This window comes from Granulibacter bethesdensis CGDNIH1, assembly GCF_000014285.2.
In the GTDB taxonomy this organism is placed as follows: domain Bacteria; phylum Pseudomonadota; class Alphaproteobacteria; order Acetobacterales; family Acetobacteraceae; genus Granulibacter; species Granulibacter bethesdensis.
Genome location: NC_008343.2, coordinates 1,806,819 through 1,864,489, shown reverse-complemented (window position 1 = coordinate 1,864,489; position 57,671 = coordinate 1,806,819). Strand labels below are relative to the sequence as shown.

45 protein-coding genes, 2 tRNA genes and 1 CRISPR repeat array (2 of these 48 cut by a window edge) are annotated in these 57,671 nt (G+C 60.7%); of the genes, 22 read left to right on the top strand and 25 right to left on the bottom strand.

All coding sequences use genetic code 11. The features are described from left to right. From GBCGDNIH1_RS20785 to GBCGDNIH1_RS20760, 6 genes are all read right to left on the bottom strand, one after another. Positions 1–1,319: the 5' portion of a sensor histidine kinase gene (locus GBCGDNIH1_RS20785; RefSeq protein WP_011632358.1), read on the bottom strand. The gene continues 247 nt to the left of window position 1, outside the view; 1,319 of the gene's 1,566 nt are visible here — the first part of the coding sequence; its start codon is at positions 1,317–1,319; its stop codon lies off the left edge, out of view. 21 nt (positions 1,320–1,340) lie between these two features. Next, complete coding sequence (locus tag GBCGDNIH1_RS20780) at positions 1,341–2,042, bottom strand: response regulator transcription factor (RefSeq protein WP_238595331.1); 702 nt, start codon at positions 2,040–2,042, stop codon at positions 1,341–1,343. Between the two features lie 100 nt (positions 2,043–2,142). Then, positions 2,143–2,958 carry a RadC family protein gene (gene radC, locus GBCGDNIH1_RS20775; protein WP_011632356.1) on the bottom strand — a complete coding sequence of 272 codons (816 nt, stop codon included), beginning with the start codon at positions 2,956–2,958 and terminating at the stop codon, positions 2,143–2,145. 32 nt (positions 2,959–2,990) lie between these two features. After that, complete coding sequence (gene map / locus GBCGDNIH1_RS20770) at positions 2,991–3,794, bottom strand: type I methionyl aminopeptidase (RefSeq protein WP_011632355.1); 804 nt, start codon at positions 3,792–3,794, stop codon at positions 2,991–2,993. A 111-nt stretch (positions 3,795–3,905) separates the two neighbouring features. Further along, the gene (locus GBCGDNIH1_RS20765; RefSeq protein ID WP_011632354.1) at positions 3,906–5,219 is read right to left on the bottom strand and encodes an NAD(P)/FAD-dependent oxidoreductase; all 1,314 of its coding nucleotides are present in this window, start codon (positions 5,217–5,219) and stop codon (positions 3,906–3,908) included. A gap of 185 nt (positions 5,220–5,404) precedes the next feature. Next, positions 5,405–6,694, bottom strand: a complete 1,290-nt coding sequence (locus GBCGDNIH1_RS20760; protein WP_072563966.1) for a D-alanyl-D-alanine carboxypeptidase family protein — start codon at positions 6,692–6,694, stop codon at positions 5,405–5,407. A 457-nt stretch (positions 6,695–7,151) separates the two neighbouring features. Here GBCGDNIH1_RS20760 and GBCGDNIH1_RS20755 point away from each other — a divergent pair, with 457 nt between their 5' ends. From GBCGDNIH1_RS20755 to GBCGDNIH1_RS20725, 7 genes are all read left to right on the top strand, one after another. Continuing rightward, positions 7,152–7,493 (top strand): phasin family protein, encoded by a 342-nt coding sequence (locus GBCGDNIH1_RS20755; RefSeq protein ID WP_025287052.1) that lies wholly within the window; start codon positions 7,152–7,154, stop codon positions 7,491–7,493. A gap of 157 nt (positions 7,494–7,650) precedes the next feature. Beyond that, complete coding sequence (gene clpS, locus GBCGDNIH1_RS20750; protein WP_038512569.1) at positions 7,651–7,998, top strand: ATP-dependent Clp protease adapter ClpS; 348 nt, start codon at positions 7,651–7,653, stop codon at positions 7,996–7,998. Positions 7,999–8,220: 222 nt separating this feature from the next. Further along, positions 8,221–8,658 (top strand): hypothetical protein, encoded by a 438-nt coding sequence (locus GBCGDNIH1_RS20745; protein ID WP_043452948.1) that lies wholly within the window; start codon positions 8,221–8,223, stop codon positions 8,656–8,658. Between the two features lie 120 nt (positions 8,659–8,778). Next, positions 8,779–10,329 carry a bifunctional phosphoribosylaminoimidazolecarboxamide formyltransferase/IMP cyclohydrolase gene (gene purH / locus GBCGDNIH1_RS20740; protein WP_043454166.1) on the top strand — a complete coding sequence of 517 codons (1,551 nt, stop codon included), beginning with the start codon at positions 8,779–8,781 and terminating at the stop codon, positions 10,327–10,329. 97 nt (positions 10,330–10,426) lie between these two features. Next, positions 10,427–10,501 (top strand) — tRNA-Gln (locus tag GBCGDNIH1_RS20735). Positions 10,502–10,801: 300 nt separating this feature from the next. After that, complete coding sequence (locus GBCGDNIH1_RS20730; RefSeq protein WP_232449637.1) at positions 10,802–12,052, top strand: autotransporter strand-loop-strand O-heptosyltransferase; 1,251 nt, start codon at positions 10,802–10,804, stop codon at positions 12,050–12,052. After that, positions 12,049–14,220: a Hint domain-containing protein gene (locus GBCGDNIH1_RS20725; RefSeq protein ID WP_011632347.1), complete on the top strand. Its 2,172-nt coding sequence runs from the start codon at positions 12,049–12,051 to the stop codon at positions 14,218–14,220. Before GBCGDNIH1_RS20730 ends, GBCGDNIH1_RS20725 begins: the two co-directional genes overlap by 4 nt. A gap of 136 nt (positions 14,221–14,356) precedes the next feature. Here the strand turns inward: GBCGDNIH1_RS20725 and GBCGDNIH1_RS24865 are convergent, their stop codons facing one another. After that, entirely contained in the window at positions 14,357–14,491 is a 135-nt protein-coding gene (locus tag GBCGDNIH1_RS24865; RefSeq protein WP_011632346.1) for a Crp/Fnr family transcriptional regulator, read from the bottom strand. 85 nt (positions 14,492–14,576) lie between these two features. Here GBCGDNIH1_RS24865 and GBCGDNIH1_RS24860 point away from each other — a divergent pair, with 85 nt between their 5' ends. Continuing rightward, entirely contained in the window at positions 14,577–14,738 is a 162-nt protein-coding gene (locus GBCGDNIH1_RS24860) for a hypothetical protein (protein WP_157692018.1), read from the top strand. 20 nt (positions 14,739–14,758) lie between these two features. On the opposite strand, the gene GBCGDNIH1_RS20715 is transcribed toward GBCGDNIH1_RS24860, so the two are convergent. The 8 genes from GBCGDNIH1_RS20715 to GBCGDNIH1_RS20680 form a co-directional block, all read right to left on the bottom strand. Continuing rightward, positions 14,759–14,833: transfer RNA gene (locus GBCGDNIH1_RS20715), tRNA-Thr, on the bottom strand. Positions 14,834–14,943: 110 nt separating this feature from the next. Then, positions 14,944–15,540 (bottom strand): hypothetical protein, encoded by a 597-nt coding sequence (locus tag GBCGDNIH1_RS20710; protein ID WP_157692017.1) that lies wholly within the window; start codon positions 15,538–15,540, stop codon positions 14,944–14,946. 56 nt (positions 15,541–15,596) lie between these two features. Then, positions 15,597–16,106 (bottom strand): TspO/MBR family protein, encoded by a 510-nt coding sequence (locus GBCGDNIH1_RS20705; RefSeq protein ID WP_011632344.1) that lies wholly within the window; start codon positions 16,104–16,106, stop codon positions 15,597–15,599. 99 nt (positions 16,107–16,205) lie between these two features. Beyond that, positions 16,206–18,464: a membrane protein gene (locus GBCGDNIH1_RS20700; RefSeq protein WP_043452945.1), complete on the bottom strand. Its 2,259-nt coding sequence runs from the start codon at positions 18,462–18,464 to the stop codon at positions 16,206–16,208. A 12-nt stretch (positions 18,465–18,476) separates the two neighbouring features. Then, a complete protein-coding gene (locus GBCGDNIH1_RS20695; protein WP_011632342.1) occupies positions 18,477–21,341 on the bottom strand; it encodes a DUF4159 domain-containing protein in 2,865 nt (954 codons plus the stop codon). Positions 21,342–21,354: 13 nt separating this feature from the next. Then, positions 21,355–22,254, bottom strand: a complete 900-nt coding sequence (locus GBCGDNIH1_RS20690; RefSeq protein ID WP_043452943.1) for a DUF58 domain-containing protein — start codon at positions 22,252–22,254, stop codon at positions 21,355–21,357. Between the two features lie 11 nt (positions 22,255–22,265). Beyond that, a complete protein-coding gene (locus GBCGDNIH1_RS20685) occupies positions 22,266–23,282 on the bottom strand; it encodes an AAA family ATPase (RefSeq protein ID WP_408874664.1) in 1,017 nt (338 codons plus the stop codon). Positions 23,283–23,380: 98 nt separating this feature from the next. Further along, complete coding sequence (locus GBCGDNIH1_RS20680) at positions 23,381–24,295, bottom strand: LysR family transcriptional regulator (RefSeq protein WP_011632339.1); 915 nt, start codon at positions 24,293–24,295, stop codon at positions 23,381–23,383. A 162-nt stretch (positions 24,296–24,457) separates the two neighbouring features. Here GBCGDNIH1_RS20680 and GBCGDNIH1_RS20675 point away from each other — a divergent pair, with 162 nt between their 5' ends. The 5 genes from GBCGDNIH1_RS20675 to GBCGDNIH1_RS20655 all read left to right on the top strand — a co-directional run bounded on the left by GBCGDNIH1_RS20675 (position 24,458) and on the right by GBCGDNIH1_RS20655 (position 33,804). Then, positions 24,458–25,867: a nucleobase:cation symporter-2 family protein gene (locus GBCGDNIH1_RS20675; RefSeq protein WP_011632338.1), complete on the top strand. Its 1,410-nt coding sequence runs from the start codon at positions 24,458–24,460 to the stop codon at positions 25,865–25,867. Between the two features lie 225 nt (positions 25,868–26,092). Continuing rightward, the gene (locus GBCGDNIH1_RS20670) at positions 26,093–26,632 is read left to right on the top strand and encodes a DUF1285 domain-containing protein (protein ID WP_043454160.1); all 540 of its coding nucleotides are present in this window, start codon (positions 26,093–26,095) and stop codon (positions 26,630–26,632) included. Between the two features lie 3 nt (positions 26,633–26,635). Next, positions 26,636–27,292, top strand: coding sequence for a CoA pyrophosphatase (locus GBCGDNIH1_RS20665; RefSeq protein WP_011632336.1), 657 nt, complete (start codon positions 26,636–26,638; stop codon positions 27,290–27,292). Next, positions 27,289–28,530, top strand: coding sequence for a CCA tRNA nucleotidyltransferase (locus tag GBCGDNIH1_RS20660; RefSeq protein ID WP_011632335.1), 1,242 nt, complete (start codon positions 27,289–27,291; stop codon positions 28,528–28,530). The genes GBCGDNIH1_RS20665 and GBCGDNIH1_RS20660 overlap by 4 nt, the downstream gene beginning before the upstream one ends. A gap of 531 nt (positions 28,531–29,061) precedes the next feature. Further along, a CRISPR array of direct repeats spans positions 29,062–31,896; the repeat unit is 28 nt; unit sequence GGTTCCTCCGCGTGCGCGGAGATAGACC. A 195-nt stretch (positions 31,897–32,091) separates the two neighbouring features. Then, positions 32,092–33,804: an ABC transporter ATP-binding protein gene (locus tag GBCGDNIH1_RS20655; protein WP_157692061.1), complete on the top strand. Its 1,713-nt coding sequence runs from the start codon at positions 32,092–32,094 to the stop codon at positions 33,802–33,804. Here GBCGDNIH1_RS20655 and GBCGDNIH1_RS20650 read toward each other — a convergent pair. Both GBCGDNIH1_RS20650 and galE read right to left on the bottom strand, forming a co-directional pair. Continuing rightward, on the bottom strand, positions 33,801–34,547 hold the full coding sequence (locus GBCGDNIH1_RS20650; protein ID WP_011632329.1) for a VIT1/CCC1 transporter family protein: 747 nt from the start codon (positions 34,545–34,547) through the stop codon (positions 33,801–33,803). The genes GBCGDNIH1_RS20655 and GBCGDNIH1_RS20650 overlap by 4 nt on opposite strands. Positions 34,548–34,671: 124 nt before the next feature. After that, positions 34,672–35,697 carry a UDP-glucose 4-epimerase GalE gene (gene galE, locus GBCGDNIH1_RS20645; protein ID WP_050748450.1) on the bottom strand — a complete coding sequence of 342 codons (1,026 nt, stop codon included), beginning with the start codon at positions 35,695–35,697 and terminating at the stop codon, positions 34,672–34,674. 262 nt (positions 35,698–35,959) lie between these two features. On the opposite strand from galE, the gene GBCGDNIH1_RS20640 reads away from it, so the two are divergent. The 3 genes from GBCGDNIH1_RS20640 to GBCGDNIH1_RS20630 all read left to right on the top strand — a co-directional run bounded on the left by GBCGDNIH1_RS20640 (position 35,960) and on the right by GBCGDNIH1_RS20630 (position 38,780). After that, positions 35,960–36,598: a YceI family protein gene (locus GBCGDNIH1_RS20640; protein WP_025318751.1), complete on the top strand. Its 639-nt coding sequence runs from the start codon at positions 35,960–35,962 to the stop codon at positions 36,596–36,598. A 254-nt stretch (positions 36,599–36,852) separates the two neighbouring features. Next, entirely contained in the window at positions 36,853–37,842 is a 990-nt protein-coding gene (locus GBCGDNIH1_RS20635; protein WP_025318752.1) for a hypothetical protein, read from the top strand. A 176-nt stretch (positions 37,843–38,018) separates the two neighbouring features. Further along, a complete protein-coding gene (locus GBCGDNIH1_RS20630) occupies positions 38,019–38,780 on the top strand; it encodes a sulfite exporter TauE/SafE family protein (RefSeq protein WP_011632325.1) in 762 nt (253 codons plus the stop codon). A 44-nt stretch (positions 38,781–38,824) separates the two neighbouring features. Here the strand turns inward: GBCGDNIH1_RS20630 and ppk2 are convergent, their stop codons facing one another. From ppk2 to GBCGDNIH1_RS20595, 7 genes are all read right to left on the bottom strand, one after another. Further along, positions 38,825–39,742 carry a polyphosphate kinase 2 gene (gene ppk2 / locus GBCGDNIH1_RS20625; protein WP_025287029.1) on the bottom strand — a complete coding sequence of 306 codons (918 nt, stop codon included), beginning with the start codon at positions 39,740–39,742 and terminating at the stop codon, positions 38,825–38,827. Positions 39,743–39,858: 116 nt separating this feature from the next. Continuing rightward, positions 39,859–40,869, bottom strand: coding sequence for a transporter (locus GBCGDNIH1_RS20620; protein WP_011632323.1), 1,011 nt, complete (start codon positions 40,867–40,869; stop codon positions 39,859–39,861). A 227-nt stretch (positions 40,870–41,096) separates the two neighbouring features. Then, complete coding sequence (locus GBCGDNIH1_RS20615; protein WP_043452940.1) at positions 41,097–41,327, bottom strand: DUF6587 family protein; 231 nt, start codon at positions 41,325–41,327, stop codon at positions 41,097–41,099. Between the two features lie 19 nt (positions 41,328–41,346). Then, positions 41,347–43,194: a ferrous iron transport protein B gene (gene feoB, locus GBCGDNIH1_RS20610; protein WP_011632321.1), complete on the bottom strand. Its 1,848-nt coding sequence runs from the start codon at positions 43,192–43,194 to the stop codon at positions 41,347–41,349. A gap of 71 nt (positions 43,195–43,265) precedes the next feature. Next, the gene (locus tag GBCGDNIH1_RS20605) at positions 43,266–43,526 is read right to left on the bottom strand and encodes a FeoA family protein (protein WP_011632320.1); all 261 of its coding nucleotides are present in this window, start codon (positions 43,524–43,526) and stop codon (positions 43,266–43,268) included. A gap of 229 nt (positions 43,527–43,755) precedes the next feature. Further along, positions 43,756–46,353 carry a S8 family serine peptidase gene (locus GBCGDNIH1_RS20600; RefSeq protein ID WP_011632319.1) on the bottom strand — a complete coding sequence of 866 codons (2,598 nt, stop codon included), beginning with the start codon at positions 46,351–46,353 and terminating at the stop codon, positions 43,756–43,758. Between the two features lie 152 nt (positions 46,354–46,505). Beyond that, positions 46,506–47,534, bottom strand: coding sequence for a catalase family peroxidase (locus GBCGDNIH1_RS20595; protein WP_011632318.1), 1,029 nt, complete (start codon positions 47,532–47,534; stop codon positions 46,506–46,508). A 277-nt stretch (positions 47,535–47,811) separates the two neighbouring features. On the opposite strand from GBCGDNIH1_RS20595, the gene thrS reads away from it, so the two are divergent. The 3 genes from thrS (at position 47,812) to GBCGDNIH1_RS20575 (ending at position 51,704) form a co-directional block, all read left to right on the top strand. After that, on the top strand, positions 47,812–49,740 hold the full coding sequence (thrS, locus tag GBCGDNIH1_RS20585) for a threonine--tRNA ligase (RefSeq protein WP_011632316.1): 1,929 nt from the start codon (positions 47,812–47,814) through the stop codon (positions 49,738–49,740). Positions 49,741–49,940: 200 nt separating this feature from the next. Then, positions 49,941–50,462, top strand: coding sequence for a translation initiation factor IF-3 (gene infC, locus GBCGDNIH1_RS20580; RefSeq protein ID WP_011632315.1), 522 nt, complete (start codon positions 49,941–49,943; stop codon positions 50,460–50,462). 144 nt (positions 50,463–50,606) lie between these two features. Beyond that, positions 50,607–51,704 carry an alpha/beta hydrolase gene (locus GBCGDNIH1_RS20575; RefSeq protein WP_050748449.1) on the top strand — a complete coding sequence of 366 codons (1,098 nt, stop codon included), beginning with the start codon at positions 50,607–50,609 and terminating at the stop codon, positions 51,702–51,704. Positions 51,705–51,744: 40 nt separating this feature from the next. Here GBCGDNIH1_RS20575 and GBCGDNIH1_RS20570 read toward each other — a convergent pair whose 3' ends face one another. After that, positions 51,745–53,337, bottom strand: coding sequence for a Hint domain-containing protein (locus GBCGDNIH1_RS20570; protein WP_157692016.1), 1,593 nt, complete (start codon positions 53,335–53,337; stop codon positions 51,745–51,747). Between the two features lie 447 nt (positions 53,338–53,784). Between GBCGDNIH1_RS20570 and ffh the strand changes: the two genes are divergently transcribed. From ffh to betB, 3 genes are all read left to right on the top strand, one after another. Further along, positions 53,785–55,152, top strand: coding sequence for a signal recognition particle protein (ffh, locus tag GBCGDNIH1_RS20565; protein ID WP_011632312.1), 1,368 nt, complete (start codon positions 53,785–53,787; stop codon positions 55,150–55,152). A gap of 56 nt (positions 55,153–55,208) precedes the next feature. Next, entirely contained in the window at positions 55,209–55,793 is a 585-nt protein-coding gene (betI, locus tag GBCGDNIH1_RS20560; protein WP_011632311.1) for a transcriptional regulator BetI, read from the top strand. A gap of 459 nt (positions 55,794–56,252) precedes the next feature. Beyond that, on the top strand, positions 56,253–57,671 hold the 5' portion of the coding sequence (betB, locus tag GBCGDNIH1_RS20555; RefSeq protein ID WP_011632310.1) for a betaine-aldehyde dehydrogenase. The gene runs 99 nt beyond the window's last position; only the first 1,419 of its 1,518 coding nucleotides appear in the window; the start codon lies at positions 56,253–56,255; its stop codon lies off the right edge, out of view.

The window sequence follows — 57,671 nt, the reverse complement described above, 5'->3', positions numbered from 1 at the left end:
AGTCCCAGCCCTGTTCCCTCCACATGGCGGCTGCGATCGGATCGATAGAAGCGCTGGGTAACCAGCTCGCGCTCGAAAGCCGAGATGCCGGGGCCTGTATCGCTGACGCTGATCAGCATGGCGCCATCATGTGCCAGATACGCTTCCACCATGATATCCCCCGGTGCGGGCGTAAACTTGATGGCATTACCGACCAGATTGGCCAGCGCCTCCATCAGCAGATCGGCATCGGCATAGATGGCCGGAACAGGCGGGGGCGGGGTGGTAATCCCAAGTGTCAGCCCGGCATCTTCTGCGATGCTGCCATACAGTGCTTCAAGGTCGGACAGCAGGTCCGGCAGGTTGACCGCACTGAAATGGGAGCGCCGCTGACCCGTCTCTATTTCCGCGATGCGCAGCAGGGCCGTAATAATACTCAGCGTGCGATCCGTCCCATTCAGGGCAAGATCAATGGCGGCATGGGCCGAATCAAGATCCTGTGCTGAGCGGGCCTGTTCCAGCCGCATCCGTACCCGTGTCAGCGGTGTGCGCAGATCATGCGCGATATTGTCGCCCGCGCTTTTCAGATCGCGGATCAGATCCTCGATACGGTCCAGCATACCGTTGATGCTGTTAGAGAGCCGGTCGAAATCTCCGTCTCCGCCCCGCAGGGACAGTCGTTCGCTGAGGTCGCCATTCATGATCCGGGCAATGGAGGTATGGAAATCGCGCACACGATCCAGTGTCTTTGCGCTGATCCATACCGCCACGATCAGCGCCAGGATAACGGCAGGCACGACCCCCATCAGCAGGGCACCCAGCACCACATGCCGCAATTCATCCAGTTGTTCGATATTGCGGGCCAGAATCAGAATCCGTCCGTCATGAATACGCAGAGCGACGGCACGCATTTTTTCGCGCACGCTATGTTCGCCAGCCAGACGCAGCAGTTTGATGCCATGCGCAACCCCATCTACCGGCAGATACGTAGGCAGATGCAGCAGATTGCCGACAATGCGCGTGCCATCGGCCTCGAAAACACCAACCAGTGTCACCCGGTGCAGATCATTCACGACATTCAGATCAACGGCGCGGAGCGTATCCTCCATACGATCCGCGACCAGTTCTCTGGCATCATGCGCCAGCGTTCTGTCTACACGTTCGGTTTCCAGAATGGATGTCTGTACATAAATGAATGAAAACAGACACAGAATGGCCAGCAGGAATGATCCTCCCAGTGCCATTGCCAGCCGGAAGGTGGTGGTGTGGAAGATTTCCCTGATCACGGCAGGGAGGGAGGCGGGACTGGATGTGTTCGGCGGCGCATGGCTGGATGACAAAAGAGCGTGTCCTGCCGGATGTCAGGCGGAGGGCAGGTGGCTGGTCTCGGCGGGAATGCGCAGCATGAAACCGGCACCGCGGACGGTATGGATCAGCCCGTCACCGCCAGCCTCGGCCAGCTTGCGACGCAGTTTGCCCATATGCACATCGACCAGATTGGTTTCCGGCAGGAAACGATAACGCCAGATGTCTTCCAGCAGCATCGCCCGGGTCACCACCTGATCAGGACGCCGCATCATGTATTCCAGCAGCTTCAGTTCCATGGCCAGCAGATCGACCGTTTTGTCCTCGCAGGAAAGCGTGCGGTTCAGCAGATCCAGCCGCAGCGGGCCAGCGCGCAGTTGCAGGCTGGCCTGACTGACCGGGCGCCGGACCAGCGCCTCGATTCGTGCTACGAGTTCTTCCAGCGAAAAAGGTTTGACGAGATAATCATCCCCGCCCGCACGTAGTCCTTCGATACGATCATCCACTGCCCCAAGCGCGCTCAGGACAAGGGCAGGTGTCTGAATATTCTGCTCCCGCAATCGTCCGATCAGACTTAACCCATCCAGTTCAGGCAGCATCCGATCAACAATCATAACATCGAAGCCGGATTTGGTTGCTGCCTCCAGCCCTTGCGTACCTGTGATCGCCAGCTGGGTATCGTAGTTACGGGCAAGCAGATTTGACTGAAGGGACGGACCGACTTCTTCATCGTCTTCTATGACCAGTACGCGTGTCATGTTATTTCCCATGGCTACCGTCCTTCGTCATTAAGAATAGTCTTGCCGAAGCGGCAATTAAAAGGCGCATTATATTTGAAGGCAATAAGCGTGGATATGGTCACAGCAGGCCCTGCTTGCGAAAACTGCTCCAGCCATGCCGCCCGATGATGACATGGTCATGCAGATCAAGCGAGAGAAGACGCCCGGCTTCCCGTAATTCTCTGGTCATACGGATATCCTCGGCGGATGGGGTGGGATCTCCGCTGGGATGGTTGTGGACCACGATCAGGGCGGTCGCATGCAGTTCCAGGGCACGTTTCACGACTTCCCGTGGATAGACAGGTGCGTGATTGACCGTGCCATGTGCGAGTATTTCATCCGCGATCAGCTGGTTGCGGTTGTCGAGAAACAGCACCCGGAACTGCTCGTTCTTTTCCCTCGCCAGAGAAGCGTTGAGATAGGCGATCAGCCTTTCCCAGTTGTTCAATACCGGCTGTGCCACGGCATCGGCGCGTAGCAAACGCAGCGATGCCGCCCGCACCAGAGCCAGCGCCGCGGCACCTGCTTCTCCCACTCCCTTGATGGTGGTCAGTTCTCTGGGGGATGCACTGATGACGGCTGCAAAACTGCCGAAATGGTTCAGCAGGTCTTTTGCCAGCGGCTTGGTATCGCGGCGGGGAAGCGCCAGAAACAGCAGCATCTCCAGCATTTCGTAATCCGCCAGCGCCTCCGGCCCATGCGTCAGCAGCCGTTGGCGCATCCTGGCACGATGCCCCTCGGTTCCTTTGCCGGGAGGAACGGATGTCACCAGGGCAGAGTTGGCAGCAACATCCTCGACAGAGCGCGCGGGGGAGAGGGTTTCGGAAACCGATGTTTCCTGGCGCAGGATATGTCTGCCCAGCGGGCCAGAAGCTTCTCCGACGCCTTTAGCCATTCCGCCGGTTTCCTATTTTCTTTCGCGTATCGTCAGACTGGATAGGGCCACGCATTGTATCCGGCAGGGGAGAGGGTGAAAATTTCAGCGCCTGTCTCTGTGATGCCAATCATATGTTCATATTGTGCGGACAGGCTGCGATCCCGTGTGACTGCGGTCCATTCATCGTCCAGAACCTTTACGTCCGGACGGCCCGCATTCACCATTGGCTCTATGGTGAAGAACATGCCCGGTTTCAGCACGCTACCGCTGCCGGGGCGACCGTAATGCAGCACATTGGGGGCGGCGTGAAAGGTACGGCCAATTCCATGACCGCAGAAATCCCGTACAACCGACATGCGCTTGCTTTCCACAAAGCTCTGGATCGCATGACCGATATCGCCCAGTGTTGCGCCGGGCTTTGCCGCTTCGATGCCACGCATCAGGCTTTGATAGGTCACATCCATCAGCACGCGGGCTTTGGTGGCCGGGGTGCCGGCCGCATACATGCGGCTGCTGTCGCCGTGCCAGCCATCCAGAATGACGGTGACATCAATATTGAGGATATCGCCATCCTCCAGCTTTCTCTCACCGGGAATGCCGTGACAGACGACGTGGTTGATGGAGACGCAGATCGATTTCGGGAAGCCGCGATAGTTCAACGGCGCGGGAATGGCGCCATGATCGACAATGAAATCATGGCACAGCTGGTTCAGTTTTTCGGTCGTGATGCCGGGGCGGACATGGGGAGTGATGAAATCCAGCGTCTCTGCCGCCAGCCGTCCGGCTGCGCGCATGCCGACGAAATCCTCCGGCCGATGCAGGATGATACGCTTTGAGTCGGACTCACCGTCCATTCAATCCACTCCCCGGCCTCAATGCGGATATTCCGCCACTCTGACCCACTATACCAGCGCGCGGCAATATGCCGCCTGAACCCGGGGCAATAGAAACACCCTGCCCTGACGTCAATGCAGTTTCACGGTCGGTTCCACGCGGGAGGACAGGCTGCGTGCCAGTGTATCCACCATGGTACGCCACCAGCCTGACACGGCCACCTCATGCATCTTGTAGAGCGAACGATACATCAGTCGGGCAAAATAGCCCTCAATAAACATATTCTTGCCGACCAGAGACCCCATCAAATTACCGACCGTGCTGTAGCGTCCCAGCGAAACCAGAGAACCGAAATCCCGGTAATGATAGGGTTTGAGCGCCTCTCCGGCCATGCGGCGTTTGATCTGCCCGACCATGTGACTGGCCTGCTGATGAGCCGCCTGGGCGCGCGGGGGGACCAGACGCCCGGTCTCATCCAGCGGGCAGGCGGCACAGTCGCCGAAGGCGAAGATGTTCGGATCACGGGTGGTCTGAAGCGTCTGTTCGACCACCAGCTGATTGGCGCGATTGGTTTCCAACCCGTCAATGTCGCGCAGAAAATCCGGGGCTTTGACTCCGGCTGACCACACGACCAGCTCGGCCGGCAGGAATGTACCGGAGGAAAGTTGCACCCCGTCTTCCCGTACTTCAGCCACGCGGCAGTTCGTCATGACCTCAACCCCCAGCTCTTTCAGCAATTCTTCGGTCGCGACCGACATACGCTCCGGCAGGGCAGGGAGAATGCGTGACGCCGCTTCTATCAGCATGATGCGCATGTCCCGTTGCGGGTCGATCCGGTCGAGGCCATAGGCCACCATCTGACGGGCGGTACGATGCAGCTCGGCGGCCAGTTCGCTGCCGGTGGCCCCCGCGCCGATAATCGCGACATGCAGCTGACCGGGGTGCCGCGGACCATCCTGAGATTGCGCGCGGATACAAGCATTCAACAGGCGACGGTTGAAGCGGACGGCCTCGGTCGGGGTATCCAGCGGCACAGCATACTGAGCCGCGCCCGGCGTGCCAAAATCATTGGTCACGCTGCCGAGGCAGATGACCAGCGTGTCATAAGGGATGGAGCGGGGAGCCGTGATCTGCCGCCCTTCCTCATCCCGCATTTCGCCCAGATGAACCAGCTGTGCCTGCCGGTCCAGCCCGATCATCTCCCCAAGTCGGAAGTCGAAATGGTTCCATTTTGCCTGCGCCAGATAGTTCACCTGATGTTCGCCGGGATCCATGCTGCCGGCGGCAATGATGTGCAGCAGAGGCTTCCAGACATGCGCCCGTGCGCGGTCGATCAGTGTCACATGGGCCTTGCCATGTTTCCCCAGCGTGTTGCCCAGAGCGGTGACGAGTTCAAGTCCACCGGCTCCACCGCCCACGACCACGATCCGATGCGCCTGATTCATGGAATTCTGTATCCTCACGATTTTTGATCGACAGAAATCGACAGGGGGCAGGCTGTGCAGGCCCTGTCAGCAAATGTGCACAAGCAATGGGGCGAAATGGAAAAACATTTCGCCCCTTCCGGGAAGCCGCCCTGGCGGGTAGCTGGAACAGATATAAGGCCGTCAGCCGAAAAAATCAGGAGGGCTTAACGGGCCGCCACCTGTGTGTGGCGTGCCTTGGATGGTTTGACGAGAGATGAGATTTTCTGGACCTGTGCCCGCCACAGCTTCTGTCCCTTCACCATAACGGGTGTCACCTGCACCTTGCCGCCATCCTGATGGGCGGCTCCGGTCGCAGCCCGCTGGGCGGCGGCACGGGTGCTGAAAGCACCGACCTGCACCACGGAGACGGAGCGGTGCAGTCTGCTGCGCGGCATGACGGGGGCCTCGGCCACCTCGACCTCCCGTGCGGCAGGAACGCGCGCCTGATGGCGGGCCACCCGCATCCGTGCGGAAACCGGCATGGCCGACGCATGGGCGGAGGAGATGAAGGACGGTGCCCGTGCCTGTGCCACAGCCATACCGTCAGACTGCACGCCTTCCTGCCTGAATCCGGCATTGAGCAGCGCTGCCATATGGCTGTCGCGCTCATATTTGTTGGAGGCGCCGAACACCACGCCGATCAGCCTGACGTCGCTCCGCAGGGCGGATGTGACCAGATTCAGCCCGGATGCATTGGTATAACCGGTCTTCAGCCCGTCCGCACCCGGGTAGATGGAGAGCATGCGATCATGGTTCGGGATCACATGGCGGTGAAACACGAAGCTGGGCGTGCTGAAGTAACGATATTCAGATGGGAAATCGAGAATCAGATGACGGGCCAGCACAGCCATATCATGGGCGGTGCTGATCTGGTCCGGGTCCGGCAGGCCGGATGCGTTGCGGAACACGGTGCGGGTCATGCCGAGCGCACGGGCGCGGATGGTCATCATCTGCGCGAACTGCTCCTCGCTACCGCCCAGCATCTCACCGACAGCGGCGGCGGCATCATTGGCGGATTTGGTCACCAGGCCGAGAATGGCTTCCTCGACCGTCAGCCTTGTGCCGGGGACCAGCCCGAGCTTGGAGGGCGACATGGAGGCGGCATGACCGGAGACCGGAACCAGATCATCAAGGGAGACCCGGCGATCCCGCAATGCCTCGAACAGCATATACAGCGTCATCATCTTGGTCAGGCTGGCGGGGTGACGCAGTTCATCGGGGCTGGAGGCGGAAAGAACAGCCCCGGTATTGGCATCGACGACGATGGAGCTGTAGCGCTCGGAACCGATCTGGGCGTAGGCCGTAGTGGAAAAACCGGTTGCTGCGGTGGTGAGGAACGCGGCTCCTGCAGACACATGCAGCCCGCCGATGATGGTGCTGCGCAGGACGATCTTGCCGAACAGGGCGGGGGTAAGCCGGGCGCGCCAGCTGCGGCGGAGAGGGGACACCATCATGACGGGTGTCTCCTCTGCTGCAATGGCCCGGCTTGCCTGCGCTCTGTCAGCTTTTATACGCCCCACGGTCCATCCCCCCATGCATTATTAAACCTAATAGGCGAGCACGGCTGCTGTCCAGCGTCGTTTGCCGGGAAAAGCAATATTTCCGGTATGTTAACAGATGATTTGCAGAGCGGTTCTTGGCCGTGGCGGATAACCCCCCGGTGTTGCGGAACTGTCATCATTGAGCCATCCGGCAAGGCTGGCGGCGATGAGGAAGCCTTGCCGTCATTGACTTTAACGGGAGGGAGGGCTACCTGACACCTCGTGTTGCAATGCAACATGACGGCTCATGTTTGATGACGGTCCGGGCATGGTAATTAATGACGCCTGCCCATGCCGGACAGACCAGGCCGTATAGTCTGAACGTCTCCTCCGCTCCCTCCCGGCGCGGGATGAACGGGAATGATACAGCATGATTCCAGGCCCTGACGATCTGATGGCCTTCCATCGCGACAATTTTGACGCCTTGCTTCAGTGCAGTCAGGTCTGGGCCAGCGGGTTTCAGGAACTGTCCCGTCAATGGCTTGCCAGTGCTCAGGATGGTCTGGAAACGGCCACCAATGCCATGCGCCGTATGGCGGAAACCCGCTCCGTGCAGGATATGATTGAGGTCCAGAACAGCTTTGCCCGCGATGTGATGGAAAAAGCCGTGGTGGATACCAGCCGGTTGGCTGATGCTTCCATGCGGGTGGCGGAGCAGGCGCTGGCCCCTCTGACCGAGCGTGTCTCTGCTGCCGTCGATCGGATGGGGTGAGCGATCCCGCTTCCGGTGTGCTTGTGCCTGCAGAATGCATCAGGTGCTTTTCCCTGCCTGCTCCCTCTTTCCCCCGCCAGCCCTGATCCGATATGGTAGGCTGGAACGCGCCGCGCCCAAGCGGCGCATGGTACGGCTTCATGACGGGAAGAATACCATGATCGATATCCATGGCAGCGATGAGCACGGGCAGGGTCATGCCGGGGATGGCACCAGCACCGGACTGATTGCGAAAACGCGCCCGGCAACACGCAAGCCGTCCTTGTATAAGGTCTTGATGCTGAACGACGATTACACGCCGATGGAGTTCGTCGTGCATGTGCTGGAGCGGTTTTTTCAGAAAACCCGCGAAGAAGCGACCCAGATCATGCTGCATGTGCATCGGCGCGGGGTAGGGGTCTGCGGTGTCTTCACCTATGAGGTCGCCGAGACCAAGGTAACGCAGGTGATGGATCTGGCCCGCCATAACCAGCATCCCCTGCAATGCACGATCGAGAAAGAATAGCACCGAGACAAAAGAGAGGCATTCCTTCTCACGCTCTCTCTGCGTTGCCTTGAAACGGCCTTATATTGCAGAACATCTGCCGGATTGTGACATAGTATTGTGCAGGTGCGAAGATGGGTGCATCCGCCGTTCGACATGTCTAAATGAGACATATCCGGCATTACCGCCGGGTCTGTCGAACCGACGTGCCGGAGATCACCCATCATGCACCTTTCCAGGAAGATGCTTCATCCGTTTGCCCGGCTTGCCGCTGTGGCTGTTGCAGTCAGTGGCTTTCTGCCCGTCAAACAGGCTCAGGCCGCCACGGACAACTATCGCCCGCGCTGCGCCGATTACAGCGCTGCGGTGGGGGAGGTGGTCAACAGTCGCCGGATCGAAGCGATGGTGGTGCGCAACCATATTTCCTCCCGCAAGATCGGCTGGTTCGAGACAATCGATGATGCTTTCCGCACTCTGGAAAGCAACGCCGCCGCGAAGGGACTGCCGACGGCAGAGCTGCCGGACAGCACCCCGCACAAGATCGAACGCGCCCGCACCGTCTATCGCGTCTGTCAGAAGGCACCCGGGATGATGTTCTCCGACGCTGTGACGAAAGCCTGGGTGGCGGTGCGCGAAGCCCAGAACCTGCCAGTGCGGCCGGAGCTTCACGCCGCCCGCTGACTTCCCAAAGGCAGGAGGCCCATAAGACAGCAGAGGGGCGGGCATGCGGCGAAGGCTCTTGTCGCCGCGCACGGCTTGGGAGACACGCTGGCAGTCTTCAAGCCGGAGTTCGCACCCATCATGACCGCTACCGCCCCTATTCGTCGTGCCCTGATTTCCGTCTCTGACAAGACCGGGTTAATCCCCTTTGCCAAGGCGCTTGCAGTTGGCGGGGTGGAGATTCTCTCCACCGGCGGTTCCGCCGCGGCGCTGCGGGAGGTGGGAGTGGCGGTCAAGGATGTCTCAGCGCATACCGGTTTCCCCGAGATTCTCGATGGGCGGGTGAAAACGCTGGTGCCGCAGATCCATGGCGGTATTCTCGGTCGTCGTGATCTGCCGGAGCATGTCGCGCAGATGAATGAGCACGACATTGCTCCGATTGATCTGGTCTGCGTCAATCTTTACCCGTTCGAAGCCACCGTTGCCTCCGGCGCGGATTTCGAAACCTGTGTCGAAAACATTGATATTGGCGGCCCCGCCCTGACCCGTGCGGCGGCTAAAAACCACGACCACGTCACCATCGTCACCGATCCGGCGCAGTATGATGCAGTACTGGAGCAGTTCACCGCGCATGGCGGCACGGATGCCACGCTGCGCCGTCGGCTGGCGGCGGCGGCTTTTTCCCGCACGGCGGCCTATGACAGCGCCATTGCAACCTGGTTTGCGACCCAGGGGACGGTTCAGGAGGAATTTCCGCGTCATTTCTCCATCGGCGGCAGCTTGAGGCAGGGTCTGCGCTATGGCGAGAATCCGCATCAGAGCGCCGCCTTCTATGCGCTGGGCGCGCGTCCCGGCGTTGCCACTGCGCGTCAGCTTCAGGGTAAGGAGCTGAGCTATAACAATATCAACGACACCGATGCCGCTTTTGAATGCGTGGCGGAGTTCGAGCAGCCGAGTGTCGTCATCGTCAAGCACGCCAATCCCTGTGGCGTCGCCTCGGCGGCCAGTCTGGCGGAAGCGTGGGATCTGGCGCTGCGTTGCGATCCGGTTTCGGCTTTCGGCGGGATCGTGGCCCTCAACCGCACGTTGGACGCAGAAGCGGCCGAGCGCATCACCAGCATTTTCAGCGAGGTGATCGTCGCCCCCGATGCGGATAAGGCCGCGCTGGAGATCGTGGCACGCAAGAAGGCGCTGCGTCTGCTGCTGACGGGTGGCATGCCGGACCCGGCTGAGCAGGGCATGGCGGTGCGGAGCGTGGCGGGCGGCCTGCTGGTGCAGACACGCGATAATGGCCGCATCCAGCGCCAGGATCTGCGCGTGGTGACGAAGCGGGTACCAACCGATGCGGAATGGCGCGATCTTCTGTTCGCCTTCCGCGTCTGCAAGCATGTGAAGTCAAACGCCATCATCTATGCGAAGGATCTGGCCACCACCGGCATTGGTGCCGGGCAGATGAGCCGCGTCGACAGCGCCCGCATTGCCGCCCAGAAAGGCGGCGCGCTGATCGCAGGCAGCGTGGTGGCGTCGGATGCGTTCTTTCCCTTCGCCGACGGTCTGGAGGCCGCCTCTGCCGCTGGTGCCACGGCCGTGATCCAGCCGGGTGGCTCGGTGCGGGATGATGAGGTGATCGCCGCGGCGGATGCGGCCGGTCTGGCCATGGTGTTCACCGGTATGCGCCATTTCCGGCACTAAATCCTGATCAGGGGGATGGACCTGCGCGCCGGTTCCGCTTATCAAGCGGCGGTGCGCAGGATTGCCTGTCCGGTTGATCCTCCGCGTTACGGCATGTTGGGGCGTAGCCAAGCGGTAAGGCAGCGGATTTTGATTCCGCCATGCGGAGGTTCGAATCCTCCCGCCCCAGCCAGCCTGTTCAGATAAAAACCAGCTGCGTGCCATTATCCTGCACGCCTTTCTGCGTTCAGGTGGCTGCCGGCAGTCTCTGATGGCTGGATAAAAATATTACCAGCAGTAGAAAAATAACAAATCAATATTCAATCACAAATAAAGAATTATTTAATAATAATTCTTGAAACTATATAAATAATATTGTGTTAGCGTGGCTGGGTTATCAATTACATTGCAAAATAAAGCTTTGTTGTCTTTGAAAAAGATAGTTGTCCTATTTTCTTGATTGAAAATCAGCGCAAATAAGGGGTTTCCTGTTTTGGTTGCAGAGTCTGCCTGCCTCCATGGAGGGGCATATCTTCCCGCTCCGTCCGTCCCGACGCAGGAAGGGGTTGAGGATATTCGTTTTGATTTCAACGACGGTGCCAGAGTCCATTTTCCAGAGCGGGAGGATGGTGTCTGGCGGGTGACACTGCGTGATAAGGCATCTGGCGTAATCCTGTACCACGGCGATCTGAAAAATGGTCGTCTGCAATCGGCGAAGCGATATTTTCTGCGCTATGAGATCAGGGTTTTTTTTGTATCCGATGATGGCAGTATCAGGGATGTTTTCCATCATCAGTTCGATCCGGCCGACAAGATCATCCTGATCCAGATCCCGGTTGGCACGCTGGGAGATGCGATTGGCTGGTTCTCCTATGTGCCGCGCTTTCAGGAGAAAACAGGCGCCAGAACGATTTGTGTCGTTGCTGATAAATTTATTGCCTTGTTCAAGGATCAGTATCCGAACATCGAATTCACCACGAAGGAAGTTCTGGCCAAGTCCGATCTGCAGGAACGAGCCTATGCAACCTACCGGATTGGTTTGTTCTTTACGGATACCGAAAATAACTGGCAGCCCAGCGACTTCCGGCATGTCGGCCTCCACAAGACGGCGGCCTATATACTGGGTGTCGATCCGGGTGAGGTCAGGCCTGCAATCGCTGTCCGTGATGACTCCAGACCCATCGAGGAGCGCTATGTCTGCATTGCCGCGCAGGCATCATCGCAGTGCAAATATTGGAACAATCCCGATGGATGGAGAGAGGTCATCAAATTCCTGAAAGATCAGGGATTGCGGGTGATCTGTATCGATCAGAAATCGGTACATGGCAAAAACTGGGTCTGGAACCATCTTCCACATGGCTGCGAGGATCAGACCGGTAATCGTCCTTTGGAAGAGCGTGTACGCTGGCTGACCCATGCCGAATTTTTTATTGGTACCAGCTCAGGACTTTCCTGGCTGGCCTGGGCAGTCGGGATTGATGTCGTGTTGATTTCGGGTTTTACCCACCCGACCAACGAATTTTATACGCCATACCGGGTCATCAACTGGAATGCCTGTAATTCCTGCTGGAATGATCCCAGAATCATGTTTGATCACAATAATATTTTCTGGTGTCCGCGCCATGAAAACACGGACAGGCAGTTTGAATGCTCACGTTTGATTACGCCTGAAGCGGTTATTTCAACCATCAAGACAATTCCTTCAATGGCAGCACTCAACAGCGATGGAGCCAGACCTCAATGAGCCTTACATATCTCAGTGGCGGCAATTGGTCCGCCGTCAATAGCAACGGCACGACTTATTATCAAAGCGGCGCGACTTCGGTGACCGGACCGGTGGTGCTGGGCCACATCAACACGCTGACTATCTCCAGCGGCGCGGTTGTTTCCAGTGCCATTCTGGATGGAGGCGTTCCCACCGTGTCTGTTCTCAGCGGTGGCATCATGACGGAGTCTGTCGAGGTAAACGGCTATCTGATCGTTGCCAATGGCGGGGTTGTATCGGGGAATACCTATAATTCGAATGTGGTGACGATTGCCGCTGGCGGCAGTTCCATCAATGATACCTTTGTCAATGATGGCCCCGCTGCGGATGGCGCTGCGACCGTTTCGGTGACGTCAGGCGGGACGTTGAATGGGGCGACTTTCAACAGTGGAACAGTGAATGGCTTGCGTGTCGTCGTCGGCTCCGGTGCGAATGTGTCCGGGCTGACAGTGGGGGCGGGCGCGACTGCCGTTGTATCCTCCGGCGCACATGTATCTGCGCTGACGGCGACCTCTGGCTCTGTCGTTTCCATGGCGGCCACATATGGCAGTGGAACCCCGAATACCGAGCCCCCGCTTTCAGGTTTCACCTTTCTGAGCGGCGGCAACTGGTCTGCGGTCAATATCAGCGGCGTGACCTATTACCAGAGCGGTACGCAATCCGTCACCGGCCCTGTGTTGATGTCCCGCATCAACACGCTGACCATTTCCAGCGGCGCGGTCGTGTCCGGGGCGACGATTGCCGGCGGTGTTCCGACGGTCTCCGTGCTCAATGGCGGTACGATGACGGATTCTTTGGAAGTGAACGGCTATCTGGTCGTTGCCAATGGCGGGGTGGTGTCGGGAAATACCTATAATTCGAATGTGGTCAGGATTTCCGCCGGGGGCAGTTCCATCAACGACACCTATATCAATAGCGGCCCCGATGCGGATAGTGCCGCCAATGTGACAGTCATGTCCGGTGCTACGGTCACGTCCCCTTATCTGGGTAATGCCTCGGCGGGTGCTTTCACCATGACGGTCTCTGCCGGTGCCACCGTTACAGAGCCGACGACCGTGGCGGGTGGCGGCAGGCTGGTGACCTATGCCGGTATCGATGGATCGGCGCCCTGCTTCCTGCCTGACAGCATGATCACGCTGGCGCGGGGAGATGTTCCTGTACAGGACATTGAGGTTGGGGATGAGATCGTCACCTATCATGGTGGAACAGTCTCTGTCCGCAAGGTGACATGGGTTGGGAAATCACAGATGCGGGTCCAGCCTTCCGTTCCTGATGATCTTGCCGGCTATCCGGTGCGCGTGCTGAAAGATGCTATTGCTCCAGATGTCCCGTGCAAGGATATGCTGATCACGGGTGAACATTGCCTGTTCCTCGACGGAGCCTTCGTTCCGGTGAGAATGCTCGTGAATGGGCGTTCTATCCTCTATGATAAAACCTTCATGGTTTATGATTGCTATCATATCGAAACCGAGACCCATTCGGTGATCAAAGCGGATGGTGTTCTGACGGAAAGCTATCTCGATACCGGTAACCGTTATGCCTTCCAGAGCAAAGGCCGCGTTGTGGCGATCAATGGTCGGCGCAATCTGGATTGGAACGCTGCCGCGGCGCCTCTCTGTGTATCGCGGGATTTTGTCGAGCCGCTGTTCCGTCAGATCGAGGCCCGCGCGGAACAGGCCGGTCTTCCTGACCGCACGGTCACAGCCCGTTTGACGGATGATGCGGCGCTGCATCTGGTGACCGATGGTGGGCAGATCCTCCGTCCTGTCCGCAAGACCGAGGATCGTGTCATGTTCATGGTGTCGGGAGATGTCAGGGATGTGCGCATCGCCTCCCGCAGCAGCCGTCCCTGCGATATGATCGGCCCGTTCGTCGATGATCGTCGGCAACTCGGGGTGCTGGTTGGCGAGGTTCTTCTGTTCGAGGCCGCGTCCACTCGTCATATCGAGTGTCATCTAAGACAAAGCGACCTGCCGGGGTGGGGTGCGATGGAGGCCGTGCCTTGCCGCTGGACCAACGGCAATGCCGTTCTGCCACTTGGGGAGCGTGCCCCTGACAGTATCGCGCTGCTGGCGATTCAGATCAGGGCTGGAGGGCCTTATCCGGTTGATAAGACGGTCGGCATGGATATGGCGGTAACAGCCTGATCTGAGGCTTCTCCCCCCATATCGTGTCAGTGCACCTGCGCGATATGGGGGGCATCGTTCAGCTTGAGGAAAGGACGGGAAAGGAGCAAAATTTGGGATTTACAGATGTTGACCAGTCCTTCCCGCCGTAACGCTGTCAAGGTGCGGCAGAGATGGTTTCAATCGTCAGGCCCGGATAATCGGCGATGTCGCTACGGCTCATGGGCAGGATGATGGCATTGCCTGGCCCTTCATCCAGCCGGTCGCGCATGTCATCCGGAAAACCAGGCAATCTTTCACACGCTGTCTGGAGGCCCGGCATAACCCGCTGTCGCCTGCCATCCTCCATCAGCCACATTGCACGGGCGCAGCCACGGATGATGTGGATCAATGCCTGGTTTAATGGGGGGCAGCTTCAGGCGCATCTGGAAAGCCGTGGAAACAATCTCCCGCTTGTTATGATGACGGCAGCACATGGACAGGTGCGCTCTGCCGTGCAGGCGATGCAAAGGGGCGATCAGATTGTCTGGAAAAGCTGAGCACACCCAACCATCCAAACTGGTGCCGGGTGAGGGATTTGAACCCCCGACCTTCGGTTTACAAAACCGCTGCACTACCACTGTGCTAACCCGGCCCGCTGGTGAGTGGGAGGGGTTTTAGACATAACTGGCGGTGTTCTGCAATCCGCTTTCCGCACAGTCTTTTCCGGTCGGACTGTTTCCCGGCCGACCGGACGCATAAGAGCTAGCGATTAAAGCCTAGAAAGCCTGTTTCATTGGCGCTGGCCTGTTTCGGCTGTGTGGCGGAGATTGCGGCGCTATCCTCATGATGGGATTTGCTGCCCTTGCTCCTGGTCCCCTTGCCGGCTGTAGCAACCGGTTTAGGGGCTGGACCGCTGATGACGGCGGCGCTGTCCGGGGGCGGACGCATGGAGAGCAGCAGGAAGGAAATCTCGTTCCTCCCCAGATCCACCGACAGCTCCAGAGGGGTCATGCCCAGCACATTGCGTGCCTCCAGCTGCGCGCCGCGTGACAGGGCGTCGCGGGCGGCAGGGACATCGCCGCGGTTGATGGCATCGAACAGGGCGTCATTCGGCTGCATATCGGCCAGCGATTTGTCGGGCGGCGGCACCGGCGTATGGCTGGCAGGTTTGGAGCCGGGCAGAGAGGGGGGAGGAGCCTGCTGCACCTTGGGTTCTGAGGCGTGCGGGTTGTTGTGCATACCCATGCCCTGCGCCTGCGCAGTATGCTCCGGAACAATGCAGAGGGTGGTCACCAGAACCGCCAGAATACCGCCACAGCGTGTGCGAAACGACAAAGAAGAAGTCAGGCGATACGCCATCAGAATGAATACTCCCTTCCGCCCGGTGCCCGATGGCAGAGGCGGGTGCATGCGGTTCAGTTCAGCCACCAGAAGCCGACATTCAGATAGGTAGCATAGCAGACCCATACGGCATATGGCACAAACAGCCACGCCGCCAGAGCATCAATCGCTTTAAAGCGCTGGATGCAACGAAAAATCAGGGCCAGCAGCGCCATAATCACAATCAGCGCGATCCCGATCTGGTGGAGGCCGAAAAAAATCGGGTTCCACAGCGCGTTGATCAGAATCTGCCAGCCCCACAGGCGTAGCGTGCTCCATGCCCTGCGGCGCCATAGCAGCCAGCCTGCTACACCGATCATGATATATAGCGTGGTCCAGACGACCGGAAAGACCCAGTTCGGCGGTGTTCCGGGCGGTTTGGTGAGTGATGGATACCAGTCGCGCACGCCGCCCTGCGTAAAGACACCATCAACGGCTGCCACCAGCAGGCAGAAAGCGATAAATCCCGCCAGCGCCACTGTCGGAGACCAGCGCGCAGACGCGGCATCCTGATTATTCTCATGAAAATCGGGCTGTCTGGCCATTTCTGTTTCCCTGTCGTGTTTCTTGTGTCGTCCTGCTTGTGACGCAGTGGAAAAATTGCGGATGCATCAGGCTGAACAGTCTTCCCCCATGTGTCCCAATTATCGTCCCTCACGCCGCCACGCTGCCAGGATCAGCAACAGGATCAGCGGCAGAGCGATCCAGCCGGGTAAAAGCGGCAGCGCATCAATTCCGGTCACCAGATGGGCATCATTGCGGCGCAGGCCAATCCAGCCATTTCCAGCGGCGTGCGCGTCCATGGAGACGCGGCGGATAGCGGGTACCCCTGCGGGCGACAGCCATTGCACACTGCCACCGCTGAGCCGGGCTGCGCCATTCAGCACGGTCGCCGTGGCGCGGAGATCGGCGACCTCCACCGGATCAGGCGGGGATGCCGCCACGAAAGCAGTCAGTTCAGAGGATGCAGCCTTGTCCCCTTCCTGAGAAGCGGGTTCAGCAGACAGCGGCGGACGATAACGCACGCGCCAGACACCGGGTGTGGCGGCGGGTAGACTGGCCTCCGCCCGCCCCGGCCCGGTGATATGCAGGGGAACGCTGGTGTCCTTGCCGTCAGGATCGGTCACGGTCACCGTGCCGGGGGCAATATCCTCCGGGCTGCGCAACAGGGCTGTCAGACGCCCCTGCGTGATCTGTGCCGTCAGGGCGCGTTCCTCAAGCTCAGGCTGCTTCATGGCCCAGTGTGCGACGCGACGCAGCAGCTCCGCCTGAGGACCACCCCCCTGATGTCCGCGTGACCATAGCCAGATCTGGTCGGATAGCAGCAGCGCCACCCGCCCTTTGCCCACATGGTCCAGAATCAGCAGCGGCGCGCCATCCGGGGTGGCGAGCACAGTTTGGCCATGCCCCGTTTGGTCATGCCCCGGATTATCCGGGCTGTCCGTGGCGATATAGCGGTACCACGATCCCCATTCCGAAGCGGTATCTTTTCCCCCTCCCGGTGCGCCGGGCAGTTTCTCCGTCACCGGATGGTGGGTGCCGAGTGGGGTCACCTGCGGGCGGAACCCGCCTTCTATCACGGCAGAAAGCGGATCGTCGGACTCCTGCCCATGCGGCATGGCGGGCAGCACCTCCCCCAGCGGAGAATTGGCGAGGCTCACCGGGCTGGCATATTCCGGCCCGGCAGTCATCAGCAGGGCGCCGCCCTGCCGCACATAATCGGCGATGTTGCGCAGGTAGATTTGCGGCAGAATCCCCCGGTTCTGGAACCGGTCGAGAATGATGAGATCGAAATCACGGATTTTCTGCTGAAACAACTCCCGCACCGGAAAGGCGATCAGCGAGAGTTCGTTGAGGGGTGTATTATCGTCTTTTTCCGGTGGCCGCAGAATGGTGAAGTGCACCAGATCGACCGAGGGATCGGCTTTCAGCAGCCGCCGCCATGCTCGTTCGCCCTGATGCGGCTCGCCGGAGACCAGCAGCACGCGCAGCCGGTCCCGCACCCCGTTGAGGGTGACGACAGCGTGGTTGTTGATGGTCGAGACTTCTCCCGGCAGCGTTGCCGCCGTCATGTCGATGACGCTCGGCCCCTCATGGGTCACAGGCAGGGTAATGGGGTATTCCTGCCCGATCGGCACGGTGTACGTCACCGGAGCCTCTCCATCACGGCGGAGGGTCAACTCCGCCCCCGGGGAGGCCCCAGGGGAGGCCCCATTGGCAGGGTTGGCGACGCCCAGATCCTCCACCGCCACGCGCAGGGAGACGGTCTTGCCGACAATGCCGTAGGTCGGGGCCTCGATCATGCGCAGGCGGCGATCGGTTTCCTCGCCCCGCCCGGTCAGCAGCACATGCAGCGGCGCGTTGAAAGCCGGAGGCGTGCCTTTGGCAATGGAGGGCGGCACGTCATGCACCTGCCCGTCGGTGACGGCGACGATTCCAGCCAGCCGGTCGCGTGGAATATCGGCCAGCCCCTGCGCGATGGCGGCAAAAAGTTTCGTACCGTCACGGCCATGCTCCGGTACGGTGACGGTGCGCAGTTCCAGCGGAGGTTCACCAGCACGACCGGGCTGGGGAATGGTCCGCGTCAGAATGCTGCGGGCCTGTTCGGCCAGCTTGGTGCGGTCCTTCAGCGCCATGGACCCGCTCTGGTCGATCACCAGCAGGGCGATATCGGCCAGCCCCTGCCGCGTTTCCCGCACCAGCATCGGACCGCCGAGCCAGATCAGCAGCGCGGCGAAGGCGGCCAGCCGCCATGGCCAGCCCCGCGCCCGGCGCAGCAGCGCGGGCAGCAGCGCCAGCAGACACAGAACCCCCAGTGTTCCCAGCAGCCAGAGCGGCAGAAGCGGCTGAAACCCCAGAGAGGCGGAGATATGATCAGAGGCGGAGATATGATCGGTCTGCATCAAATCCCCGTCCTACTGCCCGAGCCGGTCGAGAATGGAGGGCACATGCACCTGATCGCCCTTATAGTTTCCGGTCAGCGCATACATCACCAGATTGGTGCCGAAGCGGTAGGCCAGCAGCCTCTGCCGCGCGCCGCCGGGAATGGTGGCATAGGGATGGCCCCCTTGATCATCCACCGCCCAGGCCGAGGCCCAGTCATTGCCGCCAATAATCACCGGGCTGACACTGTCATTGGCACGGTCCTCATCGCGCTGGACCCAGACCTCGCCACCGGCGTAACGGCCGGGGAAATCGTGCAGCAGATAGAAACTGCGCGCCAGCACATGCTCCGGCGTCAGCGGGGTCAGCGGCGGCACATTCAGGGAGCGCCCGATGGCCTGCAACAGGCGTTCATGTCCGCCATTCATGCCGGCCCCGGCCCCGGCATCGCGCGTGTCGATCAGGATGATGCCCCCATGCGCCATATAATCGTTCAGCGCCGCGAGCATGGTTTCCGGCAAGGCATCCGGGTTCTGGTCGCTGGTCAGCGGCCAGTAGAGCAGGGGGTAGAAGCTGAGATCATCCCGCCCCGGCACCACACCGATGGGCGGCGCGATCGTCGCGGCGGTCCGGCCGGAGACGAAATCGGCCAGCCCGGTCAGCCCCATGCGGGAGATGGCATCCTGCTCCGCATTGCCGGTCACGACATAAGCGAGATGGATGGCGAGCGAGGGATAATGGCTGTCCGGATTCCCGGCGATTCCGCCTGAAGCAGCCGGTGCGGAGCGCGGGCGCAGCGCGGCCATGGTGACGGCGCCGCCGATGAGCAGGCTCAGCATTCTACGCCGCCGGGCGAAAAAGGCGGGTTTCGATGCGGGCGTTGTGAGGGCGCCGCCGCCATCCCCTCCGCCCCGTTTCAGCATGCCGCGCAGCCAGAGTGACAGAAGCATATCCAGTGCCAGCAGAGCCAGCGCGGTGGCAATCAGTCCCGGTCCGAACGCATGCTGCCGTCCCAGCAGGGCGGCGGTGACGTTGCGCGCTCCCGGAATAGGTGCAGCGGGGAGAAGGGCAGGGGCGGCAGTGCCGATATTCAGCGCCTGCCGTCCCTGTTCCGGTCCGTATAGCCCCGGTGGATGATGGGGAGAGGTCGGGGTGGAGGCAAAATCTCCGGCGCGCAACGGCGTTGCGGCCTGCGGTGGGCTGCCGGGCTGACCGAACCCGTCCAGCGTCTCGGCGGGGGAAAGCATGGTGTCGGGCGGAATGGAGGCCACGCCTGCCGCCAGCCCGACCAGCCGCTTCAGCATTTCCACGAACAGCCCGGAGAGCGGCAGGGTGGACCAGTCTGTATTGGCGGTGACATGAAACAGCACGATGCGCCCCGCCCCCTGACTGCGCTCGGTGACCAGAGGCGTTCCATCCTCCAGCACCGCCCAGCTATGCGTGGCGAGATCGGTGGAGGGTTCCGCCATGACCTGCCGCGAGACCCGTATATCGGCCCCGGTTTTATCCTCTGCTTTCTGATCGCCGGATCTTGTGTCACCCCGTCTTATGTCAGGGGACGCCATCCCGAGCGGGGGCAGTCCGGCGAAGGGGCCGGGCGGAAACGGGGCCAGATGCGCCGGATGTCCCCATGACATTGCCCCGCCGAGCTGGCGGTCGCCATCCAGCAGCCGGACCGGCAGCAGATCATCCGGATGCGCGGCCAGATGCGGCCCGGCAAAGCGGATCAGCTCCCCGCCCTTGTTGACGAAGCGCAGGATGGCGGCGCGCTCTTCCTCATTTTCCACCGGCCGGTCGGCGAGGATCAGCACGGACAGATCGCGGGAGAGCAGGGTGTTCAAATTGCCCTCCCGAACCTCCGCATAGGGTTCCAGAGCGCGACGCAGGTAATAGAGCGGGCCGAGCAGCGGCGTGTCGGCGGCGGTGCGATCCGCCGCCACCAGCCCGACCGGACGTCGGCGCGACTGTTCATCCAGCAGCACGATGCCGCCTGCACCTTGTGGTCCGTCCAGCACCAGCCTTGCAAGCTGGTTGCGGATCTCCGGCGGCAGGGTCAGCGGGGCTTCGGCGGTACCCGGTGTAGCGGGCAGGACAATGCGGGTGCGGGACAGGCTGCGTCCATCGGCGGTCTGGGCCAGCACATCGGCATGATCGGTCCCTGCGCTGCGTCCGGTATGGGATACGCGCAGGATCAGCCGGTCGGGCTGGATCACGGGCGGGCGCAGCAGCAAGGGTGCGCTGCCTTCGGTCTCGACCTTCATCACCGGGCCGAGGTGATTCAATGCCGCGGCGAACACATCGTCACCCGGTTGGGCGAGACCATCCGGAATTGCCACCACGCCCCATCCCTTGGCCGGCAGCCGGTTCAGCATGGCAGCGGCGGCACGGTGATCGGTGGCCCATGGCTGAGGCTGCAACGCACCGATGCGGGCGCGCAGCAGAGCGGGGTCCATGACCGGGCTGGTGGTGGGCTGGGTGCCGTCTCCGCCGGGGGCAGTGGTCAGAAATGCCGCCTGCCGTCCATCCATGGCGGCGCGATCCAGACTCTGCTCTGCCGCGCGCAGGATGCCCGGCCAGCGCGGGGCAGAGGCCCAGCCATCATCCAGCACGAGCAGAAGGGGTGAGTGGGAGGAACCAGCAGCGCCGGGCAACGCCTCCAGCGGGGTGGAGACCGGCCCGGCCAGCCCTATGACCACCAGCGTGGCGGCAGCGATCCGCAGGGCCAGCAGCCACCATGGCGTGCGGGCTGGTGTTTCCTCCCGCATCGCCAGATCACGCAGCAGACGGAGGCTGGGAAATTTCTCCTGCCGTGGGGCGGGAGGCGTAGCCCGCAGCAGCCACCACAGGATCGGCAGCAGGCCGAGTGCCAGCAACAGCCATGGAGACAGAAACATCATGGGTTGTCTCCCATCAGGTGCTGGCCCGACTGTCTGCCAGCGCCTGATGCAGTGCCAGCAGAGGCAGTTCCGGCCCCCGATCGGTGCGATGGATGGAGAAGGTGAAGCCCATCCCGGCACAGAGCGCGGCCAATCCTTCCTGCTGGGCGGCCAGCCGTCTGGCATATTCCTCCCGCACCGCGTTGACGCGGGGGAGTAGCACCTCCCCATCGGCTTCCATCCCGGTGAAGCGCACGCGACCTTCATAGGGCAGCAGCACTTCGGCCGGATCGAGAATCTGAAGCACGCATCCCCGCACCGGCAGCGCCGCCAGCCGGGCCAGTGAGGCGCGGATTTCCTCCAGCGGCCCGAGGAAATCGCCGATCAGCACCGCATGGGAAAAAGGAGGCACCGGCGCGGAGAGAGGCGGCACCTCACCCGGCACCAGCGTGTCCAGCGCCATAGCCAGCGCCTCCAGCGCGGCCTGTCCGCCGCTGAAGCGTGTTTCCGCCCCCAGCAGCCGCACACGCTCCCCGCCGCGCAGCAGCAGGGAGGCCAGCGCCAGCAACAGCAGATCGGCCCGTTCCAGCTTGGAGACCGTCGCTGCCGCCGAGCGGAACTGCATGGAGGCAGAGCGGTCGGTCCACAGAAAAACCGTCTGTGCCGCTTCCCACTCCGTCTCCCGGATGAACCATCCCCGCGGGGCATCCTGCCCGGAGCGTGCGGATTGCCGCCAGTCGATGCGGCGGGGCGTATCACCGGGGGAGAATGGGCGGAACTGCCAGAAACTCTCGCCGCTGCCGGTGCGGCGGCGGCCATGCACGCCCTGTGCGACGGAGGACGCCACCCGCTCCGCCGCCGCCAGCAAAGGCGGCAATCGCTCGGCCTCCGCCTGTGCCCGCAGCAGGGTCTGCTGATGAGAAGAAGCCGCCATATGGGCTGGACTCACCCGATCCGCTCGATCAGGCGCTCGATCAACTGATCGAGCTGAATGCCCTCGGCGCGGGCGGCGAAACCCAGCGCCATGCGATGCCGCAGCACCGGCGGAGCCAGGGCTGCCACGTCATCGAGGCTGGGGGCCAGCCGCCCATCCAGCAGGGCACGGGCGCGGGTCGCCAGCATCAGCGCCTGCGCCGCCCGAGGCCCCGGCCCCCAGGCCAGATAACGGCGCAATTCCGTATCCTCCGTGGTTTCCGGGCGGGCGCCACGCACCAGTGCCAGAATCGCATCCACCACGCTGTCGCCAACCGGCATCTGCCGTACCAGACGCTGTGCCTGAAGCAGATCCTCGGCCGTCAGGGCCTGTTGCGGACGGGCTTCCTCCGCGCCGGTGGTGGCCAGCAGCATGGCGCGCTCATCGGCGGCCTCCGGGTAGGTCAGGGTGACCTGAAGCAGAAACCGGTCCAGCTGTGCTTCCGGCAGTGGATAGGTACCTTCCTGCTCCACCGGGTTCTGCGTCGCCAGCACATGGAACGGGCGCGGCAGGGCATGCTCCACGCCGCCGACTGCGACCTTACCCTCCTGCATCGCCTGAAGCAGCGCCGATTGTGTGCGCGGGCTGGCGCGGTTGATCTCGTCGGCCATCAGAAGCTGGCAGAAAATCGGGCCGGGGATGAAGCGGAAGGCGCGTCGGCCATGCTCCGCTTCCTCCAGCACTTCGCTGCCGAGAATATCGGCAGGCATCAGATCGGGCGTGAACTGCACCCGCCCGGCATGCAGCCCCAGCACCGTGCCGAGCGTTTCCACCAGACGGCTTTTACCCAGCCCCGGCACCCCGACCAGCAGCAGATGGCCGCCGCTGAGCAGCGTTACCAGAGTCTGTTCGATCACCGCGCGCTGCCCGAAAATCGCCTTGCCGATTTCGGTGCGCACCGCCGCTATTTTCGCGCCGGTGGCTTCCAGGGCCGCGAGACTGGTTTCAAGTGAGTGTGTGTCGGCGTTTTGAAACATGCTGACCGGCATAATGATGCACATATCCTCTGGCGATGGTGGAAACTGGCCGCGTGTCACAAGATCAACGCAAATGGTGACACGTTGTCGCATGATCGCAAAGCGGGAGATCAGTGCCCGTAGCGTGCATGCAGGCTGCGGGCGAGCTGATCGGCGAATTTGGCCGCTGCGACAGACAGCACCCGGCCCCGCAGATGGCCCAGCACGCAGGAAACCGGCTCCGCATCACGCGGGTCGAGCGGACGGAGGCACAGATCACCGGCCTCCTCCCCCTGCAACGGGCTGGCGGCCTGAAAGGTCACGGCTCCGGCGCGGCGCACATATTCGGTCAGCAGCTCCATCGAATCCGAGTCCACGGCGATATCCTCGGGGTCTGTCTGCCCCAGCCGTAACAGCGCCGCATCCAGAGCCTGCCGGGTGGCCATGCCACGCTCCGGCAGCGCCAGACGATGCTCCAGACACGCCCGCAGCCGTACCGGTGCGCCGTCCCGCCTGGCCAGCGGATGATCCCACGCCATCACCGCGCAGAGCGGCAGGGTATAGTGCAACAGGGGTTGAATTTCCCTGTCCGGCAGAGGTTGAAGGACCAGCGCCAGATCGGCCTCATAACGGCGCAGCGCTTCCAGCGCGCGGCTGTGATCCAGCACCCTTATGCTGAAGGAAACCAGCGGATGCAGCCTGCGGCATGCCTCGATTTCACGCGGCAGGTCGAGCCTGGCAAAAGCCTGACTGCACACCACCGTCACATGCCCGCGCCGCACCCCCTGAAGATCGGCGATGCGGGAGCGTATCTGATCCAGATCGGCCGCCCTGGTCAGCGCATGCTGCACGATCAGCTCCCCGGCGGCATTCAGCCGCATGCCCTGTGCGGTGCGCTCGAAAACCGGTGTGCCCAGCTCCTCCTCGAAATCCTGAATCTGGCGGGTGAGGGCGGAGGCGGTGATGTTCATCCGCTCGGCCGAGCGACGGATGGAGCCGCTGCGGGCCACATCGACGATATGGGTCAGAATCCGCAGATGTCGCATAGGCTGTCGATCACTTGTGTTGTCACCATGCCATCGGAAGAAGGTGTTCAGATTTTCGCAACACCTTGTCAAGAAAAGGGCACTGGCAGGCAACGGGTATGATTCGTAGCCTGCCGCGGCGCGGCATGTGAGCCTGCGCATGTTCGGGCGGAGAAGGAATGAATGATGACGGGTTCCGTATCCGGGAGTGCGGTCAAAAAACGACATCCTGTGGATCAGATGCTGCCATGGCCCAGATTGCTGACGCTCGGGGTGCAGCATGTCCTGGTGATGTATGCCAATGCGGTGGCGGCACCGTTGATTCTCGGTGCGGCGATGCATCTGGATCAGGCCCATATCGCCATGCTGATCAATGCCGATCTGTTTGCCTGCGGCATTGCCACACTGATCCAGACCATCGGTTTCGGTCCGTTCGGTATTCGCCTGCCCGTGATTATGGGAGTCACGGGGTTATGCATCCCGCCCATGCTGGCCATGGCCGCGACGCCGGGAGTAGGCTTGCAGGGTATTTACGGGGCCGCTCTGGTCGGCGGGCTGTTCGGGCTGGCCATCGTGCCGCTGATCGGGCGGATGCTGCGCTTTTTCCCTGCTCTCGTGACTGGCTCCATCATCATGATGATCGGTATTTCATTGATGCGGATCGGCATCAACTGGGCTGCCGGCGGGATTGGAGCGGCTGATTACGGATCCTTCCACCATATCTCGGCGGCGGTCGTGGTACTCCTGACCATCCTGCTGCTGGTGCGTTTCGCGCGCGGGTTTCTGTCCCATGTCGCGGTTATGGCCGGGCTGCTGATGGGATATATGCTGACCATCCTGCGGGGGGATGTCGATTTCTCCGGCCTCGCCGCTGAGCCGTGGATGAGGGTGGTTACGCCCCTGCAATTCGGCATGCCCAGCTTTCACCTGATTCCCTGCCTGACCATGTGCCTGCTGGTCACCATCACCTTTATCGAGGCGACGGGCATGTTCATGGCGCTGGGCAGCGTGGTGGGCAAGCCGGTCTCGGATGAGGATATCAGGCGCGGGCTGCGGGCCGATGGTCTGGGGACCGTGATCGGCGCGGTGTTCAATACCTTTCCCTATGTTTCCTACTCCCAGAATGTCGGCATGGTCGGGATTACGGGGGTGTTCAGCCGGTATGTCTGCGTTGCCAGCGGGGGCATCATGCTGGCGCTGGGTCTGGTGCCGAAACTGGCCTTTATCGTCGCCACCATTCCCTACAGCGTGCTGGGCGGGGCGGCTTTCATCATGTTTGGTATGGTGGCGGCCACCGGCATCAAGATCCTTGCCACCGTCGATTACAGGACGGAGCATAATGCCATGCTGGTGGTGGCGCTTTCGGTCGGGCTGGGCGTCATTCCGCTGGTGGCCCCGGATTTTTTCCGGATGCTCCCTGCCGCATGGAGGCCGGTCGTGGCTGATCCGATCGTGCTGACGGCTGTCTCCGCCGTGCTGCTGAACGCGTTTTTCAGCCGTGCCACAAGGCTGCGGCAGACAAAGACGGAGCAACGCTTCATGGCGGTCCCCTTTGCCGCGCCCGAGCATCCCTCCGAGCCTGTCAGGCTCTGATGCAGAGCCACGGCTAATCTGCGATCGTCCCGTTTGATCAGCAGAGAGAGACTTCCTATATCGCTCTCAAGGCGATATTGCTGTGGGGGGCTTTCCTCCGCGCGATGCCTTTCAGGCGGTCTTTCCGGCGTCATCGGATCAAACCTGGGATGGAACGTGGTCGATAACAGCACATTGAACAGCCTTTCCTGCGATGAGAAGCAGGGTTTTACCCCTGATGCCGTCATGGGCGGTGCCGCGCATGACGGCAGCGCATGTTGCGGTGTGCTGCCGTTTCTGATCCGGCGCGACGGCACATGGCTGTATCGCGGCAGCCCCATCGCCCGTAAGGAGCTGGTCTGCCTGTTTGCTTCCGTGCTGCGACGGGATCGGGATGGTTACAAACTGCGCACCCCGGTCGAGGAAGGCCGGATCGAGGTCGAGGATGCGCCCTTTGTCGCGGTGGAGCTGGACTGGACCGGCTGTGGCCGCCATCAGACGCTGACTTTCCGCACCAATGTCGATCAGCTCATCACTGCCGGAAAGGACCATCCGATCCGCGTGGCGCATGATATCCTGACCTGCGAGCCTACCCCCTATCTGCATGTCAGGGATGGAGAAGACGGCGCTCCCCCTGTTGAGGCGCGGATCAGCCGGGCGGTGTATTACGAGCTGGTCGCGCTGGCGGAACCGCATGATGTTTGCTGCCGCCGGATGCTGGGTGTCTGGAGCTGCGGCACGTTTTTCGCACTCGGCGAAATGCCGCCCCATGCGGAACAGGGATGAGGCATGGAGGTGGAAGAGACTGTCCCGCCATGCGGTATAGCCTCTGTCGGCAGATATCTGCGCACGGCTCTGGCCCTGCCGGGGCCTGATCGCGTCCTGCTGCGCCGCCCGGAGATGCTGGCGGACACTGTCTCCATGATGCGGGCTGCTGCGGTGCTGGTGGGAATCACCGAGGCCGAGGAACCGGGCATCATCCTGACGCTCCGTGCCGCGGGCTTAAGTCATCATGCCGGTCAGGTTTCCTTTCCGGGCGGCCGGATTGATCCCGGCGATGCCTCCCCGGAGCATGCCGCCTTGCGGGAAGCGCGGGAGGAAGTCGGCTTGCTGGCGGAGGATGTGCATATTCTCGGACGGCTCGATCCGGTCCTGACCGGAACCGGCTTTGTGGTGACGCCGGTGGTGGGGCTGGTGCGCCCGGACTGGGTGGTGAGCATTGCGCCCGCGGAAGTGGCGGCGGTGTTCGAACTGAAATTACGTGTGCTGCTGGATCCTGACGCGCCCCGGCAGGACTGGCTGGAGGTAAGAGGCATGCGTCATCAAAGCTGGGTCTGGCCGCATGAGCAGCATGTGATCTGGGGCGCGACTGCCACGATCCTGATGGAGCTATCCTTGCGGTTGCGGCAGGCGGAGGCTCATCTGGCGTCGGAGCCCGGCTTTTGACGGAAGAAAAACCATTTCTGTATCCATCATGGCTGGATGATCCGGCCCTGCAGGATGTGCTGGCGGTTTTGCCGCAGGCGCGTCCGGTGGGGGGATGCGTGCGGGATGCGCTGGCAGGGCGGCCGGTGGCGGATATCGATCTTGCCGTGCCGATGCCGCCGGAGCAGACGTTGCAACGTCTGGAACAGGCTGGCCTGCACAGTATTCCCACCGGGCTTTCCCACGGTACGGTGACAGCGGTGAGCAGGGGCCAGCATTTCGAGATCACCAGCCTGCGCCGGGATCTGGCGACGGATGGCCGCCATGCCGAGGTGTCCTTCACCGATGACTGGCAGGAGGATGCGGCGCGGCGGGATTTTACCATCAACGCCATGTCCCTGTCGCCGGATGGCACGCTGCATGATTATTTCGGCGGTCTGGACGATCTGCGCGCTGGCCGGGTCCGCTTCGTAGGGCAGGCGGGGCGGCGGGTGGCAGAGGACCGGCTGCGGGCGCTGCGTTTTTTCCGCTTTCAGGCCCGCTATGGCCGGTGGGAACAGGGGACGGAGCCGGATGCGGCGGCGATGCAGGCCATTACCGCCATGGCCGGAGAGTTGACGCAGCTGTCGGCGGAGCGTGTGTGGAGCGAGTTGCGCCGTATCCTCACCGGCCCGCATCTGGCGGCGATACTGGCGGCGATGGAGCAGACCGGTGTGCTGCCGGTGCTGTTTCCCGCCGGATACGATCCCGCACCGTTGGTCGAGGCGGTTGCAAACGGCATGCCCGGCGAAGGCCTGGCGGAGGAAGCAATCCCGCGCCTCGCTTTGCTGGTGGGGGCAAAGGAGCCTCCCCGCGCCTTGGCCGAGCGCCTGCGTCTGTCCGGTCAGGAGGCAGGCCGGTTGACCACCTGCCTGGATGGTTCTGTGCCGGTGTGGGATGGTGCTGCGGATATGGTGAGCCTGCGCCGTCTGCTGGCTGATGATCCGGCGCAGGCTCTGATTGATCGCGCCTGGGTCATGTTGCGCGATGAGCGGGCGGCGCATCTGACACGCCTTCTGACGCCTTTGAGCCGCCCGAATTTCCCATTGGCGGGCCGCGATCTGCTGGCGGCCGGTCTCGCCGTGCCCGGCCCGGCGCTCGGCCATTTGCTCGACACCCTCCGCACGGAATGGCTCCGGCGCGGCTGTCGGGAGGGGGAGGAGGAAAAGGCGGCGTTGCTGGCGTGGGTGAAGGATGGCGTGAAGGCGGGAGGAATTTAAATTCTACTCTTCGTCTGACACAGACATAAGAATTGCTGCGTCCGGCCTGATGTTTGAAGAAAAATCCCTTTTCGGTCCGGCTTTCAAGCCATCTGGGTGCTCTCGGTAATGAAAGTGGAAAGGTCTTTCCGCACAAAATCGATTTTGATGTCAGGAGGGTGGAGCAGATTATTTAATATATCCTTGCGCAGCCTGCGCTTCATGCAGTTCGTCCGGGCTTTGTTCCATCAATGATTGCCAAGCATGTTCTGGATGTTCCGCCAACGGGTGAGCGTATAGAGAGCCAATCTTCTCATGCCCCTTTTTAATCCTGCACCCGTTGCAGAAGACGATCAGACGCGTCTTTAATTCTGCATGAGGAAGTGGGAGAGGAGCAGGGTTGGTATAGCTCCTAACCTGATTCTGTTCTGATTGTGATGCTCCGAAGGACATTATCGATGCCGGTGGAGTACTGCTGCTTCAGAGAAGTTAATTTCTGAAACATTGTGTTCTTTGAGATTGTCAATAAGTATCAATGTGTTGTAGGCAAGAGGTTCCTCCGCGTGCGCGGAGATAGACCTCGCTGGGCATCCGTGCGCTGCGGCGTGACATGGGTTCCTCCGCGTGCGCGGAGATAGACCCCGTCGTTCCTAGGGCGTTATTTATTTGCGTCGGGTTCCTCCGCGTGCGCGGAGATAGACCTTCGATTGGTTTCGCGCTGCCCCCACCGAATGCGGTTCCTCCGCGTGCGCGGAGATAGACCCGCCAGCGGGCGTTGGACGATTGTGCCCCACGTGGTTCCTCCGCGTGCGCGGAGATAGACCCCCTGTGATCGTAGTGAACCAACGACCGTTGGGGGTTCCTCCGCGTGCGCGGAGATAGACCCGACACCCTCTACGTCCGTCAGGTATTTTTCCGGGTTCCTCCGCGTGCGCGGAGATAGACCCGTTTCTAGCTGACGCGCACGATTTGTCTGCCGGGTTCCTCCGCGTGCGCGGAGATAGACCCAGCGGCAAAGACATGGCGCAGTTTTGCGGGAAGGTTCCTCCGCGTGCGCGGAGATAGACCGCTCCGTCACCTCCGCATTAGGGGCTTCATCCGGGTTCCTCCGCGTGCGCGGAGATAGACCCGAGCTTTCTGACCTGCCGCGCACTTAGGAGTGGGTTCCTCCGCGTGCGCGGAGATAGACCGTCATGATAGTTGATTTCCCGTTCCATATGCAGGGTTCCTCCGCGTGCGCGGAGATAGACCTCCGGCCGGTCCGGCCGAGTATCGTGCGATCGGGGTTCCTCCGCGTGCGCGGAGATAGACCCGACCTGTATTGCGACGTTGCGCTCCAATACAGGGTTCCTCCGCGTGCGCGGAGATAGACCTTTGACCGACCGTTTCCGAGCGCCCAAGGCAGCGGGTTCCTCCGCGTGCGCGGAGATAGACCTTGTGCCCCACGTCCCTTGGCTTTTTTTCTGCTGGTTCCTCCGCGTGCGCGGAGATAGACCCTGCTGGCGTAACGGGCACTCAGACAGAAACGCGGTTCCTCCGCGTGCGCGGAGATAGACCCGACGATAGCTCCGATACGTACGCACCGTTCCAGGTTCCTCCGCGTGCGCGGAGATAGACCTGTGTGCGTCCAACACGGCGGAATTGGCCGAACGGTTCCTCCGCGTGCGCGGAGATAGACCTGATTGATGAATAAAATAGACGGGGGCCTAATCGGTTCCTCCGCGTGCGCGGAGATAGACCCTGGCAAACCGGGCAGCCAAGGCAGTGGTGAGCGGTTCCTCCGCGTGCGCGGAGATAGACCCGGGCCGAGCTGCCCTGGCGTTCGGACGACAGAGGTTCCTCCGCGTGCGCGGAGATAGACCCGCGGTGGTGAACGCCAGCCTGAATCCACTCGTGGTTCCTCCGCGTGCGCGGAGATAGACCCTGCGCGGTCACCATGGCGCGGCACAGATCGTAGGTTCCTCCGCGTGCGCGGAGATAGACCGCGATCCGGGCTGCGGAGCCCAAGGAGAAGATGGGTTCCTCCGCGTGCGCGGAGATAGACCCCGATATCGCCGGATGGGCCGGGTGCATCATCCGGTTCCTCCGCGTGCGCGGAGATAGACCGTGGGCAGCTATGCTAGCATCCATGGTCAGCCCGGTTCCTCCGCGTGCGCGGAGATAGACCTCGGCACGACCTGCTGATCGACCCCGCCATCCTGGTTCCTCCGCGTGCGCGGAGATAGACCCCGTAGCGCGTGAGACTACCAGCGATACAGAGCGGTTCCTCCGCGTGCGCGGAGATAGACCCCACCCACGCTTTTCGAGCAAAAATAGCCCGGGGGTTCCTCCGCGTGCGCGGAGATAGACCCTTCGTCTTGCGCACTCCACTCCCACCCCGGGAGGTTCCTCCGCGTGCGCGGAGATAGACCTCATCGATCCGACCCGCCTTGTCGTGATCTACGGGTTCCTCCGCGTGCGCGGAGATAGACCCGGTCTCATGCAGACGGTGCCGGATGCGCCTGAGGTTCCTCCGCGTGCGCGGAGATAGACCCAATGTCGTCCCGAATGCAAAAATGGTGGACGAGGTTCCTCCGCGTGCGCGGAGATAGACCCCACGGGATCAAAAGAATAACTTTCGCCTAAATGGTTCCTCCGCGTGCGCGGAGATAGACCCTGTACTGGGAGCCGATCAGGGCCGATCAACTGGGTTCCTCCGCGTGCGCGGAGATAGACCCATTGTTCGCAGAGATGAAGATGGTCGGCTACAGGTTCCTCCGCGTGCGCGGAGATAGACCTCCCCGTGCCGTTCGCCATCGACTGCGCCAGCAGGTTCCTCCGCGTGCGCGGAGATAGACCCGATATCTGAAAAGCGGGGCCGCTGATTTGCGGGGTTCCTCCGCGTGCGCGGAGATAGACCCGACTGGTCGCCGGGAGAGGTTGGGCACGCATTGGTTCCTCCGCGTGCGCGGAGATAGACCCTCGCGCGGTCGGCACCATCCGCGCGCGCTGGCGGTTCCTCCGCGTGCGCGGAGATAGACCCGAATCTCTGATAGGTTTCGTCTGTCTCAAGATGGTTCCTCCGCGTGCGCGGAGATAGACCTGTATAGGACTGCGAGCCATCAATCAGGAATGAGGTTCCTCCGCGTGCGCGGAGATAGACCTGCCCCCTCACTAGGGGTTGCCGCACTGTCGGCGGTTCCTCCGCGTGCGCGGAGATAGACCTTGGTGTCATGCAGGACGGCGATATCGGTCCCAGGTTCCTCCGCGTGCGCGGAGATAGACCCCTAAGGCGCGCCCGCGAGGAAGGGGAGGGGTGGGTTCCTCCGCGTGCGCGGAGATAGACCTCCGTGCCGTTGAAATGCACCGCCGGAAAGCGGGGTTCCTCCGCGTGCGCGGAGATAGACCTCACTCATCATAATGGATCGCTACTCTCCCGCCGGGGGTGTGCAAACCGCCCCCCGGCCTGATACACCCGGGTGCATGGATGCACGCCCGCTCGATCAGGTAACGGATCAGTCGCCACCCCCACACGCTCCGCCAAAGCGGAGAGGTAAAGGGGCGCGGAAGATCAACGTGGAGTTGGAGCCGACCGCCCTCGCCATGATGGGGCGGCTGTGGCGGGAGCATATCGCGCATCACCGTGTTCGTATGCTGGTGGTGATCCTGCTGACGGCGCTGATGGCGGGCAGCACGGCGCTGTATCCGGTGGTGATCCAGCATGCGATCGACCTGTTCAATGCCCGTGACCGGCGGATTTTGTACCAGATTCCGGTGCTGGTGCTGATCGTCACCGCCATCAAGGGCGCGGCGATGTATGGGCAGACGGTCTCCATGCAGCAACTGGTGCTGATCGTCATCAGGGAGTTGCAGGAGCGTATGTTCAGCCACCTCGCCCATGCCGATCTGGATCGGGTGGAGCGGGAGGCTCCGGCGCAGCTTGCCGCGCGTTTCACCACCGACGCCGCCACCATCAGGGAGGCGCTGGTCCGTGCCGTCAACGGGGTGGGCGATGTGGTGACGGTGGTGGGGCTGGTCTCCTCCATGGTGTATCTGGATTGGGTGCTGAGCCTGATCGCGGCGGCGATGTATCCGCTGGCGGCGCTGCCGATCCAGAAAATCGGCAAGCGCATCCGCCGTGCCTCCGGCGGCATGCAGGAGCGAATGGGGGAAACCGCCGCTCTGCTGAACGAGAGTTTCGCGCAGGCCCGCACCATCCGCGCCTACCGGCTGGAGGATTTCGAGATCAGGCGCGCCGGAGAGGCTTTTCAGCACCTCTACAGCGCGTTGTTGCGCATGACGCGGTCCCGCGCGCGGGTCGATCCGGTGCTGGAGGTGCTGGGCGGCAGCGCGGTCGCGGTGGTGATCGGCTTCACCGGCTGGCGCGCCGCAAACGGACAGAGCAGCCTGGGCGATTTCGCCGGTTTTATCGCCGCACTGCTGATCGCCTCCCGCCCGCTGCGTGCGCTCGGCTCGCTGAACGCGGCGGTGCAGGAGGGGGTGGCCGGGCTGGTCCGGGTGTTTGCCGTTATCGACGAGCCTGCCGCCATCAGGGACGCACCCGATGCGGTTCCTCTGCCGCAAGGGCAAGGGCATGTGGCGTTCGAGAATGTGGGCTTCGTCTATGCCGATGGCCGTACCGGGCTGGACGGGCTGAGCTTCGCTGCTCAGCCGGGCATGACGGTGGCGCTGGTCGGGCCTTCGGGAGCCGGAAAATCCACCGCGCTGGCCCTGTTGCCGCGCTTGCGGGATGCGACGTCCGGCCGGGTGCTGGTTGATGGCGCGGATGTCAGGGAGGTCACGCTTGCCTCCCTGCGGGATGCCATTGCCTATGTGGGGCAGGATGCATTGCTGTTCGACGACACCATCGCCGCCAATATCGGCATCGGGCGTGAGGGCGCGGAGCGGGCGGAGATCGAGCAGGCCGCCGAAGCCGCTGCCGGAGGCTTCATCCGCGATCTGCCGGAGGGGTTCGAGACGATAGTCGGCCCCGGCGGCCAGCGCCTGTCCGGTGGGCAGAGGCAACGTGTGGTGCTGGCGCGCGCACTGTTGCGCAATCCGCGCATTCTGCTGCTCGATGAAGCGACCAGCGCGCTGGATGCGGAAAGCGAGGCCGCTGTACAGCAGGCTCTGACCAGATTGCGTCAGGGGCGCACCACGCTGGTGATCGCGCACCGTCTGTCCACCGTGCGCGATGCCGATCTGGTGGTGGCCATGGCCGATGGACGGGTGGCGGAGCAGGGCACCCATACGGCCCTGATGGAGCAGGACGGGCTGTACGCCCGGCTGGTGCGCAGCCAGACGCTGGAGCTTTAACCCACCACACCACCGAACAGATGGCCGGTGATCGCGGTGGCGGCCATGGCGAGCACACCCCACAGCAACACCCGCATCGCCGCCCGCAGCTTCGGCGCATTGCCGGCCCATGCTCCCGCCAGACCCAGCAGCAGCAATGCCAGCAGCGACACGGCCGAGACGGTCCAGATCACGCTTGTCTGTCCCGTGCTCTGCCCTGCCGCATCGTAGGGATCAGGGGCCAGTGCCGCTGCCAGCCATGGCAGGGCCGCACCACAGGCGAAGGAGGCCGCCGAGGCCAAAGCCGCCTGCACCGGACGGGCCGCTCCGTCCTCGGTCATGCCCAACTCATCCCTGGCATGGGCGGAGAGAGGATCGCGGCGCATCAATTGCTCTGCAACCTGTCGTGCGAGGGGAGCATCCAGACCGCGGAGGCGATAGATCTCGGTCAACTCGTCCAGCTCTCCGTGCCAGTCGGCATCCAGTTCCTTTTTCTCCCGCGCCAGATCGGCACGTTCTGAATCGGACTGGGAGCTGACGGAAACGTATTCGCCCGCCGCCATCGACATGGCCCCCGCGATCAGAGCCGACAAGCCCGCCAGCAGAATGGCGCCACGCCCGCTGCCGGGGCTGGTTGCGCTGGCCACGCCGACCATCAGGCTGGCGGTGGACAGAATACCGTCATTGGCCCCCAGTACGGTGGCACGAAGCCATCCGAGCCGTTCCGTGGCATGGGTTTCACGATGTCTGATGCGGCTGCGCATGGGGATTTCCATCATTCGGGAGGATGCAAACGGCAGGATACTGCCGGACCGTAGCCGTCCGCCAAGCGGCTGCCCATCCGGAAGAACGGCCGAATAGATGATCGTTTGATGATCCGTAACAGGCTCAGGCCGCGTCGAAGCCCTGCGGATGTGCGCGCCGCCATGCAAGGGCAGTGGCAACAATATCATCCAGCGCAGGGAAACGGGGGGTCCAGCCGGTTTCACGACGGATTTTCTCTGCACTGGCGACCAGAACGGCGGGATCGCCAGGCCGCCTGGCCTCGATGCGCATCGGTACAGTCAGGCCGCTGACACGCTCGACACTGTGGATGACTTCCATCACCGAATAGCCTGCGCCATTACCGAGATTATACACTGTGCTGCCCTGATCGATCCGCGTCAGAGCCGCCAGATGCGCTTGCGCCAGATCGCTGACATGGATGTAGTCGCGGATGCAGGTGCCGTCCCGTGTCGGGTAATCATGGCCGAACACCTTTATCTCCGGCCGTAATCCCAGCGCCGCGTCGATCACCAGCGGGATCAGGTGGGTCTCCGGATCATGATCTTCGCCACTCCGCCCCTGCGGATCGGCCCCCGCAGCGTTGAAATAGCGCAGGCAGGCATAGCGCAGCCCGTGAATCCGGTCCGCCCATGACAGGGCACGCTCGATCATCAACTTACTCTCGCCATAGGGGGAGCCGGGCTGGATGGCGGCGTTCTCGTCGATCGGCGTGTCGTCGTGATGGCCGAACAATGCGGCGGTGGAGGACAGGAGGAAGCGCGGCACTTTATGCTGCACGCAGGCCGCGATCAGTTTGAAGCCCAGTGCCGCATTCTGGTTCATGTAAAGCATCGGATCGACCATGCTCTCCCCCACAAGAGAACGCGCGGCGAAATGCATCACGCCATCCCATTGTCCCTCGGCGAGGGTGGCATGAAGCGTGGTTTCGTCCGCCAGATCGGCGACTACGAGCCGCACGCCGGGTGGCAGAGCCTGACGGTGCCCCTGAAACAGGGAATCATAGACGGTGACTTCGTCGCCCCGGTCATGCAGTGCCCAGACCGTATGGCTGCCGACATAGCCCGCCCCGCCTGTGACCAGCAGCCGCAGGGGACGATGAGGGGAGACACCGGAAACTGTTTCATTCATCACGGAAACAAGGTCCGTTCATGCTGGTAAAAAATAAGTTGCACACCCTGTTTCTCATGCGGTGTCTGCGAGGGCGATGCAACCCCTCTGGCACTCGGCTCGCTGAGACCAGTCAAATAATGGCGATGCAGGATTTCGATTCAGGTGGTTTCCGATGCAGCGTGATCTTGCAACACTGTTGAAGGAAAGCGCTTTTAAAAGCGGTGTGTTTCGGAAAAGGATAAAAATAATGCGGATGACTGGAACGTGGAAATCGGTCGCAATGGGCACTCCCTTTCTCGCGGGGGCCTTTCTCGCGGGTGTCCTTGCGCTGGGTTTTGAGGGTGGCACAGCGCACGCTGAAACAGCGTCGCAGAAGATCGCATCTACTGATCCGGCATCAATCAAGGCCGGCACATATGTGGCTGATCCGGCTCATTCACAGGTCGCATTCTCGGTCTCGCATTTCGGATTCACGCATTACAATGGCCTGTTTTCCGATGCGCAGGGGGAGCTGGCCATCGATCCCGCCGCTCCGGAAAAGACGAGGCTCCGTATCAGTATTCCGATCGCATCGGTGGTGACGACCAGTCAGAAACTCACTGAAGAATTGAAATCGGCCGACTGGCTGGACAGTGCGAAATTTCCGCAAGCAACGTTCGTGGCGACCAAGGTGACGCTTGCGGGCAAGGACCATGCGATGGTGCCCGGCAATCTGACGCTGCACGGGGTTACGAAACATGTCGTGCTAAGGGTTCGGCTGGTTGGCACAGGCATCAACCCGATGGATAAAAAGCAGACGATCGGGTTTGAGGCTTATACGGAAATCCATCGTGGTGAATTTGGCATCACCAAGTATCTGCCGGTCGTGGGTGATGAAGTGAAGCTGAGGATTGCCGGAGCTTTCGAATTGAAGGAATAATAACCTTGGTTGAAAGCGCTTAAACACGATCCTTTAAGACATGTATTTTGAAAAAGCCTTGCGGTTCCCTCACTGCAAGGCTTTTTTTTGCTGCCTCACATGGTTGTGAACATAGTTATACAGGCTGCTATCGCAACTTTCTCGCCCTGGTAACGTCTTGAGTGAAGGATTGCCGTCCTGAGGCGCGATGCGGGAACATCGCCGCCCGGTCCGAACGGCAACTATCCGCAAGACAACATAATCGAGGAATACGCATGTCACATACAACACATCCGGTGCCGCCCGGCCCTTATGGCGACACGGGTTGGAGCAGCCAAGATGAGTATCTGGCGCTGGATGAGCGTCGTATTCGACTGTCCAACCGGATTTCCTGGGGCGCTGTGCTGGCAGGCGTTGTTCTGGCTCTGGTGGTGCAGGCCCTGTTGAATCTGCTCGGGATCGGTATCGGGCTGAGTTCTGTTGATGCTGCCAACAGCTCCGGTAATCCCGATGCCGATACGCTGTCCATGGCGGCGGCGGGCTGGTGGACCCTCTCGGGCATTATCGCGGCCTTTTTCGGTGGCCATGTGGCGGGTCGTTTATCCGGCACTGCAAAGCTGAATACTGCGCGGTGGCATGGCCTGGTCTCATGGGCGGCCACGACTTTCGTTCTGTTCTACATCCTGACCACCGCGGTTGGCGGCATGGTCGGTGGCGCGATCAGCACGGTGGGTAGCGGCGTGGGTCATGCGATTGGCGGTACTGCGAGCGGGATCGGCTCGATGGTAGGCGGGATGGGCAATGCGGCCGGAACGGCGGCAGCGCGCAATCCCGATGATGCAAAACAGGCTTATAACAGTCTGGAAGCCCAGGTGCGCAGCCTGGTCAATCCGTCCGACGCGCAGACGGTGCAGAATGCCGCCGTTGCCTATGTGAAGGCAAAGCTGAACGGGAACCAGCAGGAAGCTGATCGCGCCCGTGAACAGGCCGTCAATGGTTTGGCCAAAGCGGCCAATATCAGCCCTGATGAAGCCAAGACCCGTCTGGATGCGCTGGAGCAGCAGTATCAGAAGACCGTCGATGAGGCGAAGCAGCAAGCCATCGCGGCGGCAGAAGCCACTCGTAAAGCCGCAGCCCGTGGCGCAATCTTCGGTGTCATTGGTCTGCTACTGGGGGCGGTTGCAGCCTGGTTCGGTGGCGGTGCGGGTGCACCGGAGGCGGAAGCCGTGATCCATCATAACCACGTGGTGCGTCGCGACGCATAACGGTCTGATTTATCCGGGTTCATGAAAGGCGGCGCGGGCATAAATCCCGCGCCGTTTTTTGTTTCATCAAACGGAAGGTGCGAATCATAGTATAAAAAATATTGTGCACATGGGCATGATAGCGGCAGATAAAGACCGTTTTCCTACCCTGCTGCTTTGAAAGCCGTCACAATAAAATGCACCTTTCCTGGGCGCTGGATGTATTTCTGTTCGCGGCGGCTTTTTGTGCCGGAGTGGTCGATACAGTGGCAGGGGGTGGTGGATTGATCTGCGTTCCGGCACTCGGCCTGACGGGTATGGGGACAGTGGCCGTCTTCGGCACCAACAAGCTGCAATCTGTGTTGGGACAGCTTTCTGCCACCCTGAAATTCCGGCGTCAGGGAGGAATGGATTTTTCCCCTCTCCGGCGTGGTTTGCTCTGCACGGTGGTGGGAGCGCTGGCCGGAGCCATGTTGCTGCAAATTGTTTCAGAGGTTTTTCTGAAGCGTTTGGTGCCGTGGATGTTGCTCGGTGTATTTCTGTATTACGTGTTGTCATCCGATCGCAAGGATGTGGCGGGAGAGGCCCGATTGCCGCCTCATCCCTGCAAATTGCAACCTCTGGGTGTCGTGATCGGGTTCTATAACGGTTTTTTCGGTCCCGGCACTGGATCGATCTGGACCGTGGCCCTCAGCCGGACCTATCAACTGCGCATCAATGCGGCCACGATGTATGCAAATCCTCTGAACATGGCAGGCAACATCGCGGCGTTGTCGATTTTGATCAGCAGCAGCGCGGTTGATTACCGGCGCGCCCTGATCATGGGGGCAGGTTCTTTTCTGGGAGCACAGATCGGTGGCAGTGTGGTGATCCACAAAAGCGCCCGTCTGTTGCGGACCGTTTTCATGACGCTGATGCTGGTCTCGATTATCGGCAGCTTTCTCAGAGCCTATGGATAGGCACAGGCTTCCCGGCCATGAGACCGGGAAAATGCATGCTCTGATCAGTAGTTTTCCGGCACGTAAAGTTCTGCCGGCAAGGTACGGCGTTCATAATGCGGATCGAATACCCTTTCCGGCAATGCCACTGGTTCATGTGGCACATCGCCATAGGGGATCAGGGACAGAAGGTGCGAGATACAGTTCAGCCGCGCCCGTTTCTTGTCGTTGCCCTCGACGATATACCAGGGGGCTTCGGGGATGTTTGTGCGTTCGAACATCTCTTCCTTGGCCTTGGTATAGTGTTCCCAGCGCACGCGGGATTGCAGATCCATCGGGGACAGTTTCCACTGCTTCAGCGGATCGTGAATACGCATCATGAAGCGCAGCTGTTGTTCCTGATCGGTGATCGAGAACCAGTATTTCACCACAATGATGCCGGAGCGGACCAGCATACGCTCGAACTCAGGCACGTCGCGGAAGAAATCCTCCACCTGTGATTCGCTGGCGAAGCCCATCACGCGCTCCACGCCGGCGCGATTATACCAGCTGCGATCGAACAGCACGATCTCACCGGCAGCCGGCAGATGGGCGATGTAGCGCTGAAAATACCATTGCGTGCGTTCGCGGTCAGAGGGGGCGGGCAGCGCCACCACACGCGCTACGCGCGGGTTGATGCGCTGAGTAATCCGTTTGATGACGCCGCCCTTGCCCGCGCTGTCGCGACCCTCGAACAGCACCACGACTTTCAGCCCGTTATGGACCACCCAGTCCTGAAGCTTTACCAGCTCCGATTGCAGGCGCAGCAGTTCACGGAAATACAGTCCGCGATCAATGGTGCTTTTGCGGTGCTGGTTCTGCAATGCGCGCAAGGCGGCAGGAAGGCGGCTATCGTCGATTTCCTGTTCCAGTTCTTCATCGAAATCGTCCTCAAGCTCAAGCGCCAGCCAGGATTTTTCGATAGGGCTGGAAAGGTCGTTCATAGCGGTATCCTCACGGGCTTTGGGCAGCACAATTCAGGCAGGATGTAGAAAAATCTGTCTGCCTCGTCCCGTGAAGCATTTGCGACGGTTTTGCCTTGTTCCGGATTGAAGCCGGATCAGCGTCGTTTTTTCTCCGACCTGAACCGCAGCAGCCCCAGCCTGTTGAGCAGCAGGCAGGCTCCCGCGACGGAGCCGAGGATCGCCATGAACGCGATATAGGTGCCGCCGGGGCCGGAGGTCCCCGGCAAACCCGTGGTGTTCATGCCGAAAATACCGGTCACCAGCGTGGGCGGCAGCAGGATGGCGGTCAGCACGGACAGGATCATCAGGCTGTGATTGGTCTCCTCCGCATTGCGGGCGGCAAGCTGATCCTGCGCGATACGGCCCCGTTCCTGCAACGACATGACGTTGCGCTTCAGGCTTTCAAGGCGGGAGGTGACGCGGCTCATATCGTGTCCGGCTTCCCCGATCCATTCCGGGGCGATCTCGGCGATTTCACCATACAGTTCTACGGTGGGCTCCACCCGGCGATACAGCAGCAGCACGGAGCGGCGCAGCCCGGCCAGCTCGTCGCGTGTGACCTCATATCCCTGGAGCAGCCTGTCCTCCATATTGTCCAGTTTCAGGGCCAGCACCTTGGCGGCGCGGCTGATGCCTTCCATGATGGCCCGCATCAGATGATCCCATTGCGCGGCAGTGGTATCCAGTGAGGCCTGACCATAGCCGATCACCGAAGGCGCCCGCAGCGGGTGCCGACGCGCCGTGATCAGCATGGTCGGCGTCATCACCAGATGCAGCACACCCATATAGGCCGGGTCCGGTTCTTCACTGACCTCATGCGCAAAATCCGGAATGGTGCCCCAGAGGGCGTCATCCTCTGTATCGAGATGAGAGGATTCATTGCGATCGCACAGCAGCGCGCAAGCCTGTTCCGGCAGCCCGGGCAAGGCGCGGATGAATTCGGTCACGCGGGTATCCAGCAGATCCAGATGCAGCCAGATCGGTTTTGCCGGCACGCCGGTGGAGAAAATGGCCTCGATCTCGGGCGCGGTAAGCAGCGTGCGCGCCGTCAGATCCCTTGCTGCGAGCAGGCCATAACAAGGCGGCATTCTGGCTGGCTTATCCATGGGGCGTCCTGAACCGGCGGTTTGTCTTGTCATCCCAATGGGTATCCCGATGGGCATCCCAAGCCTGCCTCTTGTGCGAAGGCAGTTTGCACTGTGCTTTTGGGATGGAATACCGGCGTAAGACAAGGCACAGATTTTTGACCATGCCGAGCCGACAAATACTCTGCCGGATGGCCGGTTTCAGGGATATTTTTCCCGGACAGGCAGGTGTCTGCCCTTCATATCAGTCAGTGGCATCCCCCCTTGCTTCCACCGCAGCCGTCGCATCCCTTGCATCCGGTAGAGGAGGGGGAGGCGGCTGGAGAAAGACGCTCGGCCAACGCAGGCATCACCTGCATCCGCCGCAGCAGAGCCGATACAGCCGACCAGAGCGGGGCCATGGCACGGGGGGCAAGCTTCTGCATCCAGAACAGAGCGCAGATCAGGACGGCGATCCCGGCGATGATGGACTGGAGCATGGTGGCCTCCTGGCTGGCTTCAACCGGTGAACAGGCGCGTTATACGATAGGTCAGGAAAGACAGCAGATAAGCCAGTCCGAACAGATATCCGGCGCTGATCCAGACCATCTTCCAGCCCCCCGTTTCCCGTCGGATGACCGCCAGCGTGGAAAAGCACTGCGGCGCATAAACATACCACGCCATCAGAGAGAACGCCGTCGCCATGCTCCATTGCGAGGAGAGCAGCGGCATCAGCTTCTCAGCGGCATGATCCTTGTCGGCCGTAATCGAATAGACGGTGGCGAGCGCACTGACCGCGACTTCCCGTGCGGCGAGGCCGGGAATCAGGGCGATGCAGATCTGCCAGGTGAATCCGATCGGCTCGAACACCAGCAGCATGGCCTGACCAATCTGCCCGGCGAGGCTGTAGTTGATTGCCGGGCCGGTTGCGCCGGGTGGTGGAGAGGGGAAGCTCGACAAGGCCCATAGCAATATGCTGACGGAGACGATGATGGTGCCCACACGACGCAGGAAAATATAGGCGCGCTGCCACAGTTCGATGGCCAGACTACGCAGGCTGGGCAGACGATAGGGGGGCAACTCCAGCAACAGGGGTTGTTCCTCTACCGTGCCACGTTTCAGCACGCGGGCGACCAGCAAAGCGCTGAGGATACCTGCCAGATACAGTGCGAACAGAACCAGTCCCTGCAGATTGAACAGGCCCAGAATCGTATGGGCCGGGATGAAGGCGCCGATCAGCAAGGCATAGACCGGCAGTCTTGCGGAGCAGGTCATCAGCGGCGCGATCAGGATGGTCAGCATCCGGTCCCGCGGGTTCTGAATGGTGCGGGCCGCCATGATCCCCGGCACCGCACAGGCGAAACTGGACAGCAGCGGAATGAAGGAACGCCCGCTCAGCCCGGCTGTCGCCATGAAACGGTCCAGCAGGAATGCGGCGCGGGGCAGATAGCCGGATGCCTCCAGCGTCAGAATCCACAGGAACAGCACCAGAATTTGTGGCAGGAACACGATCACGGTGCCGGCCCCGGCGATCACGCCATCGGAAATCAGGCCGCGCAACGGGCCTTCCGGCAGGGCAGTCCCCGCCACGTCGCCAAGATGGTCCATGGTATCCTGCAGGAAATCCATGATCGGCTTGGCCCAGGAAAACACGGCCTGAAACATCGCGAACATCAGCAGGGTCAGCAGCAGCATCCCCCAGACAGGATGCAGCACCCAGCGATCCAGCCTTTCCTCCAGTGTCGGACGTTCCGGCGCGATGCGGGTGATACAGCGATCCAGCATGGCGCGAACCTCGGCATGCAGATCAGCATTGGTGTTGGTCGGGGGAGGGGGCGGCAGATCCGGCGGCAGCGTATCCAGCAGGCGCAGCAGGTTGTCCGCTCCATTGCGCTGTGTGCCGATGGCGGTGACGACCGGGATTCCCAACGCCTCTGACAGATGGGGAATATCAATATGAAGGCCCTGTTTCTCGACCGCATCCATCATGTTGATGACGGCCACCACCGGACGGCCCAGTTGCCTCACTTCCAGCAGGAAGCGCAGATGCAGGCGCAGATTGGTGGCGGCAATGACACAGAGCAGCAGATCGGGCGGATCTTCCCCCCGATACCGGCCGAGACAGACATCGCGTGTCACGGCCTCATCGGGACTGGCAGCATGCAGGCTGTAGGTGCCGGGCAGATCCAGCACCTGCACGGAGCGCCCGCTTGGCGTGGTCACGCGGCCTGATTTCCGCTCGATGGTCACACCGGCATAGTTGGCGACTTTCTGGCGGCTGCCGGTCAGCCGGTTGAACAGCGCCGTCTTGCCACAGTTTGGATTGCCGACGAGCGCAATGCGCAGCGGGTGTGTTGTCGTTGACATCGGATCCAGTCGTTACAATCGGGAAACTGAAATAACGGACGCATCCGCAAGGTGAAGGCGGGAGGAGATCATTACTCCGCCGCCAGACGTTCTCCCGGATCACTGCGCAGGATGACTCGATCAGCCTCGGCCTGACGCAGGGCAAAGCGGGTAAAGCCGATCTCCACCGCCACCGGATCGCCACCCAGAGGGCCATGCGCGATCATCCGCACCGGTTCACCCGGGACGAAGCCAAGCTCACCCAGACGCCGGGCGATGACGTCATCCGGTCCGAGCGGCTCGATATGGTCGATGACACTGTGGCTGGCAACCGACAGCTGGGTCAGGCGCATGGGTCAGCTCCTTGGCACGGTGGCCATGGGATCCTTCCGCCCCGATCCAGACCGGAGGAGGGTAGAAGTTGAGAATGAGGATTAGTTAAATTCTTGTCTGATGTCCAATGCGCTGCCGGGATGGGTTCCCTGCAAAAAGCCTAAAAAGCATAAAATATATTTTTAATGACAAAAAAGGCGGTGCCCGGCTGGTGCACCGCCTGTTGGTTATTCCGCGAGGGTAAGTTTTTCAGGTCATAAAGCTGTATTGATTGAGGCTGGTGACACCGAGCAGGGTGATGTGGGTATTATCACTGAGCGTCAGGGACAGGCCGGATGCGGTCTGCTGGGCACCGGCGAGGACGGTCTGCACCACGTTATCGCCATATCCCTGCAATTGGATGAAATCTTTCCCGCCCTGGAAATTGCTGATGGTGACATTGCCCCCGGCCTGTCCGTTGGCGAAGAGGAACAGATCGGTGGAGGCGCTGGCCCATGCGTTGCTGGTGCCGCTGCCGAAGCCGACGGCATAGGAACCTGTTTCGCCGACGATATTGGCATTGGCGCTGTTGGTGAAGATGGCGGCATTCTGTCCACCGAACAGGGTGGTGGCGCCCTGATCCATTACCACCAGATCATTGGTGCCGTTGCTGAGGATGGTGCCGCCGCCAATGCCCCCGAACACGGTGTTATTGGCCCCCTGCGTTGCGAGCGTCACGGCACCCGTTTGGCTGCCAAGCAGTATGTTGCCATTCCCGTTGGCGAACACAGCGCTGCCTGCGCCATTGGCGATCAACTGATTACCACCTGTACTGCTGCCGATGATGGTATCGGCGCCGGTGCCGCCGAACACGGTGAGCTTGCCGGCTCCACCATTGACGTTCATGGCTCCGCTGCCACCGATGACGGTGCTGGCTCCGGCAGAACTGACGAAATTCAGCTGGGCGGCATTGTTGAATACCATAGCATTACCGGAGGCCCGCACAGTTGCCGCACCCTGTGTTGCGGTGATGGTGTCGTTGCCCTCCGAGTTGACGATGTTGTTGGCATTGCCGAGCAGAACCGTATTATCGCCATAGCCGGGATTGAAGGTCATGGCGCTGCTGCCACCGACCAGCGTATCATTGCCATCGCCAGTATAAAGTGCCGACAAGGTGGTCGCAGGCGCGATGGAGGCCGAAGTCCCCCCAATGGAAAAGCGCTGCACGGGAATGCTGATGCTGACCGGCAGGCTTACAGCAGAGGCGTTGAAAACCGGGTTTGGCTGCGTGCTGGATAAGGTCAGCCGGGTTGCACTCTGGCTGGCCAAAGTCGGAAAGTCATTCGTGTAGACAATGTCATGGCTGGCAGGCTGCGATCCTGTTACACTCAGTGTCGCACTGGTCAGCGTATCGGGCGTCGTGGGGGTTGAGAAATGGGCATTGTCCCAGATGCTCATTGTCCAGGTGCCTTGCGCATGCTCTCCCTGGAATATGGGCGAGGTCAGCGTGAAACCGCCTTGTTTCCAAGGAACATTCTGCATATCGGCAATGTTCACCAACAGAAACGCGGTGGTGCCGGCTGGCGAGGTCAGACCGAGGCGGAGATTGCCTGAATCCGGCACATTCATGTTCAGATTCAGGCTGATATGCTCAACAGAAATGGCGTTATTGATGGTAAAGCTGATCCGTGTCGGTGCTGTACCCGATGGATCGAGTGCAATATCGACCGGGCTTGCAGGCTGATAGGCAGCGGTCAGTGTCTGCTCGGTTCCGGTGACGCTGCGGCCCCGATAGCTTTCTGCCAGATGCACAGCGGCGCGGGCATCGACCAGACCAAATCCGTAATCGGCGTTGTAGAAACGGCCTCCTCCATTCCAGTCTGCCGAATGCGTCTGGAACCATTTGACGGAGCCTGCATCGGTGATGCGTGCGGATTGGGCAAGAATCTGCTGTACATCACGATAATTCAGGTTGGGATTGGCCTGAAGCATCAGGGCCACGATGCCTGATACAATCGGCGCGGAGGCAGAGGTACCGTTGAAATTATAGACATAATCTCCGGCAGCACCGGCAAGGGTGTTATACCCATCAGAACCGGTGCGATCGGTGGAGACGATGTCTGAACCGGGTGTAGAGGCAGAGGGATTGGTGGCAGAGCCGCCCGGCGCGGTGATCAGCAGGCTGGCGCCAGGCGTGCTATATCTGGCGACGACGCCGGTATTGTCGATGGCACCGACCGCGATCACGTATTGGGAATTCTTGGTGGCGTTCATGATGGCGTTGGAGCCTCTGCCGCGGCTGTCGCCGCTGGACATCACGATCACGGTGCCAAGTCCGTTGCGGCCCTGCTGTGCCAGTGTCTGAAGCCCGGACATGAAGGGCGCGAACGGGGTTCCGACCCCCCAGCTGGCATTGACCACATCCATCCGGTCGTTCAGCGCATGCGTGAAGGCAATCGAGAATTCCTGCGGATTGACCGGATAGGGAACTGTTCCCTCTGCCTCGTGATAGATGCCGAGCGTGGCATCGGGGGCAACTCCCACTCCGCCAATCCCGTTATTTGCGGCGGCGGCAATCAGACCGGCGACGGCAGTGCCATGATTTTCCGCGGCAATGGTCGGGCCACCGCCCGGTTTGTCCTGTGCGGCATCCCACGTAGCGGTCGGGTCGATATTTTGGACCAGATCGGGATGATCGAGCTGGGTTCCGACATCGATGACACCGACACGAACCCCTTTGCCAGTGTAGAGGGACCATAGCGGCGTGACATCAATATCGATCCCGGGTGTGCCCCCTGCCTGTCCGGTATTTTGCAGATACCATTGATACTGAAACAGCGGATCATTCGGCAGGCCGGAAAAAGGCATTGATTAACCTTAGGCTTAAAAAAGAAAAATTATATAATTATATTTGTATTATTTCGCTTTATTCTTCAATGGCAGTATGATGAAAGAATGGTTTTTGGCTGAGAAGCAGTGCACGCTGTGGTTTTCGTGCACTGCTTCTCCTGATGTATTGCTTACTGCCGACGTGAGAAGGACACCGCATAGGCGGCATTCCGCGCGTCGATCAGCGGATCCGCGGAGGCTTCGATCCCGGTTTCCAGATTGCCGGGCAGGAACAGGATGGAGGCCGCCTGTTTGTCAGCATCCTCGGGGATGTTTTTGATGGAGATCGTGCCGAGCTGGACCTGGCGGCGATCTGCGGGGAAGGGCTTTGACCCATCGTCGATCGCGTCGTCTTTTTCAGCCAGAACGGCATAGAGGGCGAATTTGACAGGGCCTTTTTTCAGTCGCGTCGGCAGCTCATCCACCAGAAAATCCGGCTTCTGTTTCTCGGCTTCCTGCTGCGTCAGATGATGGGCGCCGCTGATCGGGGAGATTTTGAATCGGAATGGATGTTTCTTGCCATCGCTATCGGTGAAAATGAAGGTGTTGATACCGTTGTATGTTTCCCTCGCAAAGCTGGACGGGGTTTTGAGGGCGCCGACTGCTCCGGCCACGGTGGGGTGGGTGGCGATGAACTGCTCGGCCGGGGTCGGATGAGGTGCATCCTTGCTCTTCGAAATCGCGGTCAGCAATTGAAGAAATTCTTCCGGCGTGCGGACCGGGAAAAAGGGCAGGGAATTGGTGATCACATCGACATCTGTATGACCCTTGTCGTGAAATCGGATGGCCATGCCGTGCGGATTGGCATTCGGCGAGACGTCGGCGATATGAGGCAGGCCGGTGGCGTCTGAGAAGCGTACGGTGACGGGAATGGTCTTGCCGGCGAAAATGCCTGCCCGGCTGAGCTTTTTCGCATCAGGGCTGGGGGTGAACGTGCCTTCCGCCAGCAGGCCCTTGGCATGATTGGCCCGTTGGCCGGGGGTCTGCTTGCCCCACATGGTATTCATGACATTCACGATCTGCTCCGGCGTGGAGGCTCCATCCTCCGCTATGGCGGGGCCGGTGGAAGACAGGGAGAAAGCAGCCGCAAGCAACAGCCCGGCAGCGGCAGCCCGGATATAAGGCGGTCGAGTATGATGGTGAGACACAGGGTACGACATGGGGGAGGAAACCCTTATGATGGATGGTATCCCGGTTGATCCGGGTGTTTTCGGGGCGGCTGAGGGAAAGAAAAGGCAGCAGATACGACCCTCACAGGCTGAGGATAATCATGCTTTCCCGGTGCTGTCTTGCTCCCTTTCTCCCGCATTGCTGTCAAAGGAAAAGATGAGGGGAGGGGGAGAAGGAGGGCAGGTCTGACCCCATGGCGGTGGACAATCGGTTCGGCTGCGTTTAGGTGCAGCGCCTTCACTTTTTATCATCAGGATACCGTATATCATGCCAGCGATCACCCTGCCCGACGGCTCCGTGCGCCACTATGATGCGCCGGTGACGGGCACTACGATCGCGGCCGATATCGGTCCCGGTCTGGCGCGCGCGGCTCTGGCAATGAAGGTGGACGGCCGGATGATGGACCTGTCCCGCGCCATCGCGGCTGATGCGCAGGTGGTGTTCGTCACTCGTAAGGACGAGGCCGCGCTGGAGATGATCCGCCACGATGCCGCCCATGTGCTGGCGGAGGCGGTGCAGGAGCTGTTCCCCGGCACGCAGGTAACCATCGGCCCGTCGATCGAGAACGGTTTCTACTACGATTTCGCCCGCAACGAGCCGTTCACGCCGGAAGACCTGCCTGCGATCGAAGCGAAAATGCGGGAGATCATCGCCCGCAACGCTCCGTTTGAACGCGAGGTGTGGGACCGTCAGGATGCGATCCGTTTCTTTCAGGACAAGGGTGAAAAATACAAGGCCCAATTGATTCAGGATCTGCCGGATACCGAGACGATCACGGTGTATCGTCAGGGCGAGTGGCTGGATCTGTGTCGTGGCCCGCATATGCGCAGCACCGGGGATATCGGTCCGGCTTTCCGTCTGATGAAGGTGGCGGGTGCGTACTGGCGTGGCGATCACCGCAACGCGATGCTCAGCCGCATCTACGGCACCGCATGGCGCGATCAGAAGGAGCTGGATGCCTATCTGCATCAACTGGAGGAAGCCGAACGTCGCGACCATCGCCGGCTGGGTAAGGAGATGGATCTGTTCCATATCCAGGAAGAGGCCGTCGGCTCCATCTTCTGGCACAAGAAAGGCTGGCGGCTTTATCGGGCGCTGGAAAACTATATGCGCCGCCGTCAGATCGAGGCGGGGTATGAGGAAGTCCGCACGCCGCAACTGGTTGATCGCAGCCTGTGGGAAGACTCGGGCCACTGGGACAAATACCGGGAGCATATGTTCATCGCCACCGTAGAGGATGAGGAAAAGACCCTCGCCCTGAAGCCGATGAACTGCCCGTGCCATGTGCAGATTTTCCGTCACGGTCTGCGCAGCTATAAGGAACTGCCATTGCGGATGGCGGAATTCGGGGCCTGCCATCGTTACGAACCGTCCGGTGCGCTGCACGGGATCATGCGGGTGCGTTCCTTCACACAGGACGACGCGCATATTTTCTGCATGCCGGAGCAGATTGCCAAGGAAACCGCGGATTTCGTGGCGATGCTGGCCTCGGTGTACCGTGACCTCGGCTTCGACAGTTTCCGCGTGAAGTTCGCCGATCGTCCCGAGAGCCGCGCCGGTAAGGATGAAGACTGGGATCGTGCCGAGCACGAGTTGCGTGAAGCCTGCCGTCTGGCCGGGGTGGAATACGAACTGAACCCGGGCGAGGGGGCGTTCTATGGCCCGAAGCTGGAATTCGTACTGCGCGATGCCATCGGGCGGGACTGGCAGTGCGGCACGTTGCAGGTGGATTACGTGCTGCCGGAGCGTCTGAACGCGGAATATGTGGCCGAGGATGGCGCCCGCCGCCGCCCCGTGATGCTGCACCGGGCCATTCTGGGCAGTTTCGAGCGTTTCATCGGCATTCTGATCGAGCAATATGCGGGCCGCTTCCCTCTTTGGCTGGCACCGGTGCCGGTGGTGGTGGCACCGATCGTCTCCGACGCGAACGCGTATGCGATGGAGGTGGTGACGGCCCTGAAACGCGCCGGCGTCACCTGGGCCGAGGCCGATCTGCGCAACGAGAAGATCAATGCCAAGATTCGTGAACACAGCCTGGCCCATGTGCCGGTGATTCTGGTGGTGGGACGGCGTGAAGCCGAACAGCGTCAGGTGGCGCTGCGTCGTCTCGGTTCTCAGGAGCAGCAGGTGATGGCGCTGGACGAGGCAATCTCAGCCCTCGCTACGGAGGCGACGCCGCCCGATCTGCGGCAGTAAGACCAGGTCAGGGAAGCAGTATCGTCGTCCTGATGCAGGGGCTGGGCAGTCATTCCCGTCTTTGCCCTTGATCATCGGCGGGTTGAGGGGCAAATAGAGCCATTGCAAAATCCCGTCTGCTTTCGGTCGCTTTCCAGGCAGCCATGGCGGCGGGGCATTCGTGATAACAGATACAGGAGAGATCCATAGCCAGGCCGCCCTTGCCCGCACCGCCTAATCGCGACGGGCCCCGTGTAAATGAGGAAATCCGCGTTCCGCAGGTCCGCCTCATCGATCAGGATGGAGAGATGCAAGGTGTGATGAGCGCGCGTGACGCGCTGATCCGCGCCTATGCTGTTGGTCTCGATCTGCTGGAAATCAGTCCGAACGCCGAGCCGCCGGTCGTCAAGATCCTCGACTACGGCAAGTTCAAATATGAACAGCAGAAAAAGAAAAACGAGGCCCGCAAGCGCCAGAAAGTCATCGAGATCAAGGAAATCAAGGTCCGTCCCAACATCGATGAAAACGACTACCAGGTGAAGATGCGGGCGATGCGCAGCTTTATCTCGGAAGGCGACAAGGTGAAGGTGACGCTTCGGTTCCGCGGTCGCGAAATGGCGCATCAGGAACTCGGTGCCCGCGTGCTCCAGCGTATCCGTGAGGAGCTGGACGCGGAAACCAAGGTCGAGCAGATGCCGAAAATGGAAAACCGGCAGATGGTTATGGTGCTCGCGCCGCGCTGAGCCATCCGGTTCGACGTGATGTGATGGATGCGTAACGCCCCTGGAAGATTTTCTTCCGGGGGCGTTCTGCGTTGAGGGGATAACTTGTGTCTATCCTTTGCGCCATGCCTTGCGCCGGATCGGGGCTTTGGCAATGATCGCCGTATGACACAGCCTTCTTCTGCTTCCTCATTGGATCGGAGTGCCCGGGAGATTTTCCGCGGTGCGCATTATCTGGCCCGTTTTCTGTCTGCCGATGCGGAGGCGCTGGTACCGGATGGGCCGGTCGTTGTGTTTTTCGAAACCTGGTTGCCACAGCCGGATATGGAGGCCCCCGTCACCGGAGAGACTTTCTTTACGCATCGCGGGCTGGATGTCATCGCCATTAAACCGGCTGCCAATGACTGGTATCAGCAGGATGAGATGACTGAACTGATCGACGCCGTGCTGGCAGAAACGAAGGGGCGACGCCGGGTCGGATATGGCGGCAGCATGGGCGGCTATGCGGCCATCAATTTCGCGGAAAGTCTGGCGCTGGATGATCTGGTGGCGGTGGCCCCCCAATTCTCCATTGATCCGGCGCTGATGCCGCAGGACTGGCGTTGGCGGCGGGAGGCGGAAGGGATTGCTTTTCGTCAGGACCGGATGCGGCTGATCGGTCGGTTGCAGCGCGGTACTATTATTTACGACCCGGATAGCGAGGACCGGCCGCATGTGCGGGCCATCCTGATGTATCATGACCTGACCCCGCTGCCATTGCGGTTCTGCGGGCATCACATGTTCCGCGCGCTTCAGCAGGCGAGGGTGCTGCCGATGCTGGCGATGAATCTCGTGCTGGGCCGATTTGACCGTGCGGCTTTTCGTCGGGCTTTCCGGCAGGGGCGGCGGAAAAGTCCGGTTTTCTGGCTGGAACTGGCGCGTGGTCTTTGTACGAAATGCTGGCTGAAAGCGGCCTCGGCCGCGCTCGATCGGGCCAGAGCACTGGCTCCGGACGATGCCTTCGCGCAGGATGTCGTGGCGGGGGAGATCGCCCGTGCCGGTGGCAACCATCAGGAAGCAGACCGACTGATGCAGCTCTGGCGCAGTCATGAGGATGCCGAACTGGCGGAGGCGGCCCGTTATCGCATGGCGCAATGGGCCTGGTATGACACGCGATCAGCCGAGGAGATAGAATACGAAAGGGCCGCACGGGCGGCCGAGCATCTGCTGGCCGCCCCTCAGGCGATTCCGGATTTCACATGGCCAGTATCACATGGCCAGTAGCGCGTATGGTCGCTTCCTGACCGTCCTGATCTCTGCGTGGTCAGGCTGTTCCGGTAATATTGATTAGCCTGTCTTCATCAGCCGGTGTTGCGATGATATAGGGGCCTCCGGCCAGCACCTGTAATGATAACAGACCAATCGCCCCATCCTGACGTTTCCCAAGCGGCAGCAGCGCATTGCCGTTGGTCCAGCGTTGGCCGGAGCATGCCCCGGTAGAGGCCTCATAGGGAGGGGGATTATGCCATCCCTCCAGCCCTTCGTGCTCCAGATGGGCGTTCAGGGTGTGGGTCATCCCTGAATCATACAGGACTGCTTCGCCGATCAACACACCCAGGTTGCGGCGATCATCCAGAAATGGCCCCGTTACGTCACAGGGACGGGAGGCGTTGGAGAGAATACGCACGGCATTCACCCCGGCAGGAACCATAAACAGCACCCTGCCATTGATTTCCCTTACCTGGCGGAGCATCTGGCCATCTTGTGTCTTGATCTGCAACTGCCGCTCTGTGGTCGTAGAGGGGCGGGCCGGCGGAGCAAATTCGTTGGCGCGGGCCTCAATACGGCGGAACACCGGCTCCACGAGATCGGGTGTCACGGCCAGTTTTGCAGCGGCATCCTCGGCCCAGTTCGATTTCCGGCCTCCGAACAAGGTGACGTTCCCGCTGGTCTGCTCTGTGCTGAGGGGGCTGAACTGTCTGCGATTGCCGGTATCCAGATAGGTTTCTGTCAGAACCCCGTCTGCGGTGATGATCGCATGTTTTTCTGTTTCGATATGATAACATTGATAGGATGTAAAAGAACGATCATAAAAAATCGTACGTCCGTTCACCAGCAGGCGGGCCGGGATGAAATAACCGTCCAGATACAGGCAGTGATCGGGTGTGATCAGCATATCCTTATACGGCACATGATCGCTGACAGCGTCTTTTCTGATCCGCACCGGATATCCGGCCTGGTCAGCGGGCAGATCCTGATTCACATGTGCGGTTGCAACGCCTGACCAGATGACTTTCCGTGCAACAGACTGGCTGTTTTCGAAAGCGAGAATGGTGTGGCCCGGGCAGATGGTTTCGACCGGTTTTTCGCCTTCCGGTGTGCTGATCATGCTGCCGCCCAGGAAGCAGACCAGCGCCAGTATCCCGTTCTGGTTGAGAGAGGTGAAATCACTGGCGGTCAGCCCTGCGGCGAGTGTCACGTGCCTGCACAGGATGGAGGTCTGTCCACCCCATTCCGGCACTTGCTCTATCAGGGAGTAGCTTCCATCCCCGTTGGCTTGAAGATAGATCCGGGAGCCGTGTGTGGACGCGTTGGTCAACATGATGGCATCACGGGTGGTCAGGTTGGTGATCGACGCGAACATATTCGCTTTCGCGCCGTCGTAACTGATCATCACCGTACTGCCGGAAACGCTGCCATCCGCATTATGGCGATCCTGAAAATCCAGCGTGGCCGGCATATAGCTGCCACACTCAATTTCCAGTTGGGCACCCTGAAGCCGGATGGTGGCCTGACCGGAGGAAATGGTTGTCGTCTGTGTGACCAGATGGACGTTATCCAGCACCAGAACTGATCCGCCTTCCAATGTCAGCCGGGCATTGTCATTGTAAAGAGTATGCCCGTCAGAAGTCATCATAACAGTCCCGGAGATCAAAAGACCTTCGATATTATGGTTATTCGAGAGAAAAACGGTGGCTCCATTCTGAAATGCAGCACTTTGATAAGAGCAGGGAGGGCTGCCTCCTTGCCAGTTTTTGCCTGTGTTCCAGTTATTATTGGACAGATCCGATCCGATCCATGCCAGCATAATTTTAAACTTTTAAAAATGAATGGCTGTCTATTAGAAATTTCAAAATTAAAATGATAGTTAATTTTATGGAATATTTTGACTTTGTCAACATTTAAGCTATTGATTAATTATATATAACTGATGTGTTTATTTAAATAGGGGAAATTTTTTTAAAGGTGATGTTGCGTTTGTCTTGTGGTTCAGCCTGTATCCTCGCCGGGGGGTGAACGTGCTTGACATTCTGCCTTCCCGGGCCGCACACCCCATCCTTCTGATGGATCAAGGGTTTGCGTTATGTTCGACACACTTTCGGGCAAGCTCACCGGCGTTTTCGACAAGCTGCGTGGTCGTGGCGCGCTGAACGAAGCCGATGTGGCGGAGGCACTGCGCGAAGTGCGGCTGGCCATGCTGGATGCCGACGTCGCACTGCCGGTGGTGAAAGACTTCATCGCCTCGGTCAGGGAGCGTGCGGCAGGCGCGGAAGTCATCGACAGCGTGGCACCTGGTCAGCAGGTGATGAAGATCGTACATGATGCGCTGATCGAACAGCTGGGTGGTGCCGGGGCAGTGCCGCTGAACCTGAATGCTGTGGCGCCCGTGCCGGTGCTGATGGTTGGTTTGCAAGGCTCTGGCAAGACCACCACCAGCGGCAAGCTGGCGCTGCGTCTGGCGAAAAAGGAACGGCGGCGCGTGTTGCTGGCCAGCCTGGATACCCAGCGTCCGGCAGCCCAGCTTCAGTTGCAGCAGCTTGCGGAGCAGGCCGGGGTTGCCTCCCTGCCGATCATCCAGGGCCAGACCCCGGTGGAGATCGCCCGCCGCGCCATGGAGACAGGACGGCGCGAGGTCTATGACATCGTGATCCTCGACACCGCCGGCCGCCTCGCCATCGACGAGGAGCTGATGGAGGAGGTCAAGGCGATCCGCGCCGAGACCAACCCGTCGGAAACCCTGCTGGTGGTCGATGCCATGACCGGTCAGGACGCGGTCAACACGGCCCGTGCCTTCAATGAGGCGGTGGGCGTGACCGGTATCGTCATGACGCGGATGGATGGCGATGCGCGTGGCGGTGCCGCCCTGTCCATGCGGGCGGTAACCGGCGCACCGATCAAGCTGACCGGCTCTGGCGAGAAGCTGGATGCGCTGGAGGATTTCCATCCGGAGCGTGTGGCGGGCCGTATTCTGGGCCTGGGCGACGTCGCCGGACTGGTCGAAAAGGCCGCCGAGACCATCGACGAGGCCGAGGCCGAGGAAATGGCGATGAAGATGCTCAAGGGGCGCTTCACGCTGGAAGATTACGCCAAACAGCTGAAACAGATTTCCCGGATGGGCAGCCTTTCCTCCATTATGGGGATGTTGCCGGGTCTGGGGAAATTCAAGCAGCAGATTGAGAACGCCAATATTGATACGTCCATCCTGAAGCGTCAGGCAGCGATCATCAGCTCCATGACGGTGAAGGAGCGTCGCAGCCCTGACATCATCAAAGCCAGCCGCAAAAAGCGCATTGCGGCCGGGGCTGGCGTGCAGGTACAGGATGTTAACCGTCTGCTGAAGCAGTTCGATGATATGAGTCAGATGATGAAGCAGTTCAGCAAGCTGGGTCAGAAAGGATTGATGCGCAACGGCATGCAGGCTCTGATGGCCCAGCGGCACCGCCCGCAGTGATGGGCCCGCAGTGATGGGATGGTTCCCATGCGCGGGAGCAGCAGGAGAGGGACATAATGCCTAAAGTGGGCATGCAACCAATCCGTCGCGCCCAGCTGATCCGCGCCACGCTGCAATCAATTGATGAGGTGGGTCTGAGTGATACGACCGTGGCCAGGATAGCCCGGATCGCAGGGGTTTCGACCGGCATCATCGCCCATTATTTTCAGGACAAGGAAGCCTTGCTGGAGGCGGCGATGCGCCAGATTCTGGCGGATCTGTTCGCAGCCATGCGGGCCAGACGAAAAGCGGCTGTGGATGATACGCCGCGTACCCTTCTCCGTGCCATTGTCGAGGGTAATTTTGACGGCACACAGACCAGTACCGCCGCGGCCAAGGCATGGCTGGCTTTCTGGTCATCCTCCATGCATCAGCCGCATCTGCGGCGGTTGCAGCAGATCAATGCATGGTATCTCCATCGTGTGTTGCGGACCCAGTTCCTGCGCGTGCAGACGATGGAGCAGGCGCATCATTCCGCACTGGGACTGGCGGCGCTGATTGACGGATTATGGCTGCGGGCCACTCTTGCCGGGAAAGTTAATGAGGAAAATATTCATGTGGCTTTTGATTATATAGATCAAAAACTTACCACCCGTTTGTGACAAAATGTGTATGGAATGCCAGAATAGGATGGTGCCAGATAAACAGAGTATGGTGTGTCACGCCCATAATCTTGAGCTTAACATCTAACCGGATGCCTGGGCAGCCTTCAGATGCCGACACACCATACGTCATTGTAGTCATTAACATAGCAATAGTATTTTGACTGTGATTAACCCAGAGTCATTATTAGGCGTACTAGTAATAGACGTATAGGATCAAATTCAGCCATCCGATCTTAACTGTAGTTCTATTTAATTCTTGATCAGATGACTGTTTTTTTCATGGAGGAAGCCTCTATGTCAACTTAAAATTTCATAACCAATAAATCAAACCTACTTTTGATTTGGGATCGGGAAAAAGAGCGCATTTTTATTGAATGGACGTTCAAATTAAAGTAAATAGTCTTGTAGAATCAAAGCTTCAACCTCGGCTGAGACGCGTGCAAGGATATCCCGATCATGACCACTCCCTCTCCTTCCCTATCTCCGGTTGCGTTACAGGAAGCTCATGTTCCCGATTCCCTGACGCCGGGATTGTATATTCATGGCCAGGTTGAGGCTGGTACGGGGGAGGTTTTTAGCTCGGTCAATCCGGCAGATGGCAGCATTCTGGCCCACATCGCCGCCGCGCGTGAAGCAGACATTGCCCGCGCCGTGGCCAGTGCGCAGGAAGGACAGCGCATCTGGGCGGCGATGACGGGAATCGAGCGCGGGCGCATCCTGCGCCGGGCGGTCGATATTCTGCGTGCGCGAAACGACGTGCTCGCATTGCTGGAAACGAAAGATACCGGCAAGCCATTCAGCGAAACCAGCACCGTGGACATCATGACCGGTGCGGATGTGCTGGAATATTACGCCGGGCTGGCACAGGCGATCGAGGGTGAGCAGATACCGCTCAACGCGACCCAATTTGCTTACACAAGGCGGGAGCCGCTGGGCGTGGTGGCCGGGATCGGAGCATGGAACTACCCGGTGCAGATCGCGCTGTGGAAATCGGCTCCGGCCCTGGCGGCGGGCAATGCGATGATCTTCAAGCCCAGCGAGGTCACGCCGTTGACGGTGATCGAACTGGCGAAAATCTATACCGAGGCCGGGCTGCCGGATGGCGTGTTCAACGTGGTGCAGGGCCGCGGTGATGTCGGGGCGATGCTGACGGCGCATCCGGTGATCGAGAAAATCTCCTTCACTGGCGGGGTGGAGACTGGAAAGAAGGTCATGGCGCTGGCCGGATCGTCTTCGCTCAAGGAAGTGACGATGGAGCTGGGCGGCAAATCCCCGCTGCTGGTGTTCGAGGATGCCGATCTGGACCGGGCCGCCGATATTGCGGTGATGGCGAATTTCTATTCTTCCGGTCAGGTCTGCACCAACGGCACCCGCGTTTTCGTGCAGGAGAGCGTGTTGGCCGCCTTCCGGGAGAAGTTGCTGGCACGCGTCGCAAAGATCCGTCCTGGCCATCCGGAAGACCCGGCAACGGTGTTCGGCCCGCTGGCGAGCTTCCCGCATCGTGACAAGGTGCTGTCCTGCATTGCGCGTGGTGTAGCGGAAGGCGCAACCCTGCTGGCGGGGGGAGGAGCCCCGCAGGAGGCGGAATTCTCCCGCGGGGCCTACGTGTTGCCCACCGTGTTCGGAGATTGCCGGGACGACATGTCCATCGTGCGGGAGGAGATTTTCGGCCCGGTGCTGAGCCTGCTGTCTTTCCGCGATGAGGAGGAGGTGATTACCCGCGCCAACGCCACCGAATACGGTCTGGCGGCCGGTGTGGTGACGGAATCGCTCAGCCGGGCGCATCGCGTCATTCACCGGCTGGAGGCGGGCATCTGCTGGATCAACACATGGGGCGGCTCCCCGGCCGAGATGCCGGTCGGCGGTTATAAACAA

Coding starts and splice junctions, on each gene's coding strand:
- GBCGDNIH1_RS20780 (WP_238595331.1), bottom strand. CDS start 2,042: ATGACACGCGTACTGGTCATAGAAGACGATGAAGAAGTCGGTCCGTCC.
- GBCGDNIH1_RS20670 (WP_043454160.1), top strand. CDS start 26,093: ATGGGCGGTGCCGCGCATGACGGCAGCGCATGTTGCGGTGTGCTGCCG.
- radC (WP_011632356.1), bottom strand. CDS start 2,958: ATGGCTAAAGGCGTCGGAGAAGCTTCTGGCCCGCTGGGCAGACATATC.
- clpS (WP_038512569.1), top strand. CDS start 7,651: ATGATCGATATCCATGGCAGCGATGAGCACGGGCAGGGTCATGCCGGG.
- feoB (WP_011632321.1), bottom strand. CDS start 43,194: ATGTCAACGACAACACACCCGCTGCGCATTGCGCTCGTCGGCAATCCA.
- GBCGDNIH1_RS20650 (WP_011632329.1), bottom strand. CDS start 34,547: ATGCGCAGCCGCATCAGACATCGTGAAACCCATGCCACGGAACGGCTC.
- thrS (WP_011632316.1), top strand. CDS start 47,812: ATGCCAGCGATCACCCTGCCCGACGGCTCCGTGCGCCACTATGATGCG.
- GBCGDNIH1_RS20725 (WP_011632347.1), top strand. CDS start 12,049: ATGAGCCTTACATATCTCAGTGGCGGCAATTGGTCCGCCGTCAATAGC.
- GBCGDNIH1_RS20695 (WP_011632342.1), bottom strand. CDS start 21,341: ATGATGTTTCTGTCTCCATGGCTGTTGCTGGCACTCGGCCTGCTGCCG.
- GBCGDNIH1_RS20605 (WP_011632320.1), bottom strand. CDS start 43,526: ATGCGCCTGACCCAGCTGTCGGTTGCCAGCCACAGTGTCATCGACCAT.
- GBCGDNIH1_RS20640 (WP_025318751.1), top strand. CDS start 35,960: ATGGGCACTCCCTTTCTCGCGGGGGCCTTTCTCGCGGGTGTCCTTGCG.
- GBCGDNIH1_RS20600 (WP_011632319.1), bottom strand. CDS start 46,353: ATGCCTTTTTCCGGCCTGCCGAATGATCCGCTGTTTCAGTATCAATGG.
- GBCGDNIH1_RS20755 (WP_025287052.1), top strand. CDS start 7,152: ATGATTCCAGGCCCTGACGATCTGATGGCCTTCCATCGCGACAATTTT.
- GBCGDNIH1_RS20765 (WP_011632354.1), bottom strand. CDS start 5,219: ATGAATCAGGCGCATCGGATCGTGGTCGTGGGCGGTGGAGCCGGTGGA.
- GBCGDNIH1_RS20680 (WP_011632339.1), bottom strand. CDS start 24,295: ATGCGACATCTGCGGATTCTGACCCATATCGTCGATGTGGCCCGCAGC.
- GBCGDNIH1_RS20705 (WP_011632344.1), bottom strand. CDS start 16,106: ATGGCCAGACAGCCCGATTTTCATGAGAATAATCAGGATGCCGCGTCT.
- GBCGDNIH1_RS20635 (WP_025318752.1), top strand. CDS start 36,853: ATGTCACATACAACACATCCGGTGCCGCCCGGCCCTTATGGCGACACG.
- GBCGDNIH1_RS20620 (WP_011632323.1), bottom strand. CDS start 40,869: ATGGATAAGCCAGCCAGAATGCCGCCTTGTTATGGCCTGCTCGCAGCA.
- map (WP_011632355.1), bottom strand. CDS start 3,794: ATGGACGGTGAGTCCGACTCAAAGCGTATCATCCTGCATCGGCCGGAG.
- GBCGDNIH1_RS20745 (WP_043452948.1), top strand. CDS start 8,221: ATGCTTCATCCGTTTGCCCGGCTTGCCGCTGTGGCTGTTGCAGTCAGT.
- purH (WP_043454166.1), top strand. CDS start 8,779: ATGACCGCTACCGCCCCTATTCGTCGTGCCCTGATTTCCGTCTCTGAC.
- GBCGDNIH1_RS20615 (WP_043452940.1), bottom strand. CDS start 41,327: ATGCTCCAGTCCATCATCGCCGGGATCGCCGTCCTGATCTGCGCTCTG.
- galE (WP_050748450.1), bottom strand. CDS start 35,697: ATGAATGAAACAGTTTCCGGTGTCTCCCCTCATCGTCCCCTGCGGCTG.
- GBCGDNIH1_RS20675 (WP_011632338.1), top strand. CDS start 24,458: ATGATGACGGGTTCCGTATCCGGGAGTGCGGTCAAAAAACGACATCCT.
- GBCGDNIH1_RS20760 (WP_072563966.1), bottom strand. CDS start 6,694: ATGATGGTGTCCCCTCTCCGCCGCAGCTGGCGCGCCCGGCTTACCCCC.
- GBCGDNIH1_RS20690 (WP_043452943.1), bottom strand. CDS start 22,254: ATGGCGGCTTCTTCTCATCAGCAGACCCTGCTGCGGGCACAGGCGGAG.
- GBCGDNIH1_RS20595 (WP_011632318.1), bottom strand. CDS start 47,534: ATGTCGTACCCTGTGTCTCACCATCATACTCGACCGCCTTATATCCGG.
- GBCGDNIH1_RS20685 (WP_408874664.1), bottom strand. CDS start 23,282: ATGCCGGTCAGCATGTTTCAAAACGCCGACACACACTCACTTGAAACC.
- betI (WP_011632311.1), top strand. CDS start 55,209: ATGCCTAAAGTGGGCATGCAACCAATCCGTCGCGCCCAGCTGATCCGC.
- GBCGDNIH1_RS20710 (WP_157692017.1), bottom strand. CDS start 15,540: ATGGCGTATCGCCTGACTTCTTCTTTGTCGTTTCGCACACGCTGTGGC.
- GBCGDNIH1_RS20700 (WP_043452945.1), bottom strand. CDS start 18,464: ATGCAGACCGATCATATCTCCGCCTCTGATCATATCTCCGCCTCTCTG.
- GBCGDNIH1_RS20665 (WP_011632336.1), top strand. CDS start 26,636: ATGGAGGTGGAAGAGACTGTCCCGCCATGCGGTATAGCCTCTGTCGGC.
- ppk2 (WP_025287029.1), bottom strand. CDS start 39,742: ATGAACGACCTTTCCAGCCCTATCGAAAAATCCTGGCTGGCGCTTGAG.
- GBCGDNIH1_RS20630 (WP_011632325.1), top strand. CDS start 38,019: ATGCACCTTTCCTGGGCGCTGGATGTATTTCTGTTCGCGGCGGCTTTT.
- ffh (WP_011632312.1), top strand. CDS start 53,785: ATGTTCGACACACTTTCGGGCAAGCTCACCGGCGTTTTCGACAAGCTG.
- GBCGDNIH1_RS20655 (WP_157692061.1), top strand. CDS start 32,092: ATGATGGGGCGGCTGTGGCGGGAGCATATCGCGCATCACCGTGTTCGT.
- GBCGDNIH1_RS20575 (WP_050748449.1), top strand. CDS start 50,607: ATGACACAGCCTTCTTCTGCTTCCTCATTGGATCGGAGTGCCCGGGAG.
- GBCGDNIH1_RS24860 (WP_157692018.1), top strand. CDS start 14,577: ATGATGTGGATCAATGCCTGGTTTAATGGGGGGCAGCTTCAGGCGCAT.
- GBCGDNIH1_RS20570 (WP_157692016.1), bottom strand. CDS start 53,337: ATGATGACTTCTGACGGGCATACTCTTTACAATGACAATGCCCGGCTG.